The sequence below is a fragment of the Methanimicrococcus hacksteinii genome (genome assembly GCF_032714515.1).
GTDB classification, from domain to species: domain Archaea; phylum Halobacteriota; class Methanosarcinia; order Methanosarcinales; family Methanosarcinaceae; genus Methanimicrococcus; species Methanimicrococcus hacksteinii.
On sequence record NZ_JAWDKC010000032.1, the window covers coordinates 1 to 42,034 of the forward strand.

The 42,034-nt window shown below is 44.6% G+C and carries 36 protein-coding genes and 3 pseudogenes; 8 read left to right on the top strand and 31 right to left on the bottom strand.

The window, feature by feature from the left end; genetic code table 11:
• Positions 1-128: 128 nt before the first annotated feature.
• The 6 genes from MmiAt1_RS08830 to guaA all read right to left on the bottom strand — a co-directional run bounded on the left by MmiAt1_RS08830 (position 129) and on the right by guaA (position 4,944).
• Entirely contained in the window at positions 129-278 is a 150-nt protein-coding gene (locus MmiAt1_RS08830) for a hypothetical protein (protein WP_318786516.1), read from the bottom strand.
• A gap of 104 nt (positions 279-382) precedes the next feature.
• Positions 383-1,438, bottom strand: coding sequence for a class I SAM-dependent methyltransferase (locus MmiAt1_RS08835; protein WP_318786517.1), 1,056 nt, complete (start codon positions 1,436-1,438; stop codon positions 383-385).
• A 34-nt stretch (positions 1,439-1,472) separates the two neighbouring features.
• Positions 1,473-2,519 carry an archaeosine biosynthesis radical SAM protein RaSEA gene (locus tag MmiAt1_RS08840; RefSeq protein ID WP_318786518.1) on the bottom strand — a complete coding sequence of 349 codons (1,047 nt, stop codon included), beginning with the start codon at positions 2,517-2,519 and terminating at the stop codon, positions 1,473-1,475.
• A 162-nt stretch (positions 2,520-2,681) separates the two neighbouring features.
• Positions 2,682-3,065, bottom strand: a complete 384-nt coding sequence (locus MmiAt1_RS08845) for a DUF2178 domain-containing protein (protein ID WP_318786519.1) — start codon at positions 3,063-3,065, stop codon at positions 2,682-2,684.
• A gap of 16 nt (positions 3,066-3,081) precedes the next feature.
• Positions 3,082-3,312, bottom strand: coding sequence for a helix-turn-helix transcriptional regulator (locus MmiAt1_RS08850; protein ID WP_318786520.1), 231 nt, complete (start codon positions 3,310-3,312; stop codon positions 3,082-3,084).
• 717 nt (positions 3,313-4,029) lie between these two features.
• Entirely contained in the window at positions 4,030-4,944 is a 915-nt protein-coding gene (gene guaA / locus MmiAt1_RS08855; RefSeq protein WP_318786521.1) for a glutamine-hydrolyzing GMP synthase, read from the bottom strand.
• A 344-nt stretch (positions 4,945-5,288) separates the two neighbouring features.
• Between guaA and MmiAt1_RS09415 the strand changes: the two genes are divergently transcribed.
• Together MmiAt1_RS09415 and MmiAt1_RS08865 are read left to right on the top strand one after the other, a co-directional pair.
• A complete protein-coding gene (locus MmiAt1_RS09415; RefSeq protein ID WP_420891296.1) occupies positions 5,289-5,933 on the top strand; it encodes a prepilin peptidase in 645 nt (214 codons plus the stop codon).
• A 214-nt stretch (positions 5,934-6,147) separates the two neighbouring features.
• Positions 6,148-7,365, top strand: a complete 1,218-nt coding sequence (locus tag MmiAt1_RS08865) for a GNAT family N-acetyltransferase (RefSeq protein WP_318786523.1) — start codon at positions 6,148-6,150, stop codon at positions 7,363-7,365.
• Between the two features lie 772 nt (positions 7,366-8,137).
• Here MmiAt1_RS08865 and rpl12p read toward each other — a convergent pair.
• The 8 genes and pseudogenes from rpl12p to MmiAt1_RS08905 all read right to left on the bottom strand — a co-directional run bounded on the left by rpl12p (position 8,138) and on the right by MmiAt1_RS08905 (position 15,352).
• Positions 8,138-8,443, bottom strand: a complete 306-nt coding sequence (gene rpl12p, locus MmiAt1_RS08870) for a 50S ribosomal protein P1 (RefSeq protein ID WP_318786524.1) — start codon at positions 8,441-8,443, stop codon at positions 8,138-8,140.
• A gap of 84 nt (positions 8,444-8,527) precedes the next feature.
• A pseudogene (locus MmiAt1_RS08875) lies at positions 8,528-9,367 on the bottom strand (50S ribosomal protein L10); the annotation flags it as partial.
• A 1-nt stretch (position 9,368) separates the two neighbouring features.
• Entirely contained in the window at positions 9,369-10,010 is a 642-nt protein-coding gene (locus MmiAt1_RS08880; protein WP_318786525.1) for a 50S ribosomal protein L1, read from the bottom strand.
• A 218-nt stretch (positions 10,011-10,228) separates the two neighbouring features.
• Positions 10,229-10,714 (bottom strand): 50S ribosomal protein L11, encoded by a 486-nt coding sequence (locus MmiAt1_RS08885; protein WP_318786526.1) that lies wholly within the window; start codon positions 10,712-10,714, stop codon positions 10,229-10,231.
• A gap of 397 nt (positions 10,715-11,111) precedes the next feature.
• Positions 11,112-11,588 (bottom strand): transcription elongation factor Spt5, encoded by a 477-nt coding sequence (locus MmiAt1_RS08890; protein WP_318786527.1) that lies wholly within the window; start codon positions 11,586-11,588, stop codon positions 11,112-11,114.
• A 32-nt stretch (positions 11,589-11,620) separates the two neighbouring features.
• A complete protein-coding gene (locus MmiAt1_RS08895) occupies positions 11,621-11,851 on the bottom strand; it encodes a protein translocase SEC61 complex subunit gamma (RefSeq protein ID WP_318786528.1) in 231 nt (76 codons plus the stop codon).
• Positions 11,852-12,240: 389 nt separating this feature from the next.
• The gene (gene ftsZ, locus MmiAt1_RS08900) at positions 12,241-13,362 is read right to left on the bottom strand and encodes a cell division protein FtsZ (RefSeq protein ID WP_318786529.1); all 1,122 of its coding nucleotides are present in this window, start codon (positions 13,360-13,362) and stop codon (positions 12,241-12,243) included.
• 412 nt (positions 13,363-13,774) lie between these two features.
• On the bottom strand, positions 13,775-15,352 hold the full coding sequence (locus tag MmiAt1_RS08905; protein ID WP_318786530.1) for a proteasome-activating nucleotidase: 1,578 nt from the start codon (positions 15,350-15,352) through the stop codon (positions 13,775-13,777).
• 361 nt (positions 15,353-15,713) lie between these two features.
• Here MmiAt1_RS08905 and MmiAt1_RS08910 point away from each other — a divergent pair, with 361 nt between their 5' ends.
• Entirely contained in the window at positions 15,714-16,235 is a 522-nt protein-coding gene (locus MmiAt1_RS08910; RefSeq protein WP_318786531.1) for a multiprotein bridging factor aMBF1, read from the top strand.
• A gap of 166 nt (positions 16,236-16,401) precedes the next feature.
• Here the strand turns inward: MmiAt1_RS08910 and proC are convergent, their stop codons facing one another.
• The 3 genes from proC to MmiAt1_RS08925 all read right to left on the bottom strand — a co-directional run bounded on the left by proC (position 16,402) and on the right by MmiAt1_RS08925 (position 19,987).
• On the bottom strand, positions 16,402-17,214 hold the full coding sequence (proC, locus tag MmiAt1_RS08915) for a pyrroline-5-carboxylate reductase (RefSeq protein WP_318786532.1): 813 nt from the start codon (positions 17,212-17,214) through the stop codon (positions 16,402-16,404).
• 178 nt (positions 17,215-17,392) lie between these two features.
• Entirely contained in the window at positions 17,393-18,598 is a 1,206-nt protein-coding gene (gene proB / locus MmiAt1_RS08920; RefSeq protein WP_318786533.1) for a glutamate 5-kinase, read from the bottom strand.
• A 39-nt stretch (positions 18,599-18,637) separates the two neighbouring features.
• Positions 18,638-19,987 carry a glutamate-5-semialdehyde dehydrogenase gene (locus MmiAt1_RS08925; protein ID WP_318786534.1) on the bottom strand — a complete coding sequence of 450 codons (1,350 nt, stop codon included), beginning with the start codon at positions 19,985-19,987 and terminating at the stop codon, positions 18,638-18,640.
• Positions 19,988-20,683: 696 nt separating this feature from the next.
• Between MmiAt1_RS08925 and MmiAt1_RS08930 the strand changes: the two genes are divergently transcribed.
• Entirely contained in the window at positions 20,684-21,058 is a 375-nt protein-coding gene (locus MmiAt1_RS08930) for a DUF356 domain-containing protein (protein ID WP_318786535.1), read from the top strand.
• A gap of 171 nt (positions 21,059-21,229) precedes the next feature.
• Here the strand turns inward: MmiAt1_RS08930 and MmiAt1_RS08935 are convergent, their stop codons facing one another.
• From MmiAt1_RS08935 to MmiAt1_RS08965, 7 genes are all read right to left on the bottom strand, one after another.
• A complete protein-coding gene (locus MmiAt1_RS08935; protein ID WP_318786536.1) occupies positions 21,230-22,357 on the bottom strand; it encodes an ArsR family transcriptional regulator in 1,128 nt (375 codons plus the stop codon).
• A 42-nt stretch (positions 22,358-22,399) separates the two neighbouring features.
• Positions 22,400-23,596, bottom strand: coding sequence for a radical SAM/SPASM domain-containing protein (locus MmiAt1_RS08940; RefSeq protein WP_318786537.1), 1,197 nt, complete (start codon positions 23,594-23,596; stop codon positions 22,400-22,402).
• A gap of 48 nt (positions 23,597-23,644) precedes the next feature.
• Complete coding sequence (locus MmiAt1_RS08945) at positions 23,645-24,835, bottom strand: NAD(P)/FAD-dependent oxidoreductase (RefSeq protein ID WP_318786538.1); 1,191 nt, start codon at positions 24,833-24,835, stop codon at positions 23,645-23,647.
• Between the two features lie 123 nt (positions 24,836-24,958).
• The gene (locus MmiAt1_RS08950) at positions 24,959-25,855 is read right to left on the bottom strand and encodes a UbiA family prenyltransferase (RefSeq protein ID WP_318786539.1); all 897 of its coding nucleotides are present in this window, start codon (positions 25,853-25,855) and stop codon (positions 24,959-24,961) included.
• Between the two features lie 355 nt (positions 25,856-26,210).
• On the bottom strand, positions 26,211-27,794 hold the full coding sequence (tgtA, locus tag MmiAt1_RS08955) for a tRNA guanosine(15) transglycosylase TgtA (protein ID WP_318786540.1): 1,584 nt from the start codon (positions 27,792-27,794) through the stop codon (positions 26,211-26,213).
• Positions 27,795-28,076: 282 nt separating this feature from the next.
• Positions 28,077-29,105, bottom strand: a complete 1,029-nt coding sequence (gene fen, locus MmiAt1_RS08960; RefSeq protein ID WP_318786541.1) for a flap endonuclease-1 — start codon at positions 29,103-29,105, stop codon at positions 28,077-28,079.
• Positions 29,106-30,040: 935 nt separating this feature from the next.
• Positions 30,041-30,514, bottom strand: a complete 474-nt coding sequence (locus MmiAt1_RS08965) for a deoxycytidylate deaminase (protein ID WP_318786542.1) — start codon at positions 30,512-30,514, stop codon at positions 30,041-30,043.
• A 266-nt stretch (positions 30,515-30,780) separates the two neighbouring features.
• Between MmiAt1_RS08965 and MmiAt1_RS08970 the strand changes: the two genes are divergently transcribed.
• The 4 genes from MmiAt1_RS08970 to MmiAt1_RS08985 all read left to right on the top strand — a co-directional run bounded on the left by MmiAt1_RS08970 (position 30,781) and on the right by MmiAt1_RS08985 (position 35,191).
• Positions 30,781-31,701, top strand: a complete 921-nt coding sequence (locus MmiAt1_RS08970; RefSeq protein ID WP_318786543.1) for a protein translocase subunit SecF — start codon at positions 30,781-30,783, stop codon at positions 31,699-31,701.
• Positions 31,698-33,407: a preprotein translocase subunit SecD gene (locus MmiAt1_RS08975; protein WP_318786544.1), complete on the top strand. Its 1,710-nt coding sequence runs from the start codon at positions 31,698-31,700 to the stop codon at positions 33,405-33,407. The genes MmiAt1_RS08970 and MmiAt1_RS08975 overlap by 4 nt, the downstream gene beginning before the upstream one ends.
• Before the next feature lie 317 nt (positions 33,408-33,724).
• The gene (locus tag MmiAt1_RS08980; protein ID WP_318786545.1) at positions 33,725-34,774 is read left to right on the top strand and encodes an AAA family ATPase; all 1,050 of its coding nucleotides are present in this window, start codon (positions 33,725-33,727) and stop codon (positions 34,772-34,774) included.
• Between the two features lie 156 nt (positions 34,775-34,930).
• Positions 34,931-35,191, top strand: a complete 261-nt coding sequence (locus MmiAt1_RS08985; protein ID WP_318786546.1) for a hypothetical protein — start codon at positions 34,931-34,933, stop codon at positions 35,189-35,191.
• A 59-nt stretch (positions 35,192-35,250) separates the two neighbouring features.
• Here the strand turns inward: MmiAt1_RS08985 and MmiAt1_RS08990 are convergent, their stop codons facing one another.
• From MmiAt1_RS08990 to MmiAt1_RS09020, 7 genes and pseudogenes are all read right to left on the bottom strand, one after another.
• The gene (locus MmiAt1_RS08990; protein WP_318786547.1) at positions 35,251-35,688 is read right to left on the bottom strand and encodes a GNAT family N-acetyltransferase; all 438 of its coding nucleotides are present in this window, start codon (positions 35,686-35,688) and stop codon (positions 35,251-35,253) included.
• Between the two features lie 245 nt (positions 35,689-35,933).
• On the bottom strand, positions 35,934-36,188 hold the full coding sequence (locus MmiAt1_RS08995) for an AcrB/AcrD/AcrF family protein (protein ID WP_318786548.1): 255 nt from the start codon (positions 36,186-36,188) through the stop codon (positions 35,934-35,936).
• 10 nt (positions 36,189-36,198) lie between these two features.
• A complete protein-coding gene (locus tag MmiAt1_RS09000; protein WP_318786549.1) occupies positions 36,199-36,468 on the bottom strand; it encodes a hypothetical protein in 270 nt (89 codons plus the stop codon).
• On the bottom strand, positions 36,455-37,873 hold the full coding sequence (locus MmiAt1_RS09005) for an APC family permease (protein ID WP_318786550.1): 1,419 nt from the start codon (positions 37,871-37,873) through the stop codon (positions 36,455-36,457). The genes MmiAt1_RS09000 and MmiAt1_RS09005 overlap by 14 nt, the downstream gene beginning before the upstream one ends.
• An 814-nt stretch (positions 37,874-38,687) precedes the next feature.
• Positions 38,688-40,067: pseudogene (locus MmiAt1_RS09010) on the bottom strand (monomethylamine:corrinoid methyltransferase).
• Between the two features lie 11 nt (positions 40,068-40,078).
• Entirely contained in the window at positions 40,079-40,723 is a 645-nt protein-coding gene (locus MmiAt1_RS09015; RefSeq protein WP_318786551.1) for a methyltransferase cognate corrinoid protein, read from the bottom strand.
• 1,187 nt (positions 40,724-41,910) lie between these two features.
• A pseudogene (locus tag MmiAt1_RS09020) lies at positions 41,911-42,034 on the bottom strand (IS1595 family transposase); the annotation flags it as partial.

The following is a 42,034-nucleotide window of genomic DNA, read 5'->3' on the forward strand; positions in this document are numbered from 1 at the left end:
AAAATAGATTGTGTCATCACTGCTGACACAAATTCCATGCGCTGTTCTTCTTCATTTAAAATATCAATTCCAATGACGAGAGGCTCAAAAGTAGATCATGTCATCACTGCTGACACAAATTCCATGCGCTATTCGTCTTCGCTTAAACTTCCAATTCCAATGACGAGCGACTCAAAAATAGATTGTGTCATCACTGCTGACACAAATTCCATACGCTGTTCTTCTTCGCTTAAACTTCCGATTCCAATGACGAGCGACTCAAAATTAGATTGTGTCATCACTGCTGACACAAATTCTATGAATCGTAATTCTTCTTTTAAATTTTCAATTCCAGTGACGGCCGACTCAAGATCTGTTTGTGTCATCACTGCGGGCACAAACTTTATTCGTAAATCAGTTCGCAAAGAATTGCTTCTTTTTGATTTGATTCGTTTTCTTTCAAAAATAAATGAACTTTCTTCGAACCGTCAAGCCCGTCTTCTAATTGGTTTCGAATGCCCCAATAGTCTTTCGGGTCAATACTTCCGCGAAGCGTGACTTTGCCGACATTGCTCTTTTTCAAAAATTCGTTGATTTCCGAATAATCATTTTCCGTTTCAAACGGCATGCTTCGAAGAACGATGAAATTGTTTTTGTTCATCGGGTTGACGGTCAGCAAATCAGCGGTCAACAATGTTCTTTTTTTGTCAATTTTCATGACGCGGACATGGCCGACGGTGGCTTTAATCATATCATCGACAAGCTCGTTGAGAAGATCCGCGGCAATAACGGCGGGATCAGGCTCAAACATGAAAAGCATCGGCTTTTCCGCTTCAATTATCGGCGGAAGCTCGACAGGCGCATTCACCATTGCATTTCCTCCGGGAAGCGCAACGGCGATTCGATCGTATTTCTTAATTCTGCCGAAATAAAGCGTGAGCCGGTTCAGCTGACCGTTTAAAGAAATGTATTCCTTCTCACAATCAAAATCAATCCGCTCGGGCGGCATTTGCGGCGGCGCTTCAAACGCGAAATTTTCCGCCTTCTCGGCATATGCTTCCATCACGGCCGGAATTCCCGGGCGCAGACTGTCCGCTTGACGCGTTTCTTCTTCGGGCGGGCGGGCCGGATCGGAAAAGACGATATCAACCTTCGGGATTTGCGCAATCACGGCCGGATCAAGCGCGTCGCCGCAGATGAAAGTCACATTTTCAAGACCGAATTTCGCGCAGTTTTCTTTAGCATATTCAATCTTCTGCGGATCGATTTCCACCGCATAAACATGCTTGCAGCGCTGTGCGAAATAAATCGTTTGACCCCCGATACCGCAGCTGATATCTGCAATCGTATTGCAGGTCAGACGTGCCGCTCTGTATTTCGCGACAGGCTCAGGCGTTGCAAAACGTCTTCCTTCTTTATCGGTTGACATTTTCTTCTCGAAAATCTTCTTTTGCGACATTTTCTCTTCTCTTTTCTCTTTTATTCTTCTTCAATTATTCTAAAATCGGCGCCCCGAACGTGACGTCATCCAAAAGCAATTCTTTTTCCCAAAGCAATTTACAGCCGCAGTCAATCTTTTCAAGCGTCTTGACATCCTGCGTAATCGAAAATTCGCGGATCATATCGGCGACATCCCGGCTGCAGATTTTGCAGTTCCGCGGCCCGCGTTTGGCACCCGCGCCGACAGGATCGGACATGAGATACAAATCCGGATGTTTGGTTTTGGCTTCTTTTAAAATATTGACAATGCTCCAAAGCCACGGCGGCCGGAATTCTTTGTTTTCCCAAAGCTTCTCAACAAATGTACCGTTCTGAACGTTGCACAAATTAATCGAAACAGTTTCGGCATAAGGCGCGACTTCGTCAATGCTGTTTAAAATATCGTCCATCGCTTCCTTTTCAGATAAAAACGGCGGTTTGAGCATCAAATACGCCTTTGTAAAAATGCCGTTCTGCTTTGCAATTTCCGCCGCCCGCTTAAAGTGCGCAAACGAAAATCCTTTGTTAATTGATTCGCGGCGGATTCTGTCAGACGTTGTTTCAAGCCCGTATGCAAATTCCAAAGGTTTGCCACCCATGACGGCCAAACAATCAGCAGCCGATTCTTCTGTCACAAATTCCGGACGCGTTTCGGCCAAAACGGCGGCAATTCTTTCATCGCCCGCCAACCGGCTTAAAATCTCTTTTCGAAGGTCGGCCGAAATTTCCCGCTTGTCCAAAAAGCTGCCCGATGTGAAAATTTTGACCATGAATCTCTCAAGCTTTCGCCTTTCGGCTTGCTCCAGCGCTTTGTCCAGCTGCGCCATGATATCCGATTCGGCCGGTTCTCCCGTCGAACTGTCATAAACGTAGCCGCACATCGTACAGCCGCCCTGTTTTCCCCAGTAGCAGCCGGACGTTTGAAAAATGATTGTTAAAACATCAATGACATCGCCGCGCAGATTATCTTTGCTGATCCAAAAAGCCGCCGGCTCGTCGTAAGGTTTGGATTTAATCCGCTGGCGTTCGCGGATTTCAAGAACGGATTGATTGAGAGACATAATTTTTCCTGAAAATTCGAATTGATACACTTCAAAAGAAGAACAGAAATAAAATCATATCGCTGATTCTGAAAAAAAGCGGCGGGATGTAAAACAAATAAATAAAACAGCTATAAAAAAATAAAAATAAAATAAAAGTGAATCGTTTGATTGAATCACTTTTTAAATGCGTTCATAGTACAAAACGGCGGCCAATTCCAAAAAGAGCATGGTAAAAAACATAATGCCGAATGCCCATGCCATCGGGACGGACAGGACCTCGCCGATAATGTTATGACCCAGCAGGCAAACCGCCAAGAGAACGGCGCAAATGACTTCCGCCCACCGAAAAGCGGCACCTGCGGATTTTAAAGCAATAAGCCGGCTTCTTTCATCCATATCGTTTATTTTGTCTTTTCGGGACATTTTCTCAGATAAACTTCGGGTGATCAATATGATTCCGACAATCAGACATAAAGTCAAAATAGTCGTTCCGACCCAGTCAAATCCTCTTGAGAAACTGACCGAGAGCATCGTTAAACCTAAAGCTGTCAGGAGCAGACCCATTAAAAAATATTTCCTGTTATAAATTTTCATATTGCTTATCCTCCAATTCTTTATTTTCTTTCAAACAACACAAATCCTCGACTGTCACGCCGAAAACATCGGCAATGCGGTAAGCAAGCATCAGAGAGGGATTGTATTGCTCTTTTTCAATGGAAATAATTGTCCGCGGCGAAACATGAACCCGATCGGCTAACTGCTGCTGCGTCAAATTTGAAGCTGTCCGCAGTTCTTTAATTCTTGTTTTCATTTTCATTCCTTCTTTGTCTGAAGTTCATTTCACGTGAAGTTTGCTTCATATGAAGTACACTTCGCATTTTTTATATAAACTTATCGTTGATTTTGCACAGCATTAAAACAAAGAGGAGATGTTCTTTTGAAAAACACAGCGACCGGGCCCGTTTATACTTTTAAAATTTGTGCGGTTCGCGCGCGTCGGCGGCAGAGAAAAACGAAGAATTACGGAAAACAGCGGAAAAACAATGGGAAAGCAATCGAAAATCAAAATAAAGAGTTGCAGTCTGAAGGTTTTTCGGTTTTTCAAAATGAGCGAACTTATTTATAGACACGGGATACTATTGATAATTAATCTTTGTTTTTTATAATATTTTATGCGATAACAATTGCAAATCAATTTTTTAAATTATAAAAATCGAAGATCAAAACAAATGAATTATTTTTTGAATTCAAAAGTGAATTCTAAATGAAACAGGAAGGTCATTATATGTCAAAAAATAAATCCAAAAATACAGCGAAATCCGTTAAAAAAGATATCAAGAAAACGGATTCCGAAATTAAAAAATTGAATGCGAAAATCAAAGCCCTGAAAAACAAAAACGCGAAATTGAAAAAATCACTTAAATAATTTTCTTATCAATGATTATGCCGGATGGAATTGTTTGTTCCGTTCGGCATAATTTTCTAAAAAATGTAAAAAAATGAAATTGTAAAAACGATATGAATCCGATTACTCGAATTCAATCGTTCCCGGCGGTTTGGGCGTCACGTCGTAAACAACGCGGACGGCATCGGGAATTTCGGTCGTAATTCTTTCCTGAATTTTCTTTAAAATCGGATACGGAACTTCCAGAGGCTCGGCCGTAATCGCGTTGTCGGAATTCACGATTCGAACGGCGATAATCCAGCCGTAAACGCGCTTTTCCTCTTTTTGACCTGTGCCTTTACCAATGACGGCGGCAAGCGCCTGCCAGGGTTTGAGAATTTCCATGACTTCTTCTTCGACAATTGCGTTTGCTTCACGGGCGACGGCAACTTTTTCGCGCGTTGCTTCACCGCAGGCGCGAACGGAAAGTCCGGGGCCGGGGAACGGCATTCTTTCGGAAAGCGCAACGGCAAGGCCGAGCGCGCGGCCGACTTCGCGGACATCGTCTTTGTATAAGTAGTAAAGCGGCTCGATGACGCCTTTAAATTCCATTTTCTCGGGCATGCCGCCGACATTGTGATGCGCTTTGATGCCTTTTTCAGATTCCAGAACGTCGGGATAAATTGTTCCCTGAATCAGGTAATCGGCGTTGATCTTTTTTGCTTCTTCCTCAAAAACGCGGATGAAAGTTTCACCGACAGCTTTTCTTTTGAGTTCGGGATCTTCAATTCCTTTGACGGCTTCAAAAAAGCGGTCGCTGGCATCAATCACCTGAAGATTCATATGCGAAAACGCAGCTTTCACTTGTTCCGGTTCACCTTTTCTCATAAAACCAGTGTCAATGAAGAGCGGATAAAGTCTGTCGCCAATCGCACGGTAAGCCAATTCTGCGCAGACAGAACTGTCAACGCCGCCGGAAAGGGCAATTAAGGCCGTCCCGTTCACTTGGCTTTTGATTTTTTCAATTTCGATATCAATAAATTCCTGAACGTTTTCCATTCTCAAAAACTCCTTAAATCTCTAAATTATCCTCAAAATGATTGTAATCTTTTAAAAAACCTGTCTTTCAAAAAGTCTGCTCAAACCTTAATTTGATAAAAAAATTCTGCTTCAAATTAAATTGTGATTCAAATATGCTTGTAATTGACATGTTTTGTAATTATTATGCTTTGTAATTGATGTGTTTTGTAATTATTATGCTTTGTAGTTATAATCGTATCAAAAAGCTATTATATGAACGTTTTTGTAAATGTTTTATCGTTACATACTTTTAATAAAAAACTTTTCATACATTTTGGAAATATTTAAAAACATTCATCTGTCAAACGTTTTTTCTTTTATTTATGAACACCTTTGATCTTTTAGCTGCCGTGACATTTGTCAAAATAATTCTTTTTTCCGCCGTTTTATTCATCGCCGCTGTTCAGGATTTTCGAACACAAACGGTTTCCGACAATTTATGGCTGACTGCTTCTTTTTTGCTGATGCCGATAATCATTCTTGAAATATCAGCTGCCGGCATTTCTCATTTCGCGGACGTCGTTTTTTCATTTATTTTCTTTTTCTTCTTTTCCGCCATTTGTTTTTCTCTTCGGATTTTCGGCGGCGCGGACTGCAAAGCTTTTCTTTTGATTGCCGCCGGCTTTCCGATCCCGATCGTTTCCGCGGTTCAGAATTTTCAAAGCACAGGGTATTTCAGTCTTTTTGATCTTTTTGACCTTTTTCTTTCTTTCCCGTTTGCCGTTTTATTCAATTCCTTATTACTCTCACTCATTTTTATTCTCGTTTTTTTCTTCAAACCGGATAAACAATTTTGTTCCGCCGGCGGTTTCAATACAAAAAATAACTCTCGGCAATCTTTGTTTCAAAAAATGTTTGAATTGCGTTTTCCCTTTCTGCCGTCAATTGCAGGCGGTTTTTTCCTTTCCGTTTTCCTTCGGGTTTGCGGCGGAGAATCGCCGTGTTCTATTTATTTCATTTTCTTCTGAATTTTTATATATCTTCAAACAAATTTAAAAATACAAAAAAATAACATAACAAATAACAAAAAAACAACAAAAACAAAAAAACAACAAAAACAAAAAAACAACAAAAACAAAAAAACAACAAAAACAAAAAAACAACAAAAACAAAAAAATAGCAAAATTATTGAAAACAACTCAAAATTAAAAAACAAATTTACTCAAAAAAAAGGTGTTATTTATGGATGAAAACAAAGTCAGAAGCCGTCTTGAACTGCGCCCGGTTGAAATGGGTCATCTGGACCAATTCAATGAGCTGCTGCGCTATGTTTTTCAGGTGACGAACCAGGAAATCCGGCGAAGCGGCTACAAAGAAGGCGAACTTCTCCGTTCCAAACGCCCCGTTCTCCGCGAATCTGAAGTGATCGGCTGGTTTGACGGCGACAAACTTGTCTCTTCCGTCTCAATTTACCCGCGGCAGGCCAACATCCACGGCCGAATTTATGAAATGGCCGGCTTAACGGGCGTCGGTACATATCCCGAGTACGCCAATTTAGGACTCATGAGCGATTTGATCAAAACGGCGCTCATCAAAATGCGCGAATCTGGGCAGTGGATTTCTTACCTTTATCCTTACTCTATTCCGTATTACCGCAAAAAAGGATGGGAAATCATCACCGAAATGATTTCTTACACCGTCAAAGACACGCAGCTTCCCAAACACGTTGATGCGCCCGGCTTTGTCGAACGCCTGCCGGTCGATGATTCCGATGTCATTTCTGTTTATGACAAATTTTCGCGCAAAAATCACGGCGCAATGATTCGAAGTCCGATTGCGTGGGAAGAGTACTGGCGCTGGGAAAATGAAGAAGAAAGAACAGCCGCTGTTTATTATAACGTTCTGGAAGAGCCGGCGGGACTTCTTTTCTATTGGGTGGCCGACGACATTTTCCACATCAAAGAGATGGTTTATCTGAACCAAGAAGCGCGTTACGGCCTTTGGAATTTCATTTCCGCGCATTTTTCAATGGTGAACGAGGTCCGCGGAAACATTTACAAAAACGAACCGATCGCTTTTCTTTTGGAAGACAGTATGATTCCCGAAACGATTGAACCGTATTATATGGCCAGAATCGTTGATGTCCGCGCTTTCCTTGAAAACTACCCGTTTGACGGCACGACAAGTCCTTTCCATTTCATCGTTGAAGATCCGATTGCCGAATGGAACAGCGGGATTTTCAGCGTTTCGTGGGATGAGAACGGCAAAATTAAAATTTCAAATGAGCCGGCCGGCAAACCCGTTCAATTAAATATTCAAACGCTGACAGCGCTTTTGATGAGTTACAGAAATCCGTATTATTTTAATGAGATCGAACGGTTGGAAACGGATGCCGAAACGCTGAAAGTGCTGGACCGAATCATTCCCGACCGGCGGCCGTATTTTTCAGACTATTTTTGAAAAAAAATTTTGTTCGCTTCGCTCACAAAATTTCAAAGGCGGGAGGAGGGCGGTGTTTGCAGAAAAATTGCTTCGCAATTTTTTATGGCTTCGCCGTCGATTTCATCAGGTGTTTGCAGAAAAAATCGCTTCGCGATTTTTTTATGGCTTCGCCTTTTAAAACAGTTGCAAGGCACAACTTTATCGGGAAGTTCGAGTAAAAACAGTTGCAAGATGAAACTCTGCGGATCAGTTTCAAATAAAAACAGTCACAGAATGAAACTCAGCAGGACAGCTCAAAAAATAAAGCAACTATCGACCGATTTAATAAATTTTTAAAAAATGAAGAAGAGTTTTCAATTCCTTTTTTAAAAATGGAGCAACTCGCGCACGCGAAACGTTGCAAAACCAAAAAAAAGCCCGAGGGAAATTCCCTCAGGCTTTGGAGCTGTACAATTTCGGTAACGAAATTAACCGAAGAGTGCACCGAGACCGGCCATACCTTCTTCTTCGGAGTTGGCTTCAAAAATTCCTCACTGCGTTCGGAATTTTTCAAAGCGGGGGGAGGGAGGTGTTTATGAAAAAATCGCTTCGCGATTTTTTACGGCTTCGCCTATTAAAACAGTCACGGAACAGAACTCAGCAATCAGTTTCGAATAAAAACAGTCGCAGAACGAAACTCAGCAGGGCATCTCAAAAATGGAACAGTTGTGCGCAAAGCGCCGCAAAACCAAAAAAAAAGCCCGAGGGAAATTCCCTCGGGCTTTGGAGCTGTACAATTTCGGTAAAGAAATTAACCGAAGAGGGCACCGAGACCGGCCATACCTTCTTCTTCGGAGTTGTCTTCTTCCTCGGGCTCGGGTTCTGCGGCTGCTGCGGGTGCGTCTGCTGCTGCGGCGGGTGCTGCTGCGGCGGGTGCTGCGAATGCTGCTTTTGCGATTGCTTCTTCGATGTCAACGCCGTCGAGTGCTGAGATGAGTGCTTTGACACGTGCATCGTCAACTTCTGCGCCTGCTGCTGTAAGGACTGCTTTGACTGCGTCTTCTGTGATTTCTTTTCCGCTCTTGTAGATTAAAAGTGCTGCGTAGATGTACTGCATTTTATTTCACCTATTGATTTTATTTCTTAAATTTAATGTTGTTTAATAGTCGTTATTAATTTATAATTCGAAATTGCTTGCTTTGGCAACAGATGTTGCTTCTGCATTGGCTTTGCCGATTAATTTGTCCATCACTTCAGGCTCAAAGATAACGGCTTCAACGCCCAGGTTAACGGCTTCAGTGTGTGCCTTCTGGAGGAGAACCTCAATGTTTTCTTTGGTCGGGATGGCTGCGTTTACGGACAAGTTGAATGCTTCCTGAGCTGCTGTGACAAACTTGTTGAACATTTCAGTTTCGTCAACGTGCAGGACGTCCGGAAGATAGATTGTTCCGTCTTCGTAAACGGCTCTCAAAATTAAACCGACTTCCATCGGGAAAATTTCCAACTTGACTAATGCGGTTGCCAATTTCTGGGAAACTTTTTCGCCGGCTTTGCAGACGACTTTTGTTTCTTTAATGGCGATTTTACCGCCGTCAACGGCTGTCGGAATGCCGGCGCCCTGGAACTCACTGAGCATCGGACCCGGCGGGTAGTTTGTCGGACCTTTGTTGACAGTGATGTCGAAAGGTGCGATTGCGCCTGCCTTAATGGGAGCCGGTGTCTTGGTCTGTGCCAGCATTTTGTATAATTTGAACGGGTTGTCGTTTGTGAAAATCAAAGCGGTCTGCCCTTCAATGTATTGAACCATGTCAGGAACACTGCCGTCACATTCTTTGAGCGCTCTTTCGTTCAAAGTGTTACGTGTGACTTTCAAAACAGCTGATTCTCTTAAGTTGCGTCTCATCTTCTGAATCTGGTCGGCGGAGATGCCTTCAAAGCTGACAACACCAAAAATGCTGTACTCCTTGACGAGATCTTTGAGTTCTGCAACTTCATCCATTTTCCACTGCGGGATATGTTCTGCGCCTCGAGTTTCTGCCATATCACATCACCCTCTCGGATTTTCCCATTGTCGTTGTGACATAAATGGATTTAATGTTCTGCTTTCCTTTGACGAGTGCGCGTTCAACACGGGAAATGACGGTTTCAATGTTCTGAGCCAGCTGTTCTGCCGGCATGTCGCGGCGGCCGACAGAGACGTGGAACGTCATCTTGTCTTTCGATCTGACACGAACGGCGCTTTGTTTTGCCTGAATCATTTCACCAATGCTTTTTCCGGGAAGGAGCGGCACCGGCATTTTGCCTCTCGGACCGAGAACGGTACCGATGGTTTTACCGATGGTTGCCATGAACTGGGTTTCCGCAATGAAGAAGTCACAATCGTCAGCAACGGCTTTCGCGCGTGCCTTGTCGTCCTTCATTTCCTGGATATCCGCATCGTCAAAAACGTATGCTGCCCCTGCCTGCTTAGCCTGCATCGCAACTTCACCTTTTGCAAAAACACCGATCTTCAATTCTTTTCCGAGACCGTTCGGGAGAACGATTTCTTCGTCAACCCTATTTTTGGGCTGATTGAGATCAAGGTTTTTAAGGTTGATCGCAATGTCAACGCTTTCTGAGAATTTGCGCTGGGGCGATTCCTCTAATAATTTCTTTACGAGTTCTTCGATAGCTGCATCTGCCATTTTAAGGCCTCCCCGTAGTCCCGCAATCAAACCGCCGAAAAAAGAAGCACCCGAAAAATTTCGGCTGCGCGGCGTTTTAACTTGCGTCAGTCAATTTTGACTTTCTACGGTTGATTAGATGTTTTAAATGCAAAAGCTGTTTTCAGAGAAGTTGAACGAACGAGTCGAAAAACATCTCGAAAGGCGCTTTCTATAAATGTGAAAAAAGAACGGTAATATTACCATTCTTCATTGTTGAGAATTTCGTCGTACTGGCCGGCATCCACTGCCTTCTGGAAGTCTCTGACGTCCATGCCTTCGACGGTAATGCCCATAGAAACACCGACGCCGGTGACTTCTTTAACGGCTGCTTTTAAGTCGTATGAAAGGATATCGTCCTTTTTCATGCGTGCGACTTTGGCGGCCTGCTGGACAGTAATGTTTCCGACTTTCTCGGTGTTGGGTTTTCCGGAACCTTTCTGAACGCCTGCTTCCTGAAGAAGGAGAGAGGACGTGGGCGGTGTTCCGACTGTAATTGTAACGCTTTTGTCGTCGGCCACAACCACCGTCACCGGAACCTGCATGCCGTTAAAGTCTTTTGTTTTTTCATTGATTTGATCAATAACGTCTTTAATGTTGACACCGAGAGGACCCAATGCCGGACCGAGCGGCGGACCGGGAGTGGCTTTTCCTCCGGGGACCAATGCTTCTACTGAACTTGCCATTAAAATCACCGTGGATGTAATAAATAAATTTAATTTTGGATTGATAATTCAGATAAATGAATAGAGTTTATTCTGAAAGAGATTCTAATAAATCGGATTCTTTGATTTAAAGCTTTCTCATGAAATTCAAGAACTTCTCACGAAATTCGAAATTTCATGAAACATAAAATTTCATGAAACGGAAATTCCGCGAACGGAAAATTTACTGAAACGAGAAATTCCACGAACGGGAAATTTCACGAAACAGGAAATTTTCATGAAACAGGAAAATCCGCGAACGGAAAATTTGCTGAAACAAAATATTTCACGAAATATGAAATTTGCCGGAAAACACCGTTTGAAAATAATGAAAAAAGTAAATCGGCAAACAGCCGCTTCGGACTGTCTGCGTTTGAATTTATTCTTCTTCCTTCTTCAAAACACGAACAGTGTCGCCCCGAATTGTAATCGGGATTGGAACCACGGCGTCGAATAACTCCACCGTAATTTCATCATGCTGTCCCGTACCGATACGCTTGACTTTGGCTTTTTCGCCCTTGAACGGGCCGGATGTGATTTCGATAATCGAGCCTTCGGTAATGCCGACAGAGATGGGTTTTGGTTTCAAAAAGTGTTCGATTTCGCCGATTGTGGTCGGGCTTTTCAGCATGGATTTGGCATGCGGAACCGCCTGAATCAAACTGTCAACGATATCGGAACGCGGGGTTTCGACAAAGACGTAACCCTTCAGCTCTTCGGGAGCAAGAACGGCTCGAACGTCCAAATGCTCTTTCTTAGCCACCAATGCCATCGACTTGGCAACGGATTTTTCCTGATTGACTGTCGTTTTTACAATGTAAATATTGACATCGTCATTGTTTTCTTCTTCAAACATTATTATAACCTTATATTATGACTGTTATGACTTTATGTTCGGACCGGAATGAAATATTCCGGAACAATGTCCATCAAGACATAAAAGACAAAGCCCATAACACCGATTGCAAGAATACCGAGCGCTGCAACTTTTGCGATTGTCATGAATTCTTTGCGCGAGGGTTTGCGGGCCAACTTTAAAATTCTTAAATAAGAGCGAAGTGTCGGCCCGATGTTTGCAATGCCGTCCTTCACTTTATCTGCCGTGTTGTTTTCTGCCAAATTTTCACATCCGAATTGCTTCGACTGAAGCGGATAATTGTAAATTGTCTGAATTAAAAATTTTTCGAATCTAACAGATAACCGAAAAATCAAAAACTCAAAAAAGACAGCGATTCTAAGACATTCATTCTTAATATACTTTGTCCTTTTTTAAATTCAAAAACGAAATGAAAATAATCATTTCAAACTTTTTAAAAAACGAAGACGATTTTACAAAAATATTGAAAAAACGTCCGGCTCGCGCGGGCAGCACAGATACATGCAAAACGAAACAAAACAAAAACAAAAACGAACAAAAACAACAAAACGAGAAAATAAAAGCAAAACCAAAAACAACAAAACAAAAACAAAGATAAAAACAAAAAAAGAAAAGAATTGATTTGCCGAGATTACTCGACAAAGTCAATGCCGTATTTTGCGGTAATGAATGTACCGCTGCCCTGGCCGTAAATCTGAGAGGATTTAACGCCGGTCACGATAATCATTGTACGAATCTTGTTCTCCAGTTTCGGATCGATTCTGGCACCCCAAATGAGGCGGGCGCCGGAGTCAATGCGGTTGTGAACTTCCTGAACGACGGATTGTGCTTCTTCAATCGTCATGTCCGGGCCGCCGATAACGTTAACGAGCGCGGATGTCGCGTCGGAAATGTCGACGTCCAAAAGCGGGCTTCTGAGTGCTTTTTGGATGGATTCGACCGCTTTGTTTTCGCCGGATGCTTCGCCGAGACCGATCATGGCAACGCCGCCGTTCTGCATAATGGTGCGGATATCGGCAAAGTCGACGTTCACAAGACCGTCTTCGGTGATGGATTCGGTGATGCCTTTAACGGCGCGCATCAAAACTTCGTCACAAACTTTAAAAGCGGCCTGGAGCGGAAGTTTCGGAACCATTTCAATCAATTTGTCGTTCGGGATAACGATAACGGTGTCAGCGACATCGCGGAGTCTTTCAAGACCTGCTTCCGCGTTTGTTCTTCTGACAATACCTTCAACGCCGAACGGCAAGGTCACAACAGCAATTGTGAGTGCGCCTGCCGCGCGTGCGGCTTCGGCGACAACGGGCGCGGAGCCGGTACCTGTACCGCCGCCGAGACCGGTTGTAATGAAAACCATGTCGGCGCCTTCAACAGCGTGGCGAATGTCATCGACATTTTCGATGGCCGCGTCTTCGCCGACTTGCGGGAGACTGCCTGCGCCGAGGCCGCGTGTCTTCTTTTTGCCGATAAGGATTTTCTTGTTGGTGCCGATCTTTAAAAGGTGCTGAGCGTCCGTGTTGACGGCATAGAGCTCGGCGCCGGAAATGCCTTCTTCAAGCATTCTCTGGATACTGTTGGAACCGCCGCCGCCGCAGCCGATAACTTTAATATTTGTCTTTAAGCCTTCCAAAAAAGCGCGCAGTTCTTCGTCCACTTCTTCGCCCTGGAGATTGACGTTGGGAGAATAACGGGGCGCTTCACCGCGGTCTTCGCGGGCGCTTCTGGCTAATGCTTCTTCTACGATGGATTTCATGTGTGAACCTCTGTGTTGTATCAAAAAACGGAGTCGATTTCGTGTGACGCTTCCGAATCCGCATGTAAAAGATGAAATGATGAACAAAAATATCAAATCATTAAATCATAAATGGAATCAATAAGTTTCTGAAATATTTAATAATTCCTATAAGATGAAGAATTTATTAAACACTAAAAATTTAAAAAAGTTATCGTCACACAAAAGAAACGGCTCCCGAAGTTTCAAGAGTTTTAAGAATTTTGAGAGTTTTAAGAGATTTACAAACCGAACCGTCAATTTGAATTTTAAAAACGAAATCTGTGTTTGATTTTTAAAAAAATGATGCAGATCGCGCGCGAGGCACACTCGGGAAAGAGAAAACAAAGAAAAAAGAGAAAACAGAAAAAAGAAAAAATGAAATCCGGAAAAATCAATAGAACATATTTTCCGGAACGGGCAATTCTTCCTTTTTCTTGGATTCCATAATTTTATGAATCGCGTCAATAAAGTCCGCTTTTTCAACAGATGTTTTTTCGCCGCGGACGGCAAACATGCCGGCTTCGGTGACAACGGCCTTGATGTCGGCGCCGCTGGTGCCTTCCGTCATCTTGGCAAGTTCTTTAAAGTCCACTTCATCGGAAATCGTCATTTTGCCGGAGTGAATCTTAAAGATCGTCTCACGGCCGTCGGCATCGGGAAGCGGCACAAAGACCATACGGTCAAAGCGGCCGGGTCTCAGAATCGCCGGATCCAAAATGTCCAGGCGGTTGGTCGCGGCAATGATTTTCACATTTGAACGGCGGTTAAAACCGTCCATTTCCGCGAGAAGCTGCATGAGCGTTCTGTGAATTTCGCGGTCGGCGCTGGTTGTGTCATCCGTTCTGCGGGAAGCAATCGAATCCACTTCGTCGATAAAGATAATCGAAGGCGCTTTTTTCTGAGCCATTTCAAAAAGCTCGTGCACCATTTTCGCCCCGTCGCCGATGTATTTTTGAACCAGTTCGGAGCCGACGACGCGGATGAAAGTCGCATTCGTCTTGTTGGCGACCGCTTTTGCAATCATTGTTTTGCCGGTGCCGGGAGGGCCGTACAAAAGCGCGCCCTTCGGCGGATCAATGCCGATGCGTTCAAAAATTTCGGGTTTGATGAGCGGCAGCTCAACCACTTCACGGATTTCGCGAAGCTGGTCTCCGAGACCGCCGATTTGATCATAAGTAATTTCCGTCGATTCAATCAGCTCAAGCGCGGACACTTCCGGCTCTTCCAAGACCGGCAGAACTTCGGCAATCGAGAACGTCTGCTGATTGAGCGCGACATTCGTGCCGGGCGCAAGCTGCGCTTCGGTCAGGTCCGACGGCGCGCTGACCACCAGCTGCGGGCCGGCCGAGCTGCGGATGACAACATGATCGTGATCAATCATCTTCACAACCGTTCCCATCAAAAGCGGCGTCGTCTTCATACGATCCAATTCAATGCGCAGACGCTTGGTCTCCCGCTCGAAATGAATTTTATCGTATTCGACAGACTTCTTCTGAGATTCCAGCTGCTGAATAATGCCCTGAGAAATAATCACTTCCTCGCGCGTCACACGCAATTCTTTATGACTTTTGACAAGCTCGCTGCGCGTATCGTTCAGATTTTCTTTGGCTGCGGCAAGTTCATTTTTAGATTTCTCAAAAGATGTTTGAATTTCAGCTTTCTCTTCAAGAAGTTTATTGTAATCCGCCTGAAGCGCGTCATAAATTTCCTGGCTTTTTTCAACCTCTTCCAGAAGCTGTTTCTTTTCAACAGCGGCCGACTCTTTCAAAGTCTTGAGCTCTTCGAGTCTCTGCGCCGAAATTGTTTTCGTCCGCTTCAAAAGTGTCTCCGCTTTTTTCAGTTCCGCCGAAAGACGCTCAATTTCTGAATCAAGTTCGGATTCGGACATACCAATGCCGTCCGCATCAGACGCGCGCTTTTCCGGATTCGGGAAAACGGGCTTTCCTTTCGGTTTAACCATTTTTTCCATTTTTTAAACTCCTCTGTATTGCCGTGCATAACGCCGGCATCCGCGGCAGAATAATCACCGCTTTTCTGACAAGCTGTACTGTTTTTCAGATTGAATTAATAAGTTAAAATTCGCTGCATGAAAATATATACTTTTCTGAAATTACAAACCTATTAGAACTTATCGGAATGAATAAAATAAAAGCTGAATCGTAAAATCATCTTCGCTGTTTTTTAGAAATGAAATTCTCGATTGAGCCGATTTCATCCCGCGGACTTTTGGCAAACCAAAAATTTAAAATGAATTGAATTTTACTTACTCATACCTAAAAAAAATACGTACAATTAATCTGTAGACAAATTAAAAAAGGACGGAGAATCCGATGGAATCTTATGAATGTGAAATTTGCGGCAAAAAAACGAAATTTCCGACGACAGCCGTAAAAGTTGAAGGCGCCGAGTTTAAAGCTTGTTCGGAATGTACAAAATTGGGAACGGTTATTGAAAAAAGACCGCCCAATCAAATCGGAAAAGCTTACGGAACGCCTGCGCCCAGCCGTTACGCGCCGCAGAGCGGTTACGGAAACGCCCCGAAGGCCAAGCCGAAAAATTATTTTGCCGGTCTTGAAAACGAACTGGTCGAGGATTATGACGCCGTCATTAAAAAAGCGCGTGAAGCCAAAGGCCTCAGTCAGGAAGATCTGGCGCTGAAAATCAAAGAAAAAGCGTCTCTGATTAAGAAAATCGAGCGCAAAGAAATCCACCCCGAAGAATCCGTGATGAAAAAGCTTGAAAAAGAACTGAACATCAAATTGACGGAATCATTAGAAACCGGTGAGACGTTCCAAAAAGGCAGCTCAAACGGCGCCACCTTGGGAGACATCGCCTTTGTGAAAAGAAAATAAGCCGAAAACTTATTTTCCTTTTTTTATTTTCTGAAAAACAAACCTGAATTTTATTTATTTTTAAGAAATTCTGCAGCTTGCGCGCGGGCGCAAGCGATGCAAATTGACATTACTTTTGATTACTTTTTCTTGCCGTGTTTTGATTATTTCTTTTTGCCGCGTTTGATTACTTCTTTTTGCCGAGCTGCTCGGACTTTTCGGCGCTTGCAATCACAGCGTCCATGAATGCGGCGCGAACAGCTTTGTGTTCCAAAACGGCAACACCTTCGATTGTTGTGCCGCCCGGAGAACAAACCATGTCTTTGAGTTCGCCCGGATGCTGTCCGGTTTCAATGACCATGGCCGCGGCACCGAGAACGGTCTGCGCCGCCAGTGTCTGCGCCGTCTTGCGGTCAAGGCCTGCAAAGACACCGCCGTCAGCCATCGCTTCGATAATTTGGAAAACGTAAGCCGGACCGCTGCCGGAAAGGCCGGTCACGGCGTTGAGCAGGCTTTCGGGCGTTTCCATGGCAACGCCGACAGCCGAAAAGATTTCCATGGCAAGCGCCGCATCTTCATCCGTCGCGTTTGTGCCGCGGCTGATCCCGGTCGCGCTTTGAAGGACGGTCGCGCAGATGTTGGGCATGACACGAATCACGCGGGGTTTGATGCCGACCATCTTTTCAAGCGTTTCAATCGTAACGCCTGCCGCAATTGAAATGAAAAGCTTGTTGTCTGTGTCGCCGGCTGTTGAAAGCGCGTCTTCAATGTCTTTGGGCTTGACGGCAATCAGCAAAATGTCGGAACGCTGAACAACATCCGCGTTGTCGTCCGTCACGTAAATGCCGAATTCCTTGCGGGCCGCTTCGGCCGCGGGCGCCCAGCGTTCGCCGGCAGAAATATTTTCAGGCGCGATGCCGGATTTCAAAAGTCCTTTAATGATTGCAGATGCCATCTTGCCGGCACCTAAAAAACCGATTTTTTTCTCATTGAGCGTCATGATTTGTCTCTTTTTCTTTCTTTTTGATAATATGAATAAATTGAATAAATGGAATTGAATGGATGGAATTAAATGATGGAATTGAATGAATTGAATGATGGAATTGAATGAATTGAATGATGGAATTGAATGAATTGAATGATGGAATTGAATGAATTGAATGAATTAAACAGTCGAATTAATCTAAAACCGCCAAATTCTCTTTTCGAATCACATTGTCATAATCTTTGCGTCCGAGAACGCCTTCGATTTCATCGGTGCGGAGGCCTTTGATTTTCTGAATGTCTTCCGCATTGTAATCCGTAATGCCTTTTGCAAAAACAGCGCCGCCGCATTCGATGTCAATCACATCGCCGCGCTCAAAATCGCCCGTCACTGCAACGATTCCTTTCGGCAGCAGTCCGCTTGTTTTCATCAAAGCATCCATCGCGCCGCGGTCCACCGTAACAGTGCCCGAAGATTTGGACAAAAGAACCCAGCGGTTTCTGTTATTGGAAACATTGCCGTTTCCGGCGTAAAACAAAGTGCCGATTTCTTCGCCCGAAACCGCTCTTTGAATGACGTTTTCGACTTGGCTGTTGGCAATAATCATATGGCATCCGGATTTTTCCGCGATTTTTGCCGCGGTGATTTTCGTTCGCATACCGCCGACCCCTTTCGAACTCGTCGGATCCCCGCCGTACTTTTCAATTTCGGGCGTGATTTTTTCAACAAACGGAATCAATTCGGCATCCTCATGCAGCTTCGGGTTTTTATCGTAAAGCCCGTCAATGTCCGAAAGCAAGATCAGCAGATCCGCTTCAATTTTGCTGGCAACCATCGCCGATAAGCGGTCGTTGTCGCCGAAAACCGCATCCACCTCATTCGTGCAGGTGCTGTCGTTTTCATTGACAATCGGAACGACGCCGTATTCAAGAAGTGTTCCGATACTGTTCCGAAGATTCAGATATTTGACGCGGTCGGAATAAAAGTCATAGGAAAGCAGAATCTGCGCCGATGTCAGACCGTATTTGTGAAAAGCTTCGCTCCAGTAACGCATGAGTTCACCCTGGCCGACAGCGGATGCTGCCTGACGGATCGGAAACTCGCGCGGCTTTGTCGGAATGCCGAGAATATTCAAGCCCACCGCAATCGCGCCGGAAGTGACGACAATCACTTCTTTTTCTTCTTTTAAAAGCGCCGCAATCTGCGCGGCGACACTTTCCAAAAAAGCCGTGTTGACGGCGGAATTTTCCGGCATGACGGAAGTTGTCCCGATTTTAATGACAATGCGGGAGACATCCTTAAACAGCGTTTTCCGGTCTTTTGCCTCTTTTGCGCCTTTGGCCTCTTTTGCGCCTTTTGCCTCTTTTATGTCTTTTGCATCTTTTGCTTTATTCTGCATAACAATTTCCTTTTTCGCATTTGTGCAGTCATTTTTGCATTACTGTAATCTGCAGTACTTTTCCTGCGTCTTTTCATGCTTGTAAGACTTTGCGCCGTCGCCGGCGTAATCTTTGACCACGTGGCCGCTGCCGGAGAGAATGTATTTGTAAATCATCAGCCCTTCCATGCCGACAGGTCCGCGGGAATGGATTTTGTTGGTACTGATGCCGACTTCCGCGCCTTTGCCGTAACGAAAACCGTCGGCAAACCGGGAAGACGCGTTAATCATAACGCTTGACGAGTCCACGAGTCCTGCGAACTTATCGATTTCTTTTGGATCGGTTGAAAGAATCACATCGGTGTGGTGAGAGCCGTGCTTATTGATATGCGCGATGGCTTCGTCAACGGAGCTCACGATTTTAATGGAGAGAATCAAATCATTGTATTCGGTGTCCCAGTCTTCATCTGTTGCTTTCTTCAAATTTGAAATTCCGGCATTTTCCGCGATTTTGTAAGAAGCGTCATCAAAACGGAGCTCAACCCCGTTTTCCTGATAAATGCGCGACATTTCGGGAAGGAATTTTTCGGCGATTTTATCATTGACCAAAAGCGTTTCAATCGCATTGCAGGCGGCAGGATATTGGATTTTGGAGTCCAGGCAGACTGTGTATGCGGTGTCCAAGTCGGCCGACTCGGCAGCGTAGGCGTGACAGATGCCGCTCGTGTGGCCGAGAACGGAAATGCGTGTGTTGTCCTGAATGTATTTGACGAATTCGTTGGAGCCGCGGGGAATGAGCAGATCGATGTATTGATCCAATTTCAGCATCTCGGCAACGTCTTCACGGCTTTCGGCAAGCTGGAAAGCATCGACGGGAATGTCGCCCGCATCTGCCATGGCTTCGACAAGAACATCGAAAAGCACACGGTTGGAATTCTTGGCTTCGCTGCCGCCTTTAAAGATTGTCGCGTTGCCGCTCTTTAAACAAAGCGACATGACTTGGGGAACAACATCGGGGCGCGCTTCAAAAATCACGCCGATGACGCCGATCGGGCAGCTGACCTGATAAAGCGTCAGGCCGTCGTCCAAAAGAAGCGTTGAAAGTGTTTTGCCGACCGGATCTTCCAGTTTGGCGACATCGCGGATGCCTGAGACCATGTCTTTGAATTTGGCGTCGCTTAATTTCAAACGATCGTAAAGCGCCGTTGACATCGCGCCTTTCTCAATCATTTCTTCGGCGGCGTCCAAATCTTTCCGGTTCGCGTCAAAAATGCGCTGTTTGTTCTGCTCAAGCGCTTTTGCCATCGATTCAAGCGCGCGGTCTTTGCTTAAAGTTGAAACGTTTGCCAAAAGAACGGAAGCGGCCTTTGCTTTTGAAGCTTTTTCCTGCATGTTGTTTTCCGTGGTCATTTTCAAGTCACCGAAATATTAAGTTCAAATATGCGTAAAAGAATTCAATGACGATAAATATACCTTTTGATTTCACATTGGTTTCACATTGATATCGAATTGATTTTGCATTGATTTCACATTGATTTTCGAATTGATTTCACAGTCGGATAAAAATTTAAAACGGAAAAACATTTTGAAATTATTTAAACCGACATTTTTAAATTTTAATTCATTATAGATTCGGCGTAAAAATCATACAATTGGATTTAATTTACATCGGTTTTTAAAAAATAATTGTAATAATATATCAAAAAAGGATGCAAAATACGCAAAAATAACGAAATAAATATAATGATTGAATTAAAATTGTCATGATAAATAAGAAATTATAATGACAGATAATTCAAAAAAACAGAAAAAGTTTAAATTTCAATTCGTCTATCGTATTATAGCACAAATAGAATGTGTGTCTTTGAAATTTCAAAATACGAACCACCATTTTGGAAATGGGGAAAAAACGAAATATGAAGGTATAAAAAAACGGCAACGGAGACTAAAAAACTTCAAAACTTAAAAACTTAAAAACTTCTGTAAGGGTAAAAATCAGACAGCCACAAAGGGATCAGGGTAAAAAACGGCTCGGTCCGAAAAACAAAAACGAGAATAAGTGTGGTGTTTTGGTACAATAACAGTTTAATTACACATGGTGGAAAAATGAAATCTTTCGCTTTAATTCGGGCAGATGACCCTGATAAGGTCAAAATTGCGCTACACGATTTAGAAACATACGGTCACATGCAGTTCAGCGAGAATCCGAAAAATATCGCGACAAAGTATGCGGACCAAATCTTAACAAGTGTTATGAGCGTCACGCTGAAAACAGAATGCTGTTCGGCATCACTTGTCAGATTAGAAACTCCTCCGGGAGCGGCAATCAGCAATTTGAAAAAAATTCACCCGCCGGCGCACATCATTATCATCAGCCCGCGTCATGACCAGATTTACGAAGAACTGGCTTCCAACTACGATAATTTCCCGGACTTTGACCGGAAATTTACAAACGCTCCGAAAGAGAGAAAAGCAGAATAAAATCAATTACATTCAGATATCTGAATTATTGATTATTTTTTTAACGAACAGATAAATCTCTTTAAATTCGATGTTGGATGCACAAATACAATTATACTTAAAATGATAAGACTTTTGAGTATATCTGTATTTTTTAGATTATTTCAACGATAAAAGAAAAAGCAAGAGGCATTAAATATCACTGCCGTCTTTAAGGCGCCAAACAAAATCGCCGTCCTGAAGATATTTTTCAACCATTTTCTTTTCTTCAAACACTTTAAGCCGCGGCAGAACCAGAGCCGGAGCATGGCCCGTTGCGTGGCAGAGATCAGCTGCATTCATATCTTCTTTGAGCAGGCGGAACAGAATATCCAAATCAACTTTGTCTTCCGACAGCTGCGTCGCATAATGAACAAAAGAGCGCATCAAATGATTCTGCCGGATGGAAATATCTTCCTGCATACGAGAAAGCTCTTCCTGCTCATCCCATAAATCCGCCAAATCGTCGCGAACGTCAAAAATTTTAGACAAAAAGAATCCTTCGCGGCTTTTGAGGTTTCCTGAACCGGAGTTCATGGATTCCGAATCATTCAAATTTTGACCGCCCGAATCTTTTCGATCATTTGGACCGGCTTCGTTTGGACCGTTCGAGCCGTTCGGACTGTTCGGGCCGTGATCGGGAAAAATAAGTTCGGGCTCAATTTTTTTCTTGCTTTCGGATTCGTCGTAAACGGTATTGAGTTCCTCTTCGTAATATCGCTCAGTGTTTGCGTCAAAAAGCGTTTCGTCTTTTCCCGACGACAAATATTTGCCGTCCGCCCCGGAAAGCAAACCGACGTGACCGTACTCCGGATGATTCGGCCCGATGATTTCAATTTTAAAACCGCCTTCGGGCATATCCTTGTAAGAAGATGCCAAATGAATGACCGGCCCGGTCGGAAGCGTTCTGTTTTTCCCCCGCTTTTTGCGGCGGCCCGTCTTTTTCTGATCGGCGCCGAATGAAACGGAAAGCGAATAAACAGGCTCGTCCGGAATTTCCAATTTGATGTTATTGACGTGAACGGAATAAGAATAAGGCGAGACGGAAACTTCCAAATGCAGGCTTTTTGAAATGCTGTAATATTTGCGGCGCTGGTCGTCAACGCTGCTTTCAATCAAACCGGAACTTTCCAAAAGAGAAAGATGGCCGATAACGGCTTTCGGGGCAACGCCGAGGCGTGTCGAGATTTCACTGACAAAATAAGGACGGTCGGCAAGCAATCCCAAAATTTTGCGCCGATTCTCATTGCCTAAAATGTCTAAAAATTCCGACGGTTCCATGATTTCTCCCCACACCAGTATTTATTCTGCCGCTATTTACGGTTATCGGAATTGTTCACCGTATTTTTCACGGAAATCCGAGTCGCGCATCAAACAGCCTTTTCCCGCACGGTAAGCCGGATCGGCGCGGATTTTCTTCCAGGCGGCCGAGACCGCATTCGGCCCGGTTTTGACATTGCCGTACGGAATCGGAACACATGAGCACGGCAAAATATCGCCTTCGGGCGTGATGTGCATCCACTGCCGGCCGGCCATGCAGCCGAATTCATTGATGACAAGCGGTCCCGAAAACAATTTAGGACCCGCCGGATCGGCATTGCATTTTTCAACGAAATTTTTGAAAATTTCATGCTGCTCGGAGGTTAAAATATCGGTTGTATTGTCAATCCACCGGCCTGTCGGAACGATTTCATAAAACGAAAGTTCGTGAACGCCCAGCGTTTTTGCCAAATCATAAACGGCATCCAAATCATAAACATTATGCGGGGCAAGCACGACATACATATTTACCAAAAGACCTGCCGAAAGAGCGTTTTGAATGCCGGAAACGGCATTTTGAAAAACGCCCGGAACGCCGCGCATATAATCGTGCTTTTCTTCATACGGGCTGTCGATGCTGACGCTGACGGAATAAAGACCCGCGCCTTTAAGCGACTCGGCTTTCTCTTCGGTCAGCCCGACGCCGGAAGTAAACATACAGGCAATCGCCAGATCGGGATTGACATAAGAAATCAGATCTTCCAAACCGGCATAGCCGAGCGGTTCTCCGCCGTCAAAAATAATGTTTGTCGCGCCGGCGCGAATCGCCTGATCAACGGCATCTTTCGTCTCGTCCGGCGTTAATTTGGAATGATTGTTTTTGTTCGGCAGCGCGCAGTGCAGGCACCTGTTGGGGCATTCCTCCGTAATGGAGATGGTCACCTGCTCGGGCCGGTAACGCCCGACGGCGGCCGACATGCGGCTTTTGACCATCCGGCTGAAAGCAGGAGACGGAATCGGCGGCATCCATGTCGAATAAATCAGCGCGTTTCCGTAACGGTCAAAATAACTTGAAAAAGAGGAATCAGAGGCTTCGGAAAGTTCGGCGACGTATTTTTCATTGTCAAAGAAGGACATTTCCGAAGAAACCGTTTTTTTCAAAACAGGGGACAGAACGCCGCCGGCCGCCACTTTTGTAACGTCCGCGGCCGGTTCAATATCAACCCGAAAAACGGGGTTTTTGTAAATCGGATATTTCATTCTGCCACCCAAATCATTTGTTTTTGAAGAATCATTTGTTTTGAAAAATCATTTGTTTCTGAAAAGAACGCCTGCTTTCAATAAGGAAGAAGGTTTTTTCTGAAGCATGAGCGACAAAACGGAAAGGCCTTGGTTGACCGTGTTTCCTTTGATCAGGGAAGAAACGTCTTCGTCTTCAAAGACTTCGAACAATTCGTCGATTTCATCGTCTTCCATTTTGCGCAGCGCTTCGAGGCCGAGACGGCCGAAAACGTGTTCCGTGTAAAGAGAACTGCGCCAGTCGGAGCGGTATTTGGAAAGCGTGCGCGCGGAATAATCGCCTTTGGCAATCGCCATGGCACCGACTTTTCCGGCGATTTGGCCTGCATGCATCGCATAACCGATACCGGATTGTCCGGCAGCGCCGCCCGCAACCATGATGTTATCGGTATAAGTTTGTCCCGGAATTGTAACAATCGGATCGCCCGCGCTTTTGCGCTCGACAATCTCAAATTCGTCATCGGAAATGCCTTTTAAATCTTTAAAGCGGGCAATCCAGGAATCCGTAAAAGAAGAAATATCCTGCCCGAAATGGCGGACATAAACGCCGATGGCTGCCTCGTCTCCGCCGCGCGGCAGGTAAGTGGATTTCCAGCCGGGGGCGTGGCTTCCGACAAAATAGTCGGCGAAGTCCGCCTCGCCGATTCCGGGGGAGCGGATGGTTAATTCGGTTCCCCAGGCAATGTCTTCGGGATGCTTCATTGTCTGAAGCCCCGCCATCTGTGCGTTTTTGGACAAAATGCCGTCTGCGATAATGACGACTTTGGCTTTGACACGGTCGGTGACATCGGAATTTTCGGAAGATGTTTTTAAAACAACGCCTGAATCTTTGCGGTTCAGATTGACGACTTCGGTTCCTGTTTTGATTTCAACGCCGGCGGCAAGTGCTTTTTGCTCATAGAATCTGTCAAAAGCGCCTTTATCCAGCGCGTAGCCGGGCGTTTTGACTTTAATTTTGTGGCCGCTCGGAGAAATAATTTTCATGCCTTTGAGGTTGTGAACAACGTAAGAAGGATCCACTTTTTCGCCCGTGATATCCATCATGCCTTTGTAAACCGAGTTTGCCGGATGCGGGTCTTTTCCGATTTCTTCTTTCTTTTCAAGAAGCATCACTTTCGCGCCGCCGAGCGCGGCATAACGGGCAGCCATCAAACCGGCGGGAGATGCACCGATGACTGCGATATCTGTTTTGATTGCCATATAAATCGCCTCTGCCAAAAATATGAATATAAAAATTGAATGAAAAAATATGATTAAATGTATGATAAAATCGTTTTTACTGTTATTTATGCGTTTTTAATTTCGTGCTTTTTATTTATTCCGTTAAGCGCCGAAAAGAAGCGTTGTCAGCCCCGTGTATCCGTTTGTGTAAATCAGGAGAAGAACGTCAATAATCATGGCTGAAAACATAACGCCGCGGTAATTGGATCCTTCGACGAACAATTTTCCGCCGAGTTTGGGCTCGGGGTTTTTGATAAAACGAAGGCAGCGCCAGATCATCCAAACGCCGGAAACCAAAGCGGCGATGAAATAAAGCGGACCGAGTCCTGCCGTCCAGCCGATTGCAAGAGAGAGCAAAACGCCGGCAATCCAAATCACTAAAATGAATTTGGAAGTCATCGGAATGCCGTAAGTGACCGGAAGCGTCGGCGCGCCTTTCGCGCGGTCGCCTTCTACGTCGCGGCAGACGCCGGCAAGGGTAAAGCCCCAGTCGGTCATGCAAATCATCAATCCGAAGAGAAGGCCGGGCAGCGGAAGCAGATACGGGCTGACGGAAGGCAGGAGAATGCCTGCCGGATCAATGGCAAGCCAAATACCGACCGGAACCAAACCGTAAGCGATGCCGACGGGAATGAAACTGAACGGTGTGTTTCTTTTGAAATAAACAGTATACAGCGTGATAACGGCTGTTGCGAGTATCAGGATTGCAAATGCTTCGGGGTTTAAGTAAAGCGCGCAGGCAGCCGAAATAATTCCGAGAAGAAGCGCGTAAAGAAAAGCCGATTTCTGCGTGACTTCCTGAGACGGAAGCGGTCTGTCGGGCAGGTTGATTGCGTCAATATCAATGTCAATCACGTCGTTAAAAGTATAAGCGCTGGTAATCGCGCAGAATCCGCCGATGGTTGCCAAAACGAAAGGCAGGAATTCCGGAAGCGCGCCGGTTGCAAAGTAAGCGGCAAGAATCGCTGCGGCAGCCGGAAGCGTAATATCCATAAACATGATCGGCGGCCGAAGAAATGTGAAATAGGCCTTAAATTTACTCGTTATTGACAAAGTATCACCTGACCCGGCGCCCCGACGCCGGATTAATCCAATCCGTATTTTTATGTTTTTATGATGAGATGATGAACAGCATGAATGCGTGAAATCAAAAATATCAAAAACATCAAAATTTAAAATTTACATAAAGCGTGTAGAATGTAAACCAAAGTAACAACAGAATTATTTAAAAGTATTTGCCAACAATTGCGCAAATTCAAGACATTCAAAAAAAGAAAGAAAATAACAACAAACAGAAATGAGATTAATAATTAACAGAAATGAAAAACAGATGAGAAAATTATTCCTCATCCGATTATTCAACGTCTTCTGTGATGTCTTCTTCTTCTATTTGATTCACCGAAGTTTCAATTTTGCAGATTTTTCCCAATTCTTCAAAATAAGAATCGTCAAACGCATTCAACCGCTTTCCTTTGACGAACGTAAATTCCGCTTCGGGATTGTTTCGGATGAGCGCAATCGTATTTTCAATCGCCGTCTTTAATGAAAGCGCATTCGGCCGGTTTTGAACTTCCGCGTTGAACGGATAATTTTCTTCAAGCTCGGCGGGATAGGCACCGAACGGCGGCTTAAAGTAAAGAACATGATTGAAATCGGCGTCTTTGAGGCCGTATTGATTGTTTTTGCTGAATTTCTGCGGGCGGATCAAGACTTTTCCCGAAAGCGAAAAACGGTTTAAGCGCTTGGAATAGCGCAAAACTTCGGGGCGGCGGGCGGACTCGGCGCTGCACTCAAAGAACGTCGACTTAACGGCAGGGTCGCATTCTTCCAGCCATTCCGAATGATCGTAAAGCGCTGAGAGCGCGCTCACCATCTGCGGGTGAGAGTGGCAGCGCAGTTCGACCAGTTCAAGCAGCTTTCCGTCATGAATCGCCTGTTTGATCAAACGGATTTCTTCAAACGTGACATACAAATTGTGGCGCGCCAGCAGCTCTTCTTTGTTCGCCGCTTTTTTCAGGCTTTCCGCCGTGTTCTTGGAACAGACCGGGCAGGAGCAGGGCAGATATTTGAGGCGGTCCGACTGGTAGGTGCCGTTTACCGTGATGTAGCGGCCGCCTTTGGCGTAAAGCGCGTAGGCTGCCGAGTCGAACAGGTCACAGCCGAGTGCAACGGCGAGCGCGAACATCATCGGGTGGCCCGCGCCGAACAAGTGCACCGGAACCGTCGGGTCCAGATTCTTTTTCGCGGCGGCAACCACGTTGACCAAATCTTCGTAGCGATAGCTTTCCATCAGCGGAACGACCGCGCCGATCGGACAGACATCAAAATCGTGACCGGAAACAAATTCCGCGCTTTTTGCGCGCAAATCCAAATAGGTCGAGCCTTGAATCGGGCCGGCCAAAAGCATGTCGTCCCCGCGCTGTTTTTCAAGGCCGGCGGCAGCGTTCTCGGCCGCCTGCATTCTGCGCTCTTCAACCAATCGGCGCGCTTCGGCAAGCCGTTCATTTGTGATTTCAAGTTCTTCAGCCGCCTGAGAGTAGCGGACATCGGGCGCCGTCGGAATGTCCAAAGGAACACCGATGTCGGTTCCGATCGCCTGTTCAAAAGCAATGATTTCATGATTTTCGACATTGACATCGCCGTAAACCGAAAGCTGGAACGATCCAGAATCCGTCATGATCGGGCCGTCAAAGCCGATAAGTTCATGAAGGCCGTCTTTGAGCGCTTTTTCACGAAGCTCGGGCTTGCTGTAAATAATGTAAGAATTGGTAATGAGAATCTCGGCGCCGAAATCGCGCATTTCGGAAGGCTCGACAATCCGCAGATTCGGATTGATCACCGGCATGACCGTCGGCGTTTCAACAACGCCGTGGGGCGTTTTTAAGCGGCCGATTCTTCCGGCGGCATCTTTTTCAACAATTTCAAAAATATCAGACATTTTTTTCCTCTGAATTAAATCAATAATGAATCAATAAATAAACTCATAAATAAGTCATAAACAAACTCAATAAACAAACTCAATAAATAAACCATAAACAAACTCAATAAATAATCTTCAAATTTCACAATCAAATTAATCTTAAAGTCAATCAAATTAATAAATCAAATAAAAATGAATCGCCGGAATGAAAAATTTACAGTCCAATCAGAATCATTGATTCCAATCAGAATCACCATCCCCAATCAGAATTATTATTCCCGATCAGAACCATTATCCCGATCAAAACCACTGATCCAGTGTCGGCTGTTTTGTTTTTGTTTCAAACGCCGTGTTAATTTTCTGCCAGGCGGACGTGACGCGCTCTTCCGAGAAATCGCGTTTGGCGCATAAAAACTCGATCATTTTTTCTTTGTCGGGCTTTGTCCACTGAATTGTATAATCATCTGTTGTCGGCGGGTTTTGAAAGAAATCTTTGGCGGCGGCGTAGCGGTCAATTTGGTCTTCCAATCCTTTGGATTTTAAAATCGCTTCATAGCTGCCGTATTCTTTAATCAGCTTCAGCGCGGTTTTGGCGCCGACGCGGTCGATTCCTTTGTTAAAGTCTGTTCCGACGCAAAGCGCGAGATCGATAAACTGATCTTTTGTAATGCCGAGCCGCTCCAGATTTTTAAAAAGATCGACTTTTTCGGGCAAAACATCCACATAAACGCTTTTTCCGGGCAGTTTGCGTTTTCCGGAAACGGTCAGATTCCGAATGACGATTTTCGCGCCGAAAATGAATGCGTCGTAATCCTGTGACGAAACGAAATCAACGTCGCCTTTGTTTGCCATGTACGAAGCTTGTGCTTCGCCTTCAGACGGCGCTTCAACGACCGGAATTCCCATCATGGAAAGCAGCATTTTGGATTCTTCCACAACCTGCGGGTCAATCTTAACAGCGGCTTGGGAATATTTTAAAATGTCCGCCGTATCTCCGCGATCCATTGCGTCCGTCCATTTTTCATGAGCCGCTTCTCTGATTTCGCGCCTTTTGTCCAGCGTTTCCGCTTTCAGTTCCGGCGGAATGCCGTCAAAAACAAAAACCGGCTTAATCCCGTCTTCGACAAAACTTGCCGTCCGGTAAAGAACGCCGGAGAGATGAGACGTCGGATTCCCGTTCATGTCGGTCAGCGGCTTTCCGTCGCGCCCGCGAACGGTTGTAATAAATTGATAAATCACATTATAAGCGTCAAACGCAACAATCTTTCCTTTCAGATCCGCCCGGGAAATCTCTTCCCGTTCCAATAAATCACCGATGGCAACACCCATTTCAAATCAGCTCCCGAAGCGTGACCGCTCTTGATTTCATAACAAACAATCTGTCCGAATAAAAGCATTCCGTTCTATAAAAAGATTCACACGACTTCATAATCGGGTTTGACGGATTACAAAACCAAACATCCGTTTTTCAAAATCAATCAAATCCGAACGCCCGATAAAACCCGAAAAACAAAAAACAAAACAAAAAATAAAAATCAAGAAAATCAAGAAAAAGACGGCGTTCGTTTTTTTGCGAACTTTTAAAAAACGATGTTTGAAGATTATAATAAATCAAACCCCGCTCCAAAATTCAGATTTCGCGAGCGAAGCGAGTGAAATTGAAATTTGGAGAGGTTTTCAAACAAAAAATAAAATTTTGAAAAAATGGAACAGGATTTTAAATTTGAAAAAAAAGCGGTAAACGGATTTTCATTTCTTTTTCTTTTTGCATTAGAAACCTCTCTAATTTCCGATTCGTCTTCCGCTTCGCGTCAGCCGAATTCGGAAATTAGAGTCGGGTTTGATGGATTTCAAAACCAAACATCCATTTTTCAAAATCAAATAAATCCGAACGCCCGATAAAATCCGAAAAACAAAAAATAAAACAAAAAATCAAAAAATCAAGAAAAAGACGGCGTTCGATTTTTCACGAGCTTTTAAAAAACGATGTTTGAAGATTATAATAAATCAAACCCCGCTCCAAATTTCAGATTTCACGAGCGGAGCGAGCGAAATTGAAATTTGGAGAGGTTTTCAAATAAAAAATAAAATTTTGAAAAAAACATAACCGGATTTTAAATTTGAAAAAAACGGAATCAGATTTTAAGTTTGTTTAAATTTAAGAAATCCGGTACCGATTAACCATTCCCTGAAGAAACGCAGCTCCGGGTTTGATTCATATTAAAATTGGTGCAGCTCGCGCGCGAGACACAGCGCAAAAAAGGTTAAGCTTTCGGCCGATATTGTTCGACCGTTACGCCCGCCTCTTGGAAGAATCCCATGGAGTCGGGATCCGGATAAGCGTTGACATAAATCACGTGCTTAATGCCTGCGTTGATAATCATTTTCGTGCAGAGAATGCAGGGCTGATGCGTGCAGTAAAGCGTTGCGCCGGATGTTTGAACGCCGTGGACGGCGGCTTGGATGATGGCGTTTTGTTCCGCGTGAACGGCGCGGCATTTCTCGTGCATCGTTCCGGACGGAATGTTTTGCTTTTGGCGAATGCAGCCGATATCCAAACAATGAGCCAGGCCGCGCGGCGCGCCGTTGTAGCCGGTCGTTAAAATGCGGTTGTCACGAACAATGACAGCGCCGACTTTATTCCGCAAACAGGTAGCGCGCTTGGCAACCGTTGTCGCAATTTCAACAAAGTACTCGTCCGCCGTTAATCTTTCGGCATTCAGGCTCTCGTCAGACATACAAAGAACAAGGCAGACAAAGATATATAAATTATCTGAAAATTAAAGAAATGTTCTTTTATCCGACTTTAATTATTTAGTATTGTTTTTATTAGTATTGCCTTTATTAGTATTATTCATTAGTATTGTCTTTATTAGTATTGTTCATTAGTATTGTCTTTATTATATTGTTCATTAGTATTGTTCATTAGTATTATCGTGATTATTTTATCGTGATTATTTTGACATTGACATAAAAAAGAAATAGAAAATAAATGGGATTGATTATGAAATTCAGCCTCTACAATTATATTCATCCGTTTGTTCAGAAGACGGAGAATAAAAAACTGATTGCAATCCCGTTAGCGGTTTTGGCCGTTGCGCTCATCATTATCGCTTTTACGACACTCAAAACCGGAAGCCCGTTGGCTCTCGGAATGGACTTCGTCGGCGGAACGCAATTCTCGGTAACAACCACACTGACGGAAGAACAGCTCGAAGATATGTTTTCAGGATATCCGCTCAACGATATCCGCATCTCCGGAAACCGCGCCATTCTTCAATTCAGCCAGATGGAAGACGACGCGTACGGCGCTTTATCGGCGTCAATACGAAGCAATTCGGCATTTAAAGACATTGAAGAGCGGCAAGTCGCGCCGATATACAGCGAGCAGCTGCAGAAAACAGCGCTTCTTGCAGTTGTTTTGTCATTCATCGGAATGGCCGTTGTTGTCTTTATTCTCTTCCGCCAAGTCGTTCCGTCCCTTGCCGTCATTTTGTCGGCGGCATCTGACATCATCATCCCGATTGCGTTTATGGATTTGTTCGGAATTGAACTGACGCTCGGAACAGTGGCGGCGCTTTTGATGCTTATCGGATATTCGGTCGATAGTGACATTCTGCTGACAAACAAAGTGCTGAAGCGAAGCGGCAATCTGGACGACAAAATCGCCGGCGCCATGAAAACCGGCCTTTTGATGACAACGACAACCGTTGCCGCATTTTTCGTCATGTTCATCGTCTCGACCTTCGCGCACTACATTATTCCCGGGATCCCGCCGATTCCGCTTTTGTCCCAGATTTCACTGATTGTTTTAATCGGCCTTTTGGCTGACATTTTAAACACCTGGTTCCTGAACACCGGCATCCTTCGGGCGTACATAACGCACCCGAAAACGAAATCCAAGAAAGGAGGCAGACGCGCATGATCGAAGAGAAAAAAGACAAGCCTCTTTACAAGGATTACAAAGTGATTATGCTGGTTGCCGCGCTTTTGATTGCCGTTGCCGCAATATTCGTCCCGATCGGCCCGTGGAGTTCGGACAAAGGAATGACGAACATTCACTACGGCTTAGACATCGAAGGCGGATCCACCATTTATTTGAAATTAAACGGCGCCGTCGCTCAAGTGGACGCCGCGCCGCGCGACATTGTCAAAATGATGGCCGCGTCGGAATTCAAAGACGGCATTGAAATTGTCAGCTCAACCGTGTTCGACAACGGGTCGGCGTACGTCACTTTCCGGACGGCAGAGCCGGTCAACAAAACCCGGCTGGAATATTTGTTCGGCACAAACGATATTCATGTCAGCACGACAGGCGGCAGCTCGCAGGTGAATGTCACGTCTTCGAAAGTCGGATTCATAACCTCTTATTTGTCTCACGTTTACAATACCGAAGTCGTCCCGTACGCGCTTTCGAACGGAACGGAATACGAAATCCGGACCGCGACAAATTCGGGAGAACTTTCCGGACACATGCAGGCCGTCGGCGGCAGCATTTTAAAAGATTCGGCCGGAAACCTGCTTTACCGTGACGGAACAACCCAAGAAACCGTTCAGACAACGATTGATGTTTTGAACAGCAAACTCGGCAACGGTTTGGGCGTGAAGGATCTTCCGATCCGGTCCATCGGCGACGAATACATCCAAATTGATTTCGCCGGCGTGGATTTGGCGGATGCCCGAAAATTGGTTGAAACGCCCGGCAAATTCGAAATTCGGATTCAAACAGCCGGAACAGAATCCGCGCACGTTCTTTACGGCGATTCGATTGAAAGTGTCGGCGTCGTCGGACAGGATCCGTCTACAGGCGCTTATTACGTGCCGTTCACGCTCAACGAAGCCGGTGCCAGAGCGCTTCAGCAGGTTGCCGTCAGCACAGGCGCAACAGTGAACCCGAACATGCACCCGCTTGCAATGATGCTGGACGGGGATATCGTTTACAACGCGCCGCTCAGCCAAAGCGCGGCATCTCAGCTGAACAGCCAGCCGATTTACTCCTGGCAGGCGGGAACAAGCTCGCGCGAAGAAGCGCAGACGCTTCAGATTCACCTGCGCGCAGGCGCTTTGCCGGTCAATGTCGAGATTGTCAGCGCCGGACAAGTGGACGCAACGCTGGGACAGGGCTTTTTGAGAGGCGCGATTTTGGCCGGCTTGATTGCGATTCTCGCAGTCGCGCTCGTCATATACAACCATTACAGACGTCCTGAAATTGTCATTCCGATGGTTGCGACTTCCATCAGCGAAGTGGTCATGCTTCTCGGACTGGCCGTCATTATCGGACAGGAACTGGATTTGGCGTCGATTGCCGGTATTATCGCGGTCATCGGAACGGGCATTGACCATTTGGTGATCATCACCGAGGAAGTCGTTCACGAAGGCAAAATGCCGTCGGAAAAAGTCTATTCGTCGCGTATCGGAAAGGCCTTTATGATCATTTTCGGCGCCGCCGCGACAACGGTTATTGCGATGTCGCCGCTGGTTTTCCTCGGATTCGGAACATTGAAAGGCTTTGCAATTGTTACGATTGCCGGCGTTTTCATCGGCGTTTTGATTGCGCGTCCCGCGTATGCGGCCGTTCTGAAATATTTGCTGACAAGACGCGGCATGGTTGATGAAAAAATGACCGAATAAACAGGAAATGGTCAAAAATTGAAAAATAAGAAAAACGGAAATAAACTAAAAACGGGAAATAAACAATAGAAAAACGAAAATAAACAATAAGAAAAACGGAAATAAACAAAAGTAATAAAACGAATGAAAAGATTCAAAACGAATCAAATCATTCGTTTCTCTGATTTTTAAGAATTATTAAAATTTGAATTTCAAAAGTTAGGTTTTTAATTCTGATTAGGATTTAAAAGACAGGATTTAAAATCTGTTTGAATCAAATAAATTTTGAAATTTCAAAAGTTTTTTTATTATCGGATCGAATTTGGGAATAGAATAAAATGAAAGATGTTTGGACCCTTAAATACCGCCCCGAATCGTTTGACGAAATTCTCGGAAACCGTCAAACGATTGAGACTTTAAAGAGTCTGACAGCGTCGGGAACGCTTCCGCACCTCATTTTATTCGGTCCGGAAAATTCGGGCAAAATGTCGGCGGCGCTTGCGCTTGCCGGGAAGCTTTACGGCGATGAAAGGGAATTGAATTTCACTTATTTCAACGCCTCGGACTTTTTTGAACAGGGCAAAAATTATCTTGTCAGAGACCCGCGTTTTTACAGAATTCTCGGAACGGACGACCCGAAAAAGATTCAAAAAAGCGTGATCAACATTTTTAAGGACGTCATCAACGAATATGCGGCAATCGCGCCGATGAACGCGGATTATAAAATCATCTGCATCGACTCGGCCGAAGCGCTCACGATGGAAGCACAGCAGGCACTGCGCCGGATTATGGAAAAATATTCCAGAACCTGCCGCTTTATTTTGTCTTCCAAAAGCGTTTCAAAAATAATTCCGCCGCTGCGTTCAAGAGGCGTGACACTCTTCTTCAGCCCCGTAACGCCTGACGAACTTGTTTTGTTCATGCAGGCTGTTGTTGAAAAAGAAGGTTTCAGCATCAAAGAAGACGTTCTCTACGAAATCGCGTATCAGACGCACGGCAATGTCGGAGAATCCTTAGAAATCCTGCAAACCGCGCTGATAGAAGCGCAGGAAATCGGAACGGAACTCACGGTTTCAATGATTCAGATGCAATTCCAATTGGATGAAGAGAACGGCGCGGCCGAGCTTTTCAAAGCCGTCTCGGAAGACAAAAATTTCATGGAAGCGCGCGGCAAACTGGATGCGCTTTTGATTGACGACGGCATGACCGGAAGCGAAATTTTGGAACAGTTTGAAAACATTGTTTTGAACGATGAGAAAAAACACGGCGATGAAGCAAAAACCGCGAAACGTCTGATTCAAATCGCCGACTGCGACAGCCGGCTTTCACAAGCTTCGAATGAAAGAATCCAGCTGGAAAATTTGATTTCGAATTTTGACAGCGAATAATTCAATTTCATTCTTTACTTTCTTTTTTCATTCTCTTTTTTAATTCTCTTTTTTCATTCTTTTTTGACTCTCTTTTTTCATTCTTTTTATTTGAGAAGTCTGTCCTTTTGCGCTTTTACTGCTGCCATTGTTCGGTCTGTCTCTGCAGTCCGATGTTTGCTGTTGCGTTCCGATGTTTTGCCGCCGCAGTCAGCGTTCGTACTGCGTGCATCTGCTTATTTTTATCACATCCGCTCGCTACGCGAGCGTGGGCACAGATTACCTTACTGCTGCCGTTTGCTGCTGTCGCTGTCTGTGCTGTCGCCGTCCGCTGTCGCCGCCCCGCTGCTGTTGCCGTCCCTGTCTGCTGTTCGCCGCGCGCGAGCTGCATCAATTTCAAAAAAGTATGAAAAATCGGATTCGGGTTTGAATGAATAAAACAAAAACAAAAGCAAAAACAAAACAAAAACAAGAAATAAAAATAAAAGTAAAAAACTTCAAATTTCTTTTTCCATCATAACCATGTCGCCGGAGATGCCGTAGCCGAGTTTGCGGTAAACGCCGACGGTTCCTTCGCCTTGGATGGTTGTGAGAAAGATTTTGTCAATGCCTCTTTCTTTTAAGCGTTTTTCGAGTTCGGACATCATTTTTCGTCCGAGTCCCCGGCCGCGGAAATCAATGCCGGTGCAGAATTCTTTGATCGTAAAGTGAATCTCATCGCAATACTGCTCTTCGTTTCCGATGATAAGACCGGCGACGTTTCCGTCGATTTCACAGATCAAACCGTAATCGTAAGGAGAGCTTGTCTGCTGATGCAGTCTTTTAGAAACAGATTCGTGCGTCCAATTGTCACTCCACGGAGGCGTATTAAAAGCATGAATGAACATTTCCGTTAAATCGGGAATGCGGTCTTGGGTAAATTCCGAAAATTCCATTTTTTCACCTTTTTGATTTCAGAGAAAGAATTGTTTTCAATAATTCATGATAATTTCATCCGATAAATAAGAACGGATTTGAAATGAATCAAAAATGAAGCAAATCAATTAATCAATCAGCTAATCAACCAATCAATCAGCTAATCAACCGGCCAATCAATTGAAACGTTCAAAATCAATCAAAAAAAAAGACGAATTTGTCAAAAGACAAATCCGTCAAATTTTGTAATTGTTCACGGGCTGACTTAATAGTCATAGTTCTTCACAGAGTGATAAAGAATCACAATGAAGAAGACAAGGATGACCAAAAGCGTGCCGAAGTATCCGGGCGCATTCCAGACGATTGCATCACTGATGCCGCCGCCGACGACGATAACACCGCCGCTCAGGAAAACCGGTGTAACGACACAGATGAAAGCCAGTGCGAAAATGAAGATAATATCGAAAATCTTCATTGCAAGACCTTGCTGGTCAGAAAGTTTGGGTTGATTATCTGCCATATCTTTCACCTCAGTCGTAATATTTGAATTCGTACATATATTCCTTAATGGATTTCCGCACATTCCAGCAGGCTAAGCCGTTGATGATAAACATCAAAGCCATAACCAATACAAAGAATCCCAGAAGGATTGCCGGAACTTCAACGCCTGTTTTAATCGCTGCGTTCAGAATGGTCGCAATAACGAATGTTTCGGAAAGGACGAAGAAAAGCCACATGCCGATAATAAGCAATGTGTCCAACATCAGCCATTTCTTATATTTCTCTTCATTCACCATCATTACCGCCTCCTGTTTGGGCTGCCATTCCATTTTGTCCGAGTGCAACTTCGGGGTCGGGCCAGCCGAGTCTGTCCTGCCAGCTGAACTCTTTGTTCCGCTGCACTTTAATCTTCTTGTAGCGCCAGGTGAAGTAGAAGTAGGCGATGATGTAGAAGATCAATGCGAAGATCAAGTTGTAGATGTACGCCCAGAAGAACGTGGACATGATCAAAATGGCAATACCGATTGCCAAGTAAGAAATCCACGGCTGGAGCGGACCGATGTACGGACGAATAAGCGAGTTAGACGACGGATACATCTTTCTGAACCGGATCAATGCGAACGGAATCAAGACATAACAAACCAATCCCGACATAATCGAGAACGTAATCACCTGATCTAAGAAACCGCTGAAGGCAAAACCTGCAGAAACCGGAATCGTAAAGATAACGGCTTTAAACGGACTCTTGTATTTCGGGTGCACATCTGCGAACCAGTCGGTGATGAAACCGTCACGCGCCAATGCCAGCCAAGACCTGGAAGAGTCGTTGATACAACCGTTCGAACTGGCCAAACACGTAAAGAGCGTACCGATAATCAACAAAGCAATAAAGATGCCTGAACCGCTGTTGACAGCTGCTTCATAAAGCGGGTAAACGGATGCACCGAGTTCTTCAAAGCCCATGAGACCGGCACAAATAAAGACGGTCATTCCGGCCATCAAAGCGAGTGTAATCATACCGGCCTGCTGACCCAACGGGACAGCACGTGTCGGGTGCTTACATTCTTCGGCACACATTGCCGCGCCTTCTATACCCAGATAGAACCACGGCCCGAACTGCATGGCTGCAAACACACCGACCAAACCGTACGGCATTGCGCCGGAGAACAGTCCGTCAAAGCTGAAGTTCGCAACACCGATGCCTGTCGCGGAAGAAAGGAAGAATAAGACAATCGCAATTGCCGCAACAAACGTCAGGAAGAAGTTCAGTGTTAGAGCGGTCACTGCACCGCGGTAGTTAATAAGCGTCAAGATTGCCAAAATCAGCATAGCCACTGCATTAACATCAATCCACTCAAAGTACGCACTTGCCAGCTGACCGACGACGATTGCGTCACCGGCTGAAAGCGCGATATATTCCATGTAAACTGCCAAACCGACAATAGCCGCAGCGCCGGGACCGACAAAAAGTCGAACCCAATCATACGGACCGCCGGCCAGCTTAGTTGAAGAACCGAGTTCACTGGCACAAATTGAGACGACGATATACATCAAGCCGGCAACAATCATCGCAAAAAGGGCACCAATGATACCGCCTTTTGCAACCGTAAAGTTCCAGCCCATATATTCGCCGACCAACACGATACCGACACCGAGTGCCCATACGTGGTACGGACGGAGTTTCTTTTCAAGATCTTCTGCCATAAGACATCACTCTCCTGATTTTTTCATTTTCGAAACTCTGTACGCATCCAAGCACATGTAACCGATGATGGCAAACGCTATTAAATAAATTAATAAGTTAATGATAGTTCCTGTATCCATCATATACACCTCATTTCGAAGTGGGGTGATAAAAGAAGTCGCATCAATAACAAAGGGGATAAAAACGTAAAAAGGCTGATCAGATCAATAAGTAAAATTGCTACACGAAATCACGAAGATTTTAAAGTGTCCTCTACTTCTGCCAAAAATGAAAAGATTTTTAACAAATTCAAGGCACTTGTTCAACCAAAATTTGATTCGATAAAAGTGCAAGACTTTTGAACTGAAATTAACCACGCGAATTTAAACCACTATCCCGCAATATTAAACATTGACACACACAACTGTCAATAAATTGACAAACAACCCCCGATTTTTAACGAATCGTTCATTTTCTGTACTGTAATGCAAATCTCCTAACTGCATTTGATTTCCTCCGGAACCACAAACATAACCGGTTAAAACGAGCATAAACCACATAAATGCTCAAAGCGGAATTCAAAGCATAATCGGAGACATAAATGTTAAACCGCTTACCCCGACATCTGTTTTCAAACGTTTCAATTTTCAAACGTTTCAATTTTCAAACATCTGCGGCATTTTCAAAAACGGCCGCGAAGATTTTTGACAAGTTGAAAACCGGCCGACAAAAGCCGGCCGATTTTTGTTTTGTTAAACTTTATGTCAGGATATTTCACCTACGGCAGTAACTGCCGAAAGCTTATTTTCAGGAAATAAGCACTTTTTCGTCAAATCATTTGAAGACGAGGCCGAAACCTTCGAGTTTCTTGACGGCGCCTTCGTAGACTTTAACGTGTTCGTCGGTGGGTGTAACGGTCTTAATGTCGTAACATTCCTGGAAGGTCTTGCCTGCCGGAGCGTTGCCGTAGTTGCCCTCGTAGCTTGCGACGAGTTTGTCCAAAATCTTGTTGATTTCAGCGATGTCGACGCCTGCTGCGGATCTTGCAACTTCTCCCATCATACGGGCTTCCATACCGGTTGTTTTGTCGGTGATGACACCTTTTGCTGCTGCAACACCGGAGAGGATTTCTCTGCCGGATGCGGAGTCAGTGATTGCCTGTGCGGCAAGTTCGAGGAAGCACATTTCTGTACACGGGCCTGCGCACGGGTAGTACTGGTTACCCTGCATGAACTGCGTGTGGTTGGTGATGGCTGCACTTGCCCATCCTGCGACAGCGAGGGTTTCTCTGGTGTTGGTGGAACCCCATCTGATGTGGACCGGACCGTCAAGGTGCCAGCTTGCGCCGGACATGACGAATGCGTTGATGGATGATGCGACGTCGATGATTGCTGTCTCTTCGAGACCGCCGGCGTAACCGCCGTAAATCGGCATCTGTTCGTCCATGATGATGTCGCTGTTGCCGTGGTAGTGGGCAATAACGGAAATTGCATCAAGGTCAATCTTCAATTCGTTGAGCTGTGAAACTTCGTGGCTGTCAGAGGGGAGCATGCCGCCTGCACAATCTGCACTGATGTTACCCTGTGAAGAGAGTGAGGTTTCGGGGCCCTAAACGGCCATGCCGGGGCGGCCTGCGACTGCTGCTGCCTGTTTGATAAGTCTTGTTTCTGTCTTTGCTGCAAGGATTTCGAAGGGTGTCTTCGGAACCGGCGGGTAGCCGCGGACGGTCATCATAACACCGTTAACGATGGTGTCGACTTCCTTCTCAAGTGCGTAGGACATGTGGAGTTCATAGAAGATGTCTTCTGAAACCGGGGAACCTGTCGGACCGCCCTGGATCAAGGGTCCTCTCTTGTCGCCGACTGTTCTTCTTCTCATTGTAACGGCGTCTCTGCCGGTACCGAGCTGGAATTCGGGCATGGGGTTGCGGATTGCATCCCAGATTTCGTCTTCTGTGTATTTGACGATTCTGTTGGTGTCTGTAACGAAGATACCTGCTTCGAGAAGCATGTCAAAACCGGCTTTGAAGAGCTTCTCGGTCATTTCTGCGTCTGTCGGAACAAATTCGCCTTTAAAGTCGAGACCGTATTTTTGCTTCAATTCCATTGCTTTCATCGGAATGTGCATTAAGTCCCAGTCGTCCTGTGAGCATTTTTCACCGGTCTTTGCGCGGTTGTAGAATTCGTATGCATCAATTGATCTTTTGTATGCCATTTATAACCACCTCAGGCCATAATTTTCTTTGCAACAATAACTGCTTCTGCTGCGTTCTCGGCTGTTCCGTCAGCGCCGATTTCATCAATCCAGCTCTGGGAAACGGGTGCGCCGCCGAACATACATTTAACTTTTGCGCGGACGCCTTCTTCATCGATCATAAGCATCAAGTCTTTCTGACCGAGCATAGAGGTGGTCATCAATGCGGAGCCGACAAGGAGAACTTTGCCTGCGTCTGCTTTCTTGACTTCTTCAACGACAACTTCGTTTTCAACGTCAACACCGAGGACTTTAACTGTGAAGCCGTTTGCGCCGAGCATTGTGGAAACCAATCTGTTGCCGATGTCGTGGATGTCGCCTGCCTGAACGAAAGAGATGCAGTATCCTGCACTTTCGGAACCGTCGCCTTTTGCGAGTTCGGGCTGGAGAATTTCCATTGCGCTGTTCATTGCTTTTGCGGACATCATGATCTGGGGTAAGAAAAGGTCTCCGGTTTCGAATTTTTCACCGACGACTTTCATGCCTTCAGAAAGACCCTTCTGGATGATATCGAGAGCGGGTGTTCCGTTTGCAAGTGCTTCTTTTGTTTTCTCAACGGTGCCGTTGATGTTCTGAGTTATAACGGCGTCTGCTAATTCCTTAAATATATCTGACATATTTTTACCTCCGTACAAAACATGTACAATAAAATGTACATTCATTTCGCATAACGTGTCTAAAAGAAATAATCGAACAGAATGAATGAAACGAACGAATGAAACAACGAATGAACAACAAGTGAAACAATCGAATGAAACAGTCGTAAACATTATTCTGCGAATATACCCCCATTATTCAACATTTACACAAAATGACACAAAACTTTTGACAGATTAAAATCCCCATTTCAATCTGCTGTTGAATGAATTACGATATGTAATTCACATTAAATAATTGGAGAATTTCATATATAACTTAAATCTAAAATAAATTTTCAATTCAGTTATACAATTAACAAGGCGTTTATAAAATAACAATGCTTTACAAAAGATACAACCCGATGAAAAATAAAAGAGGCGCGCAAAAAAAACAACCATGATGCCCCCTAAAAACGTAAACGGCAGACATTTGCAGAAGAAACAAAGGGTCGAAAAAAGCGCAAAAATCGAAATTTTTTTAGAATATTTTATGATAATTAAACAACTATAATAAAAAAAATAGAATCTAATAAAATCTCAAATAAAACACCGATAGATATCGGTCAGCTTCGATTGAAGCGTAATAAATAAATAAAAGAATGCTTCCGCCGTTGAAATCCGGACACAGTTCACAGGCATTGCGAATAAAAAGAAAAACATAATTGAGAGATTGAAATTTATTATATTCCGAATCAAAAATAATATTTTTATTTCCGCTTCATTTTTTTATTTCATTTTTTCATTTCATTCTAATTTTATTTCATTTTCCTTTTTTCTTTTTTCCTTTTTTTCTCTTAATTTTTCGTTATTTTTTTAAACGCAGATATTTCATTTATTTTTTCATTTATTTTATTTAGATCGTTTTTTTGTATTTCATGCCTGCTTTTGCACCGCACTTTTTCCGTTCGACGGTTTCGGCTGCGCTTCGGCCCGCGCGCGGCCGGGCAGATTTTAAGTAAAATCCCAAATCGGACCCGGAATTTGCATATATTATAGACATAATTTTGATTGTATATTATAGACATATCACAGACTTATCGAGAAAATTTGAAAAAAAACGAAAAATGAAGAAATGAAACAAAAACAAACCTGAAATAAAAACAGATTATGAAGAAAATAAAACGAAAGAAAAGTGAAAACGAATTCTGAAGAAAATTAAACAAGGGTCACGAGTAGAACAGAGGATTTTTCCTTACAATCTTTAAGATTTTTTGATATAAATCTTCATTCCTATAGTTATACCTAAATTCACATTCCTTTAGATGAAGATAAAAATATTTTTTATTCACT

What these genes read in the sequence shown, in the direction of transcription:
- MmiAt1_RS08935 (WP_318786536.1), bottom strand. Translation starts at nt 22,357, where the DNA reads ATGGAACCGTCGGAATTTTTAGACATTTTAGGCAATGAGAATCGGCGC.
- MmiAt1_RS08905 (WP_318786530.1), bottom strand. Translation starts at nt 15,352, where the DNA reads ATGGAAAAAATGGTTAAACCGAAAGGAAAGCCCGTTTTCCCGAATCCG.
- MmiAt1_RS08830 (WP_318786516.1), bottom strand. Translation starts at nt 278, where the DNA reads ATGACACAATCTAATTTTGAGTCGCTCGTCATTGGAATCGGAAGTTTA.
- MmiAt1_RS08880 (WP_318786525.1), bottom strand. Translation starts at nt 10,010, where the DNA reads ATGGCAGATGCAGCTATCGAAGAACTCGTAAAGAAATTATTAGAGGAA.
- MmiAt1_RS08885 (WP_318786526.1), bottom strand. Translation starts at nt 10,714, where the DNA reads ATGGCAAGTTCAGTAGAAGCATTGGTCCCCGGAGGAAAAGCCACTCCC.
- proB (WP_318786533.1), bottom strand. Translation starts at nt 18,598, where the DNA reads ATGCAGAATAAAGCAAAAGATGCAAAAGACATAAAAGAGGCAAAAGGC.
- MmiAt1_RS08975 (WP_318786544.1), top strand. Translation starts at nt 31,698, where the DNA reads ATGATCGAAGAGAAAAAAGACAAGCCTCTTTACAAGGATTACAAAGTG.
- MmiAt1_RS09415 (WP_420891296.1), top strand. Translation starts at nt 5,289, where the DNA reads ATGAACACCTTTGATCTTTTAGCTGCCGTGACATTTGTCAAAATAATT.
- tgtA (WP_318786540.1), bottom strand. Translation starts at nt 27,794, where the DNA reads ATGTCTGATATTTTTGAAATTGTTGAAAAAGATGCCGCCGGAAGAATC.
- MmiAt1_RS09000 (WP_318786549.1), bottom strand. Translation starts at nt 36,468, where the DNA reads ATGATGGTGAATGAAGAGAAATATAAGAAATGGCTGATGTTGGACACA.
- MmiAt1_RS08865 (WP_318786523.1), top strand. Translation starts at nt 6,148, where the DNA reads ATGGATGAAAACAAAGTCAGAAGCCGTCTTGAACTGCGCCCGGTTGAA.
- fen (WP_318786541.1), bottom strand. Translation starts at nt 29,105, where the DNA reads ATGGGTGTTGCCATCGGTGATTTATTGGAACGGGAAGAGATTTCCCGG.
- MmiAt1_RS08910 (WP_318786531.1), top strand. Translation starts at nt 15,714, where the DNA reads ATGGAATCTTATGAATGTGAAATTTGCGGCAAAAAAACGAAATTTCCG.
- ftsZ (WP_318786529.1), bottom strand. Translation starts at nt 13,362, where the DNA reads ATGAAATCCATCGTAGAAGAAGCATTAGCCAGAAGCGCCCGCGAAGAC.
- MmiAt1_RS08945 (WP_318786538.1), bottom strand. Translation starts at nt 24,835, where the DNA reads ATGGCAATCAAAACAGATATCGCAGTCATCGGTGCATCTCCCGCCGGT.
- rpl12p (WP_318786524.1), bottom strand. Translation starts at nt 8,443, where the DNA reads ATGCAGTACATCTACGCAGCACTTTTAATCTACAAGAGCGGAAAAGAA.
- MmiAt1_RS08990 (WP_318786547.1), bottom strand. Translation starts at nt 35,688, where the DNA reads ATGGAATTTTCGGAATTTACCCAAGACCGCATTCCCGATTTAACGGAA.
- MmiAt1_RS08850 (WP_318786520.1), bottom strand. Translation starts at nt 3,312, where the DNA reads ATGAAAACAAGAATTAAAGAACTGCGGACAGCTTCAAATTTGACGCAG.
- MmiAt1_RS08840 (WP_318786518.1), bottom strand. Translation starts at nt 2,519, where the DNA reads ATGTCTCTCAATCAATCCGTTCTTGAAATCCGCGAACGCCAGCGGATT.
- MmiAt1_RS08845 (WP_318786519.1), bottom strand. Translation starts at nt 3,065, where the DNA reads ATGGGTCTGCTCCTGACAGCTTTAGGTTTAACGATGCTCTCGGTCAGT.
- MmiAt1_RS08930 (WP_318786535.1), top strand. Translation starts at nt 20,684, where the DNA reads ATGAAATCTTTCGCTTTAATTCGGGCAGATGACCCTGATAAGGTCAAA.
- MmiAt1_RS08970 (WP_318786543.1), top strand. Translation starts at nt 30,781, where the DNA reads ATGAAATTCAGCCTCTACAATTATATTCATCCGTTTGTTCAGAAGACG.
- MmiAt1_RS09015 (WP_318786551.1), bottom strand. Translation starts at nt 40,723, where the DNA reads ATGTCAGATATATTTAAGGAATTAGCAGACGCCGTTATAACTCAGAAC.
- MmiAt1_RS08995 (WP_318786548.1), bottom strand. Translation starts at nt 36,188, where the DNA reads ATGGCAGATAATCAACCCAAACTTTCTGACCAGCAAGGTCTTGCAATG.
- proC (WP_318786532.1), bottom strand. Translation starts at nt 17,214, where the DNA reads ATGACGCTCAATGAGAAAAAAATCGGTTTTTTAGGTGCCGGCAAGATG.
- MmiAt1_RS08965 (WP_318786542.1), bottom strand. Translation starts at nt 30,514, where the DNA reads ATGTCTGACGAGAGCCTGAATGCCGAAAGATTAACGGCGGACGAGTAC.
- MmiAt1_RS08940 (WP_318786537.1), bottom strand. Translation starts at nt 23,596, where the DNA reads ATGAAATATCCGATTTACAAAAACCCCGTTTTTCGGGTTGATATTGAA.
- MmiAt1_RS08950 (WP_318786539.1), bottom strand. Translation starts at nt 25,855, where the DNA reads ATGTTTATGGATATTACGCTTCCGGCTGCCGCAGCGATTCTTGCCGCT.
- guaA (WP_318786521.1), bottom strand. Translation starts at nt 4,944, where the DNA reads ATGGAAAACGTTCAGGAATTTATTGATATCGAAATTGAAAAAATCAAA.
- MmiAt1_RS08980 (WP_318786545.1), top strand. Translation starts at nt 33,725, where the DNA reads ATGAAAGATGTTTGGACCCTTAAATACCGCCCCGAATCGTTTGACGAA.
- MmiAt1_RS09005 (WP_318786550.1), bottom strand. Translation starts at nt 37,873, where the DNA reads ATGGCAGAAGATCTTGAAAAGAAACTCCGTCCGTACCACGTATGGGCA.
- MmiAt1_RS08890 (WP_318786527.1), bottom strand. Translation starts at nt 11,588, where the DNA reads ATGTTTGAAGAAGAAAACAATGACGATGTCAATATTTACATTGTAAAA.
- MmiAt1_RS08835 (WP_318786517.1), bottom strand. Translation starts at nt 1,438, where the DNA reads ATGTCGCAAAAGAAGATTTTCGAGAAGAAAATGTCAACCGATAAAGAA.
- MmiAt1_RS08925 (WP_318786534.1), bottom strand. Translation starts at nt 19,987, where the DNA reads ATGACCACGGAAAACAACATGCAGGAAAAAGCTTCAAAAGCAAAGGCC.